A 57,671-nucleotide genomic window follows, 5' to 3' on the forward strand; every position below is an offset into this window, starting at 1 on the left:
AGCTCGGGACCGGCAATGGTCGCGGAACTCTCCCGATCCATCAACTCACACAAACCTGTCGTCGTGACGGGATGGATACCGCATTGGATGTTCGCGAAATGGAAGCTGAAGTTCCTCCAGGATCCGAAGAGTGCTTTCGGCGACGGAGATCATTATGATAGCGTAGTTAATCCGAGCCTCGACTCGAAAGCGCCTTCGGTGGTTGCATTCCTGAAGAAGTTCCAGTGGAAGCCCGGCGAACTCGACAGCATTATGCTCGCCACGGAGAACGGCGCTAAGCCCGAGGATGCCGCTGCTTCGTGGATCGCCGCGCACGGAGAGCGCGTGAACACGTGGGTCGGCGCGAGTCAGTAATTCTGGCACTTGCCGAACGAGGTAAGCAACGACGTGCCTGCGCGTATGCCCGAACACCTGAAAATTCCGGTCAAGGGCTTCCTTCGGTACGCCGGGCCGAAATAATCAGCTGCGTTTGCAGAAAGGCCGCAATCGCCTCCATTCCCGGCTTTCCTCCGCTAGAGACTGCGAGGCGGATCCGGAGGCGATCGTTGACCGGCGTGATCTTAAGTCTGTTCGCCACGTTGGTTGTCAGGCTCAGCGAGCTCTGGGGGATGAGGGACGCGCAAAATCCGTTCTCAACGGCCGAGACAATGCTTGCCAGATTTCCTGAACGGAAGGCGATTCTGTGTAATGGAGCGTGCTGAGCTGCGAGACGTAGGGTCATGTCTCGCAGCACACAATCGACGTCCAGTAGTCCGATCGGCGTATAGCCGCCGGTAATAGGCTCGACCGGCAAGGGCTCGGCCCAGACGAGGCGCTCCTCCCAAAGGGGCAAGCCGGAGTCGATGTCTACATCCTGGGTCAGAATGGCGAGGTCAAGCTCATCATTCTCGATCTTTCGGCGCAGCTTCCGGCTCAGGTCACATTCAACTGAAGGCACTACCGCTGGGAAATTGCCGTGCAGGTACGGCAACGCCGCAGACAGGAGCGCAGGTGCATAGTCCGCCGGTGCGCCTATTCTCACCTCACCAGCAATAGGATCGCTCGCGAACGCATTGACCAACGTGTTCTCAAGCCGGAGTAGGGCACGCGCGTGAATCAACATTCGCTCGCCAGCCGGCGTGACGCGGAGGCTCTGATTGTTCCGCTCCAGCAACCGCTGCTGGACAGCGTCTTCGAGCCGCTTGATCTGCATGCTGACTGCCGACTGCGTCAGATGAAGGTGTTCCGCCGCGCCTTTGAGGCTGCCGGAAAGGCAGACCGTCGCGTACGTCTCCAGAACATTCAAGTCGAGTTTTCCTCTGCGCATGGTTCGATCCACGTAGACGACAGCGTATTTTGAACGAGAAGTGGCGGCGAGGCTACGGCGATGCGGGTGCGCTGCACCCGCTCCGTGTATTGATGGACGAACGGTACGGAGGAAAGCACACACGTCATTCTACATACACAACTGAAACTCCAATTCTGTTATGAGTCGCGTGCCGACTCCGACTCCGACCGCGTCCGCGCAGACGCGGATCGCCCCGTCTCTATCGAAGCAAATGATGAAGTCGATGTTGAAGGGTTCTCTATAACTCCCTGTCTGGAGAAAATACCGCGGCTAATGAGGCAGTCAGCGCGCCTGCCGCTGCGATGCACCGCCAATCGATCAGCAGCAGGGGGGAGACCAGAGCAGAGCCCAATGCGCCGCCAAGAAAGAAGATGGCAATGTAAAGACTGTTCAGGCGACTGCTGGCTGATTGATCCAGCTCTAGTATGGTTCGCTGTGAAATGACGTGCGATACCTGCACACCTGCGTCGATCATCAGTGCTCCTACGACCCATCCTGTCACCGAATCCAGTGACCCTACCATTGCGAACCCGCAGACGACAAACGAAATCCCAGCGATGCGACCAATCCGCCCGAACCCATGGTCGGCTGCGTAGCCAGCGAAAGGTGCCGACAGTGCGCCGGCTGCCCCGACGAGCGCGAACAATGCCACAGCCATCGAATTGAACCCGAATCGGTGCATGAGGATGATCGGCGCAGTACCCCAGAAGAGGCTAAATGACGCGAATAGGCATGCCTGGGCTGTTGAAAGTTGCCGCAGGGATCGGTGCGCCCGCGCTAGCGAAAGTAAAGATCCGATCAACGCCTTGTAGCTGTGCCTTGCTTCCGGTTGCCTAACCGGAAGCTGGCGACTGAGAAGAAGCGTGAGCGCGACGAGAATGACGGCGTCGAGAATATATAGACCGCGCCACCCCAAGACGTTTTCAGCGATGCTCGCAATAGGTCGCGCAAGCATGATGCCCGCGAGTAGTCCGCCAGTGATCTTGCCAACTACTCGACCTCGGGACGCATCGTCAGTCATGTGCGCCGCCAAAGGGATAAGCATCTGTACGGCGGTGGTTCCGACACCAAGAGAAAACGCGGCGACCAGGAGCAGAACAGCATTGGTTGCGCCTGCCATCGCAGTCAACGCGACGCAGAGTCCGGTGAGTGTCAGCAAAACGAGTCGTCGATTCTCCACGAGATCCCCGAGGGGGGCGAGAATGACTAGTCCGACGCAGTAGCCCGCCTGGCTGAGTGTGATGACCAGACTCGCGCCCCAAAGCGGCAGTCCGACCTTGGGCGCGATGAAGACGATAAGCGGTTGTGCGAGGTAACTGCTGGCTGCGATAAGTCCGCATGCGAGCGCCATAAGCGCAGTCATCGCAAAGCCGATGTGGTGAGTCGAAGAAACAGGCGATTCCTCAATTGATAGATCTGCTGCCACTGTACCCCCCTGATTTGGGGCTGGACGTTGATTACGTTTTGCTCAACGCCCAGCCGCCCGATTAACTAATCAACGGGTCGATTTTCCGAGGACTCCTCCGAGCCATCAATATCGCGACTCTCATCTCATCAATGCCGTTTTGTCATTTGTTCGGGCAGGTATGTAGCTGGAAACAGAAACCGATTTTCGGTCGGCGTATCTTTGCCCAGTTACGCAACCAGCGTCTTCAGAACATCGTCGAGCGGAATTTGGGCTTTACGGTGCTCAATGCCAATACCGCCCTGGAAGTCAATCCAACCCTCGTTGAAGCCATCGATCATGCGGATACGGGGCATTGGATACTGCATGCCTTGTGACCGAAACAGTGTTTCCCATGTATCGCGCGGCACCGGAACCATGCGCACAGGATGGCCCAGGGCGGCGCTGAATCCGGACGCGATGTCGTTTGCGCTATAGCGTGCAGGCCCCTCCAGTTCGACAATTCGCACGCCGGTCCATGCGTCACGAAGGATTTCTGCTGCGTTGCGTCCGATGTCATCAGCGGCCACCATCGGGATGGGATGGTCTAGCGGTTGCAGGAAGCAATGAATTGCCCCTGTGCGCGCGGCATCTACATCCCACGCTGCGTTTTCCATGAACCAGGCCGCACGAAGCATGCACACTGGGAGGTCCAGCGTGCGAAGCATCTCCTCGGTCATCCTGGAGTTATTGAGCAGGTTGGGCTCCGCGACATGCGCACCAACTGTCGAAAGGAACACTACCTGTTTTGGCTGCGCAGCCAGCAGCGCTTTCTTGACTGCAACAGCGTTAGCCTGCGTTTGCGGGAAGCCTGGTTGGGGATCGTAATTCGGAGGTGTCATCAGGAACACGCCGTCTGTGCCCTCGAAAGCCTTCGTAAGCGCTTCGGCGTCGCCGATTTCCGCAAGAGCGATCTCGCAACCGAGCTCTGCCCATGATTGACCCTTCGCGACGTCGCGGACAACGGCACGAACAGGTAGTCCTGCCTTCAAAAGCGATTGAGCGACGACACCGCCGACTTTTCCTGTAATTCCTGTAATTGCGTACATTTGATTTAGTCCTTTAAACGATATTGAAACTGTCGGGGCGGCGGACATAGCCTGCCTTCGGAGATCAGCGGCGAAGGAAGGGGACCTCGCCGAACTTCAGGAAACGACGAAAACCGCTCGAATACCGTTCAATCTGGCATCCAGACAATTGGTTGACGGCGAGTAACCCGGCAGAGCGCTGATTCAATGCATCGCTGCCTTCTGATGAAGCGTCTTGGAGCTTAAGTTGAACGACCTGGTAAATGAATATCCGCCACGTCAGAAGTCATATGACAAAATGTCATTAAAAATAACGATTTGATTCAATAGACTTGAGAGTGTGTGACAGTGGCGAGGCTACGCATGCTGGCATTGGGTCCGTAGTAAAGCGCGCGGGCGATTGGCTACAGGTAATTCGGGCGAGTGAAAGTCCAGCCTGAAGGCGACCGTCCGGCGAGGCAGAGTGCAGATTTGCGGGCCGGACGGCATGTCGTTCAGTGATGCGCAAAGAGAGAACTGAGCCCTTTAGCGACAGTGCGGCTGCCCGATGCCACGGAGCCGTCCTGTACGCCACCGAAACTGCTTTCGACGTTGGCATCGGTGTCGCGCTGTGCGCTGATCTTGGCCTCGGCAGCCTGAATGTCGTCCGGGTAGTGGGGATCGTTCCTACCCGGGAGGTAGCCGGCGTTTTCGATCTGCACGAGTTCGGCGCGCACCTGGGCACGGGTTACGGGGGAAGCGGTTTCCTGGGCATGGCTCGCGATTGGAAAGGCAAGGGCAGTTGCGACGGCCAGGGTGAGTTGACGGAAGTTCATGGCAAATCTCCTTCGGTTTGGGTTAAGAGAAGAACGTATGGTTCGGAATGGATTCTGGACAAAAGGAGATGAAACTGAAATAGCATCGCGGTCATCGCATTGATGCCGGATTGTCATGAAATGAATCGCCGGGAAGCTGACAGGAAGAAATGAATCGAGCAACCGAAACGCGTCGCAGCTAAATTCTGCGGCCAGCGCTGCTGGCAAAATGTTCGGCAGGTATCCGCGTCGTTGGGAGGCGGGCTGTGGGGTATGACGTCCCCGATATGTCTTGAGGTCGCGGCGGACGACGGTTCAGGTGAGAGCCGGAAGCGGCTGTCTACCGCGATAGGGGACTGGCCTGGTGAAAGCCACGGAAATGCGCCGGTTTTCAACGGCAGGGAGATGCGAAATCGTCAGCGCGGTGTCACGGCCGGACGGGTGAACCGCTCATCCACGCGGGACAAGCTTTCGAGCTCAAAGATGGTGAACGATCTTGTCGTTAGGGACGACTAGCCTTGGGTCGCCTATCAAGCGTTTTTTCTGGCGCTGCGCTGAGCGACACAATGAAATCGAGAAACATGCGCACCTTTGCCGGAACATGGTGGCGGGAAGGATAGAGTGCGTAGAGAGGGAATCGATCGTCAGGCCAGTCGGGGAACAGCTCCACGAGCCGGCCATCCGCGAGTAGTTGTTCTACACCGAGCTCCATCACCTGAGCAATGGCGTGCCCGGCCACGCAGACGCTATGCATGGTGCCGACATCGTTGACCGTGAGTCGCCCAGCCACCTCAACGGAAATTTTTTTGCGTCCGCGGTGAAATTCCCAGTCGAAGGGCCGCCCTGTTTCGGGATCCCGAAACCTTATGCATTGGTGAGTATCATTTTCGAGCTCGGAGGGTTGCTCGGGGCGGCCCTTGCGCTTGAGATAAGCGGGCGCTGCAACCGTCAGGATGCGCGTATCGAGGAGCTTTCGTGCCACAAGACTGGAAGGTCGAGGTTCACCAAATCGGACCGCGAGGTCAAAGCCGTCGGCGATCATATCGCCGAGCTGATCTCTTGTGACCAATTCCAGTCGGAGCTCCGGATACTGATCGATAAATGACCCTAGCTTCGGAGCAAGGAGCAGGCGGGAAAAAAATGGATCGACATTGACCCTCAGGCGACCGCGTACGGCGGTCGCTCCTTCGGTAGCGGACGTCGCGGCCTCTTCAAGCGCCGCAAGCAGTGGTATCACTTGTTCGCAGAGGCGACGGCCCTCATCCGTCAGCGTAACAGAGCGCGTCGTGCGATCCAGGAGACGGACCCCGAGGCGCGCTTCAAGCCGTGCTATGCAGCGGCTGACACCGGACTGAGACATGTCGAGCATGTCACCCGCACCAGCGAAACTACCGGTGTCGACTATCGCGGACAGAACACTCATCCCGTTCAGAATTCGTTCGTCGAAGCCGGCCATCAATGCCTCCGCAGCATTTATCAAATGACACTGATGTTATCGCGAAAGGACGTGTCGACGCACAAAATTGCCGCATTGAATGATGCGAATCAGGAGGGGCCAATGTTTGCGGTTACCGGAATTACCGGGCAAGTAGGAGGGGTCGTTGCACGTGTTCTGCTTGCGGCAGGACTGGACGTGCGTGGAGTCGTTCGGGATCCTGTCAAAGGAGAGGGCTGGGCAAACCAGGGATGTGAGGTGGCAATAGCCGAAATGAACGACGCAGTCGCCTTGGCACGTGCTTTTGACGGAGCCGACGCGGTCTTCATTTCGCTCCCCCCGAATTTTGATCCCGCGCCCGGGTTTCCTGAGTCTAAGGCCGCAATCGCCGCGTTGAGTGACGCCCTGACCGCGTCAATGCCCAAGCGTGTAGTTTGTCTGTCCACGATCGGTGCCCAGGCAACGCAGCCCAACCTGCTGCAGCAATCAGGAATGATGGAGCGAGCATTCGGCTTGCTGCCTATGCCAGTCGCGTGCCTCCGCGCGGGATGGTTCATGGAAAACACGGCATTCGACCTGGAGCCGGCGCTCGCGTCCGGTGTAATTCCCAGTTTCCTTTATCCGTTGGACAGGCCTGTTCCTATGGTAGCAACCGCCGATGTAGGCCGGATGGCGGCGAACCTGCTCCGCCAAAATTGGACTGAGCACCGGATCATAGAACTCGAGGGACCGCGTCGGACGACGCCCAACGAAGTCGCTGAAGTGTTCTCCCGATTACTAGGTAGGAATGTTCGGATGGAGCCTGTGGCTCGGGACACGTGGGAGCGTCTGTTCGCGTCCCAAGGAATGAAAAATTCATTGCCGCGTATCCAGATGCTGGATGGTTTCAACGAAGGGTGGATCGAATTCGAACGCCCGGCGAGTACAGTCAAAGGCAGCGTTCCGCTGGAAACAGTCGTGCGCGGGGTGATCCAACGTATGTCTGAAACCGTCTGACTGTACCGCTGTTTCGACCTTGGTAAAGGTGTCAGTCGTTGCTTGCATTTCTTGTAATTATCGTTTAATAATTAAATGATGACTCGATGGAGCAAACGGATCGCTCTGGTCGTGCGTGGAGTTGGGGTTGTACGAGGCACTTAGACGGGGAGCAAGCAACTCGCAGTCGATATTGATGACAAATCGTCATTTAAAAAATGACATAAACGCTATCGAGCCTTCGGTGTCGTGCGCGCACAATAAACCAGATCCTCGGTTCGAAAGCGTCTCGACGGGTTCTTGAGTGGTTGTCTTCCATGAAATCGAAGCACGCTTTGTGTTCGTGATGTTATGCAGATATTGAGGAATACACATGAAAGACGATCAGGAAGCAAAATCAGATCTGGCCGACGGCGATGCACACCAAGGAGGGGGCGGCGTGGCGATGACTCGCCGCGGTCTATTCCGGTCAACTCTCGCCGCCGCGACGTCAGTGGCGCTGAATGGCGTCCAGGCTGCACCCGTCCCTACGTCGACGCAGGGCAGGTCTCACGCTCCGCGTGCGAACAATCTTGTTCGCATATCGGTCACGATCAATGGCGTTGCGCATCGTGTAGAGGTGCGCTCCGACGTGACGTTGCTCGATCTGCTGCGGGAGCAGTTGCACCTCACCGGTGCCAAGAAAGGTTGCAACCGCGGGGAGTGCGGCGCCTGTACGGTTATGCTGGACGGAAGACGAGTCAACTCCTGTTTCGTTCTCGCGGCCACCCTGGAGAGCCGGCACGTGACGACGGTCGAGGGACTCGCGGCTGGCGATTCGTTGCATCCGGTGCAGCGTGCTTTCATAAAATGCGATGCTTTCCAGTGCGGGTTCTGCACGTCGGGGCAGATCATGTCTGCGGTCGGCTGCATTGAAGAGGGGCACACCAAGTCCAATGCGGAAATTCGGGAATGGATGAGCGGAAACATCTGTCGATGTTCGGCCTACCCTCAAATCGCCGAGGCAGTCCAGACGGCTTCGGTCGAAATGCACGGAGGCGTCCATGGAACCGTTTGAATACGAGCGGGTGTCATCGACAGGTGAAGCACTCGCACTTGCCCATTCCAGCGGGTCAGCGTTCCTTGCAGGTGGCACCGAGCTGTTGAACTGGATGCGCATTGGGATCGAGCGGCCAACGAAGATCATTGATATCGGTCGAATTGAGGGCTTGTCGGAGATCCGTCAGACATCGTCCGGCGGGCTGACTATCGGTGCGTTGAGCAAGCTGAACGATATCGCCCAGCATCCGCAGGTCATGCGTGACTATCCTGTCCTCTCGCAGTCGATATTGAAGGCTGCATCGGCGCAAATCCGGAATCTGGCGACGATAGGTGGAAATCCGCTGCAACGTGTGCGATGCCCATATTTCCGCGCGGACGAGCCGACACCCTGTAATAAACGCGTTGCGGGTTCGGGCTGTGCTGCGCTGCACGGTTTCAACGAGAAGCACGCCATTTTCGGCTGGACCGAGGACTGTGTGGCCGTACAACCATCCGACCCAGCGGTCTCGCTTGCGGCCCTCGACGCGGTATTCATAACCGACCGTCCCGGGGGAGGCCGGCGAATTCCAGCCCGCGACTTCCACGTGCTGCCGGGCGAGAGCCCGGCGGCGCATCACCGACTCGCGGGCGGGGAGTTGATTACGGCGGTTGAATTGCCGAGAGCCTGGCCAAAGTCCGCCTATCTGAAGATTCGCGAGCGCGAAAGCTACGAGTACGCGACTGTGTCGGCAGCCGTGGCGCTCGAACTTGACGGTGACGTCATCACGAATGCGCGGATCGCGCTGGGTTCGGTGGCGATGCGGCCATGGAGGTTGGACGAAACTGAGCGCAGGCTGGTTGGTCAGCGTCTGGGCTCCGCAGGCATAAATGCGGCCGTCGACGCAGGTCTTGTCGATGCGCGCCCACTCTCGCGCAACGGCTATAAGGTTGTTATCGCACGCAACGCAGTATTGCGCACCATCGATACGGCAGCGAGGACATGATGAGCAATCTGGGTCAATCCATCCCCCGGCATGACGGCCCCATCAAGGTCACAGGTTCCGCGCTCTATGCGGGCGACCGGAACCTCCCGTCCCAACTCTATGCGGTGTTCGTCAATGCGACGATTCCAGCAGGACGTGTCGTCTCGATCGAGACGACGGCCGCTCTGGCACGAGTCGGCGTGGTCAGAGTGTTGAAGGCGTCCGACATGCCGCGCGTGCATCGGAAGCTGGACGAAATCAGCGTGCCGCCGCTTGCGACGCGATTCATGCCCATGCAATCGGATGACATCGTTTACGAGGGACAGCCGGTTGCCATGGTGTTGGCTGAGAGTTTGCAGGCAGCCGAAGCGGGCGCTGCTGTCGTCCGCGTGTGCTATGAAAGGCGGCCGTTTGTCGTACCTGACACCGCGCCTGCCGCAGACGTTGCTCCAGATAAGGGTAATTATTCGAAAGCGAATGCACTCGAATTCCACAAGGGCGATGCCGCTGGGGCGATTGCGGGTGCTGCATTCCGCGCAGGCGGCGAATATACGCAACCCTCTCGTCATGGCAATCCGATGGAGCCGTGCGCCATTCTCGCGGTTTGGGAGGGCGGGAGGCTGACTGTGTACGATGCGGTGCAGCATCTTCCAGCAGTGCAGAACACACTGGCGGCGGCATTCGGAATCGATCATTCTAAAGTTCGCGTTGTCGCCCCGCACACGGGCGGAGGCTTTGGCACCAAAGCCTTTGTATGGCCTCATGAAATCCTGGTCAGCATGGCTGCCCGCGTCGCGGGTCGGCCGGTCAAGATGGTGCTGACCCGCCAGCAGCAGTACGGCATGGTCGGCTATCAACCCCAGATGACCCATGAAGTACGTCTTGGTTCGGATTCGCAGGGTAGGCTTCTCGGTGTTAGCCATGAGGCCGTAAATGTCACAGGTGTGACCGACGACTATGTGGAATTTGGTGCGGTACCCGCGAAGTCCTTCTACGCCTGCGAGAACATTTCTGCTACCCACCGAATCCGCCGTGGTCACGTTGTATTGCCGACCTTCATGCGTTCACCCTGGGATGGTCCGGGGTCCTGGGCACTGGGCTCGGCCATGGATGAACTGGCGAGATCTTTAAACGTCGATCCTCTCGATCTGCGCCTGGCTAACTACACGGAGCTGGACCCCGAGAGCGGAAAGCCGTGGTCGTCGAAAAAGCTGCGGGAGGCCTACGACGAAGGCGCAAGACGCTTCGGGTGGCGCGAACGTCCGAAAGGCGGAACGCTTGACGGTCACTGGCGGATCGGATGCGGAATGGCGGACTGCAGCCAGGGGCAGGCACGGTTTCACTCGACCGCGAAGGTGAGGCTACGCGCGGACGGGACGGCTCAACTTGAATCAAGCTTCTGCGACATTGGCACGGGGCCTGCCACGGTGTTTCCTCAGATCGTTGCCGATGTGCTCGGGCTGGACCCGGCGCAGGTGACGGCGCTATCGGGCGACACGAACCTGCCGTATGCCGGGCCCACCTACGGATCGAGCACCACAATAAGCACGGGTGCCGCAGTACAAAAGGCCGCACAGGATGTTCGGTCCAAACTGGCGAGGCTCGCCGGTTGGCCCGCGGACCAGGTTTCGCTGGAGGGCGGACATATCGCTTACGGCAGTACGTCGCGCACTATCCGGGACATTCTGGGCGAAGCGGGTGTGGCCGAACTCGCATCGGAGGGCGCATTTGATTTGCCTGGCAACGCGCCGGTCGATATGGGTTCTCCGGGATTCCCAACGCGATCTTTCGGGGTTGTCTTTGTGGAAGTCGCTGTTGATCCCGAGCTGGGACTGCTGCGACTTCGCCGGGCAACAGGAGTCTATAGCGCGGGCCGAATCATCAACTCCATGACGTCCCGATCACAAATGATCGGCGGCATTGTCTGGGGCTGGGGTATGGCCGCCATGGAGGCCAGCCACTACGAGCCGACACTCGGGCGCTGGCTTGCAAAAGATCTTGCGGGCGTTCCCATCCCGGTGAACGCGGACATCCCACCTGATATAGACGTGGCGTTTATCGACGAATTCGACGCGAACTCCGGTCCGCTTGGTGCCAAGGGGATCGGTGAACTCGGCGCGACAGGCGTCGCAGCGGCCGTAGCGAATGCTGTATTCGACGCAATCGGCGTACGTGTACGCGATCTGCCAATCACACCTGACAAGCTCATCCAAACGTAAAGCGGTGTGACGAGGCGTCTGACCGGTTGAGTGTGCCGTGTGCCGCTATCGCTCGGTCGGCCCGGCGGCCCCATGATGCGGCCGCAGCGACGCCAGGGGATGCTGTATTCATCGCTGTACGGTAGATCAGGAAGTACCCCAGGTTCTGCAAAAAAATTGGCTGACGACAGATGAGTCTCTTGACATTTGCCTTGGCGACTTATAATTTATCAAATAATAAACAAGGAGACGGAAATGGTACATCGTTACGACGCAAACAAATTCACGCTGGACCACGTGCGTAGCACCGCCGAGCGGTGCAAGAACTGGGGTAAGTGGGGCCCCGACGACGAAATCGGAACCCTCAACTACGTCGCGGAAGAGGATATCCAGGCCGCAGCGAAGCTTGTCCGCAAAGGCAAGGTGTTCTCCCTCGGTTTGAACTTCGATCGCGACGGTCCGCAGAAAGGGCACTGGGGAAATCGCTTTAACCCGATCCACACGATGCTCGCCACCGGGACCGACGCGGTTGCCGGAAACCAGGACGCGGGCGGTCTTAGATATGCGGATGACGCCGTTTCGCTGCCACTGCAGTGCGGCACACAGTGGGACGCCCTTAGTCATATCTTCTTCGACGACAAGATGTGGAACGGCTACGACGCAAGACTTGTGGATAGCGATGGCGCGCAGAAGAACGGCATTGAGAAGACGAAGGCGAAGATGGTAGGCCGCGGTGTGTTGCTCGACGTTGCGCGCTATCTGGGTGTCCATTCGCTGCGGGACGGCGATGCAATCTCGATCGAGGATCTCGAGGCGACACAGCGAGCTCAGGGTGTGACCGTGCGTCGAGGCGACTTTGTGATCGTGCGGACGGGTCATATGGAGCGTTGTCTTCACGAGGGGGACTGGGGCGGATACGCAGGTGGTTCGGCTCCAGGTCTCGCCTTTGAGACGGCGAACTGGGTGCATGACAAACAGATCGCGGCAATTTGCACTGACACATGGGGATGTGAAGTGCGCCCGAATGAAACCGACGACTGCACGCAGCCGTGGCATTGGGTCGTGATCCCGATGATTGGGATCAGCATGGGGGAGATTTTCTACGTGAAGGAACTCGCGGAGGACTGTGCGAAAGATGGCGTGTACGAGTTCATGTTCACCGCGCCGCCATTGCCGATTACGAAAGCAGTTGGCTCGCCTCTCAATCCGCTCGCCATCAAGTAGTTCCTTGAACGGTACATCGGAAGAGCGGGATGCCGAAGATAACTCCACGGGAACAATGATGCGGTCGCAGAAATCGTCTTCAGACCTTGACGGTCTGGTGGCTCTCGTGACGGGAGCCGGGAGAGGGCTCGGTGCAGAAATCGCAGGCGCGCTCGCACAACGTGGCGCCAAAGTCTACGCACTAAGTCGCAGTGCGAGCGAACTTGACGAGGTGGTCACGAAAATCCACGACGCCGGCGGTCAGGCGTCTGCACTCGTATGCGATGTCACAGATGTCGACGCGTTTTCTGCGATGGTCGACCGCATGGATCGGCTGGATGTCCTCGTGAACAACGCGGGAACGAATTTCCCGACCGAATTCGTTGACGTTACTTTGGAGCAGCTCGACATCATGCTGACGCTCAACGTGCGATCAATGTTTACGGTAGCGCAGTCGTGTGCTCGCAAGATGATTGCGAGCAGTACGGGCAGAGGCTCGATTATCAACATGTCGTCGCAGATGGGGCATGTGGGTGCCATCCGTCGGTCGGTGTACTGCATGACAAAGCATGCGATCGAGGGGCTTACCAAGGCGATGGCGCTGGAGCTCGCCGCATACCGCATCTGCGTGAATACGGTAGCTCCAACATTCGTCGAGACTCCGATGACGAAATCCTTCTTCGAGGACGCCAGGTTTCATAGCTGGGTCATGGAGCGATTGCCAATGGGGCGGCTGTTACCGGCGGAGGATGTCGCGGCGGCCGTTTGTTACCTGGCGTCACCCGCAGCTGCGATGGTGACAGGAACAAGTCTGAGGATAGACGGAGGCTGGACTGCGCAGTGATGGAAGCAGCAGATGGCGCGCTGCATGCCGTAACCGCTAGCAGCGACGATATCGCTACACAGACTAAATTACAGATGGAGACAGCTCATGCAACCCTTCACGCAGCGGCAGGACTTGCTGAATCTATACGCGAGTTCGCGACCCACAAAGCGCTACTTCGGCGCATTCTCCGTGTTTTGCCTCGGCTTTACACTCGACTTCTTTGACTTTTACCTCGTCGGCTTCCTGCTCGCTGTTCTCGGTCCAGGATGGCACCTGACGTATGGAGAATCGTCGCTGATTCTCCTTAGCGCTGGGGCCGGTGCGATCGTGGGTTCGCTATTCAGTGGCTCTCTGGCGGATGCGTTTGGCCGAAAGCGCGTGTTGTTGATCAGTACAACGATCTGCGGATTCGGTGCAGGCGCGGTTGCATTCCTACCGGAAGGGGCGTGGTTGGGGTTCGCCGCGTTGCGCTTTCTCGTCGGCTGCGGGCTTGCAGGCGCAGCGACGACACAGACAGTTCTTCTCGTCGAGCACACACCTGCGAGCTATCGCACGCGGTTGACAGGTTTTCCGTTCATCGCCGCTTCTGTCGGATCGCTGATTGCGTCGATTTCCGCCGCGACCCTTCTGCACGCATTCGGTTGGCGAGGCGTCGCAGCCCTGGGTTTTGCACCGCTGCTCGTGACGTTGTTCGCTACGCTGTTCGTCCCCGAATCAGGACAGTGGCTGATCAGCAAAGGGCGGTTTAGCGAGGCACGCAACGTATTCGCGCTTCTGCTCGGCGTGGATGCTGATGACCTACCCACGATGACTACAGCGACGAGCGTTACAAATGCGCCTGCGCCCAATGGGCGGATCAGCGAGCTACTGTTGTTTCCCGGTCGCACACTACTGGTGATCGTGACATGGGCCGCACTGAGTACGGCTGGCTACGGAGTCTATCTCTGGGGGCCAACGATCGTCGCGTTGCTGCTAAAGATATCGCCTGCAGAAGCCGCCAGATACTTCATCTTCGTAGCGCTCGCGGGAATTGCTGGCCGGCTGCTTCTTTCCTTGCTACCCAGGTGGATGACGCGTAGGAGGGTTTGCGCTCTTTTCGGCTTTGGCATCGCGCTCTCGCTTGGTGTCGCCGGGCTGGGCGCCCAGCATACCGTCGCGGGATTTCCGTTCTTTGTGGCCATGGTTGCGGTTGGTGCTCTATTTTTCGACGGTGGCTGGTGCGTGATCGGCCCTTATTCGGCGGAAATATTCCCCACACGGCTTGCAGCTCGCGCCATCGGCGTAGGCCAGGCCGCCAACGGTATTGGCAAGATTCTCGGCCCGTTGTGCCTCGCCGTTATTGCGGGAACGGGCAACGTCATCACACCGCGCGCAACAACAGATGCGGTTCTTCCCGCGTTTCTGTTTCTCGCCGGTTGTGGTCTTCTGATCGGCATTCTGTTTGCCGTGCTGGCTCCCGCTGACGCCTCTGAACGAGGCGAAACCGGCATTGAAACGCTATCAGATACACCGGGACAAGCGGTCAACGGTATCGCCCATTGAACGCGGTCGAGATAGAGGGGCTGTCGCGCCCTGGACCCCAGGATTCACCTGAAAGAGGAAGAAACGAAATGACTTCAACGAGACTTGAGCCCGATCATGCGCCGGCTGGCGAATCACGGGCGCTGAGGACCGAGACCCGGCTGGGTATGATTATCGAATGGGATGTGCCGATCAGAATGAACGATGGCACTGTCCTGAGGGCGGACATATTCCGGCCGGCCAAAGAGGGCCGTTTTCCGGTCCTGATGTCGCATGGACCCTATGGAAAGCTGTTGCATTTCGAAGACGGCTACAAGACGGCGTGGGATCGGATGGTGGACGAACATCCCGACGTGGCAGCTGGCTCCTCCAACGCGTATCAGAGCTGGGAGGTGGCGGACCCGGAGAAATGGGTGCCGCACGATTACATCTGCGTCCGCGTCGACAGCCGCGGTGCGGGTCGCTCGCCGGGCTACCTTGAGACATGGTCGGCTCAGGAGATCAAGGACTTCGCGCGTTGCATTGACTGGGCGGGTGTCCAACCCTGGTGTAATGGAAAGGTCGGATTAAGCGGTATCTCGTACTATGCAAACAATCAGTGGCAGGTTGCTGCGGAAAAGCCGAAGCACCTCGCTGCGATCTGTGTTTGGGAAGGCTTCCAGGATTACTACCGGGAGATGTTTTTCCACGGTGGGATCTACTGCACGTTCGCTCAGAACTGGTACGACATGCAGGTGAAGACCGTGCAACACGGTCTCGGCAAGCGCGGGCATCGTAGCCGCTTGAATGGCGAATGGGTGTCGGGCCCCGCGACGCTGACCGAGGAAGAACTCGGTAGCAACAGGATCGACATGTGGGACGAGATTATCAAGCATCCATTGATCGACGAATTTCACACGTGCCGCACGCCCGACTGGAACGATATCGAAGTGCCCGTGCTGTCGGCTGCTAACTGGGGCGGGCAGGGACTCCATCCACGCGGCAATTTCGAGGGTTACATGCTCGCGGCCTCGAAGCAGAAGTGGCTCGAGGTTCACGGTATCGAGCACTGGACGCACTACTACACCGACTACGGCATCGCCATCCAGAAGCGGTTTTTCGATTACTTCCTGAAGGGCGAGAGCAACGGCTGGGATCAGGAACCGAAGGTACGCTTACAGGTTCGCCATCCGGGGGAGACATTCGTCGAGCGCTTTGAGGAGAACTGGCCGATCCCGCACACGCAGTGGACTCGTTACCACCTTCACGCTGAGGGTCACGTGCTGGATACCTTGCAGCAGCAACAGGTTGCGAGACTGCCATTCGACGCGCTGGGTGACGGCCTCACATTTGTTACGCCACCGGTTGAGGAGGAGGTGGAGGTGACCGGGCCTATCGCAGCGCGACTTCATGTGTCGTCTACGACAAAGGACGCGGATCTGTTTCTGGTCTTGCGTGTATTTTCTGCCGACTTCAATGAGGTGGTATTCGTCGGGGCCTTGGACCCTCATACGCCGATCGCACAGGGGTGGCTGCGCGCGTCCCACCGGAAGCTCGACCCGGATAAATCGCTGCCTTTCCGGCCGTATCACACTCACGATGAGATTCAACCACTCACGCCTGGCCAGATCTACGAACTCGATATTGAGCTGTGGCCGACGTCAATCGTTGTGCCGCCGGGAGCGCGTATCGCCCTGAGCGTGCGCGGCAAGGATTACGTCTACCCAGGCGGGAGCGGTGGCAAGTTGTCGAACATGAAGAATGAGTTTACCGGTTGTGGCCCGTTTCTCCACGATGATCCTCGTGACCGGCCTGCCGACGTGTTCGGTGGCACAACGACACTGCACCTGGGTGGTGGACGTGAGAACTACGTGCTCTTGCCGATAGTGCCAAAGGTGAAATAGTCGCTCTGGCTTGTTCGGTACGCGATGTAAGGAGCCACCTGCGAGTGGCTCCTTACGCGTAGCACAACCAGGCGGTCTGAAAGTTTTTCAGACCGCGGCTCCGCCGTACGGCACCTCCTTGTGTCCGTAACGGCGCACCCGCAGATTAGCCTGTTCGCCATGACCGGCGAACCCTTCTAGCGCGCACAGGCGGGAACAGTATTCACCGATCAACGCAGACGCTTCGTCGGTGATTACCTTCTGATACGTGCAGGTCTTCAGGAATTTGCCCACCCAAAGCCCACCGGTATAGCGCGCCGCCTTCTTCGTGGGTAGCGTATGGTTCGTGCCGATGGCCTTGTCGCCGAACGCAACGTTCGTGCGCGGGCCGAGAAAGAGCGCACCGTAGTTGGTCATATTTTTCAGGAAATAGTCAACGTCGCGGGTCAGCACCTGAACATGTTCGGAGGCGATGTCGTTGGCGATCTTGACCATCTCCTCGTCGCTGTCCGCAACAATGACTTCGCCGTATTTATCCCACGATTTGCGGGCAATGTCGGCGGTCGGGAGGATTTTAAGCAGCCGCTCGATTTCCGTCAGCGTCTCACGCGCGAGCTTTTCGGAGGTTGTCAGTAATACGGCGGGTGAGTCCGGACCGTGTTCTGCCTGTCCGAGCAGATCGGTCGCGCACATCTCAGCGTCGACCGATTCGTCCGCGATCACGAGTGTCTCTGTCGGACCTGCGAAGAGGTCGATGCCAACGCGACCGAAAAGCTGCCGCTTGGCTTCTGCGACGAAGGCGTTACCCGGGCCGACCAGAATGTCTACCGGTGCAATCTTCTCTGTGCCGATTGCCATGGCGCCGATCGCCTGGATGCCCCCGAGGCAATAGATCTCGTTCGCACCGGCCATATGCTGTGCAGCGACGATGGCGGGGGCTGGCTTGCCGTGGAAGGGCGGTGCGCAGGTAATGATGCGTGGCACACCGGCGACACGAGCGGTGATGACCGACATGTGCGCGGAAGCCAGTAGCGGGTATTTACCGCCCGGCACATAACATCCTGCGGCGTTGATTGGAATGTTCTTGTGCCCGAGGATTACGCCGGGAAGCGTTTCTACTTCGATGTCGAGGATTGATTCCCGTTGGTGTCGTGCGAAATTTTCCACCTGCCTCTGCGCGAATTCGATGTCCGCGATGTCGCGGTTGGTCAACTGGGAAAGGCAATCGTCGATTTCACGCTGCGACAGCCGGTAGTCCTCGCGATCCAGCTTGTCGAACCGGATCGACAGTTCGCGCACCGCCTCATCCCCACGCGTCTCGATGTCCGCGAGTGTTGCTTCCACGGTATCGCGCACTTCTTTCGCCGCGGACTTGATCACTTCGGCTTCTGCGCCGCGCTTGAGCCATTGGGCCATTTGGAGCTCTCCTTCATGTTTAGGTCAGAAATTTGCATTCGAATGCAATAGCGTTTGCATGCGAATGCAAACGCACTCCAAGAATAGCGCTCTCTTAGTGGAAGTTCAAGTTATCGATCGATAATTTGTGATTTGATGCGAGCCTGGATGGCGCTCACCGTGATGCATCGGAGCGCTTCCGCGAGCGCCAGATCCAATGGTCTGCGGACCGCACGACGCCGGTCTGTGGTATGCGCGCGGATCCACGCACGATCAATTCTCCGTCGACGATGTGCTGCACGGCGGGCGCCGCCGCGGTGGAAAGCTGACGCTCCACAACCTGGATGACTCGCCGGACCATTAGCTCGACGGGTTGCGAGTAGGTGGTCAGCCCGAAGATGGGCCATCGCGCCATCTCAATGTCGTCAAACCCGACGATGGAGAGGTCGGTACCGACCTGGAGTCCGAATTCCGCCCGGGCAAGATTGATAGCCACAAGTGCCATGTAATCGTTCGCGCAGAAAATGGCGTCTGGAGGTGTCGCGGACGACAGTAGCGTGCGTACGGCCGACTCTGTGTCAGCAGTGGAATAGTTTCCGACCACGCGTTCAACATGGCGGACCTTGCGTTCGGCGAGACCTTCCAGGAATCCCGCCTCCCGGTCCCGGCTGGTTGATGAATGTTCAAGTCCGGCGACGTACGCGAAACGCCGATGTTTGCCGGCGAGCAGGAAGGCGGCAAGCTCCTTTGCTCCTCGCCGGTTATCGCCAGTAACACTGGAAACAGAATCGCTGTCGGTCTTGCGGTTTAGCATGACCACCGGAAGACCCAGTTGCAGGCACTCGTCCGCGAAATGGGATGAAAGGCTTGTCGATATGAGAACGAGCGCATCTACCCGGTAGCGCAGCACCTCGTCAAGGATCGGGTCGGAGCCGGCCATTGGATCGGAGGTGAATAGCAATACCCGGTAGCCGATTCTGGCAAAAGAGGTGGAAAGCGCGTCAAGGGCTGCCTGGTAGAAAGGGTTGGCGGTACCAGGTACCGCGACGCCAATGAGACTCGAGCGTCTGGTAATTAGCGAGCGGGCAACCAGGTTGGGGCGATAGCCAAGTTGCTGTGCCGCATCCAGGACTTTCGCGCGCATGGTCGCCGACACGCTGGCACCAGGAGTAAAGACACGAGATACCGCGGACTGGGATACGCCCGCGAGTTCAGCGACCTCATAGGCAGTAGCTGGGCGCCGTTCGGACTCCACTTCCATATTGACCGGATCGGACTTCATCTGTGCTTTCCGTTGAATCGTTGCTGTGTATCGCCGGCATGCCGTGGCTCGGGATGCAGTAAACCCAGATCATATCCTGATGGGGAAACCCCTAAGCGGGGAGTCTTGACTTCATGCATCCATGACGTATAAATTATCAATCAATAATTATCATAGAAAATGAAACGTGATGATTCTCCAGAGCATCGCGTATGTCAGGAAAAGTCACCCTCCGAGGAGCAAACAGGGCGGGAGGCGGAGATGATCTTTAACTGGGTCGCAATGTGTGGCGCGTGGCGAAGGATTTCTGCAGGATCGCGTCGCTGGCTTGATGAGGCGATCCGGCTGCGCGGCCAGGCGGAGGCAGTCTATTTTTTCGACGACGGAGATTGGAAACGGTCATCGGCGAGTGACGACGGGTTCATCGCGGATACTGCGTAGTGGATGGAAAGCCGGATTGGTCGTCTGGCTGAGCCGCGTCGACTGCCTGGTACAACAGGGGATCGCCCAATACCGGTCCTACTGTACGCATTGTCGATATAATACTTTCCGACGCGGCGTCGACGCTCCACCACATGGGAGCTACTTGGGTTTCAGTGCAGTGGCTTGTTCGCCATGAACTGGCAGCACAATCCGGGCTACGGCCAGTGGCTTTGAAAAACGCATCCGGGCCTATCGCAGCGCGTCGGCAGCCAGTTACTTTGTTGACAACGTAGCAGATGGCCATCGCCGAAGATTCAGGTCACGAGACAGCCCAAAACATGGCAACCGACTTTCGAGAGGACGCAAAGTAACGTGAACGGCAGAGCGAAATCGACTCGCACCAGCGCTGTTGCCGCTGCGGTGCCAGAAAAGCGGCGCCGGCAATCGCCCGACGAGAGGAGGGCGCAGATAATCCGGGAGAGCATCAATTTCTTTTCCGAGCATGGCTTTGCTGGTTCGACCCATGACCTGGCGAAACAGATTGGAGTCACGCAGCCGCTCATGTTTCGTTACTTCGAATCGAAAGACGATCTGATTGACGCCGTGTTCAACGCCGTGTTCACCCAACGCTGGGACAGCCAATGGCCCAAGTTGATCCGTGACCGGTCACTTCCGCTTCGGGAACGGCTTGTCCGATTTTATAACTCGTACCTGAAGGTGGTCTTCAATCGAGATTGGATGAGACTTTATGTCTTCGCTGGTCTTTCGGGTGTGGAAATCAATCGCAGGTACTTTCGTATCCTTGAGCAGCGCATTCTGATGCCGCTGTGCGAGGAATTACGCGCCGAGTACAGGATGGCGTCTGCGGTCGACATTCCCATTACAGAAGACGAACTTGACTATGTATGGTCCTTTCACGGTGGGATTTTCTATCATGGAATTCGGCGTTGTGCCTTTGGCACGTCAACGGACCACGAGCTAAGCCAAACGGTTCTCGATGTAACAATTGACGCCTTCATCAACGCGGCTCCGCATGCGATCGGTCGGTTCACGGCCAAGACTCACCGCTCCTGATATTTTTCCCGCTTCGAGATAGTTGCTACACCGTAGCGTCCTTGCGCATCCCACGTTGTGTAACAAGGACAGTTCCATTTCTTGATGCCAGCGATGTCTGCTATTCGCACGACAACTCTCCTTGTCGTCCAGAACACGCAAATGGCGGTTTTGTCGCAGACGCTGTCCGCCAGTCGGCGCATGCGCGCAGCGCCCCGTCACCTGGCCTTGTCGTGTTCGGCCAGGCCGACGGCCTTGTAGTCGTAGGTGGGATAGAAATCGGTGTGATATACGCCCCAGGCGCTATCTTCAAGGACGCGATTGACCTCGCGGATCCGAGAGGCCGGCAGACGAAGCGTGACGATCTGTCCGATTCCCATTACGACGGTCCAACTGACCACCTCGACGCCAGGCGGGGGGAATGCCTTGTAGAAACCCTGTTTCGCGAGCTGTGCATTCAGCTCACTCAGTGGACGGGATTGGTCATGTCGCAAGAAGACCGTGAGCAGCACCGCGTTATCGGGTGTCGCCGTGGCTGAGCCGACTTGTGGTGCGGCAACCGTCTGGGCGGTCGAAACATCGCTCCAGCACAAAGGACTGGCTAGCGCGGCGAGCATGCCGAGCAGCCGCGCTGAGCAGCGCAACTTGTTTGTCATCTGCATGAGATTCTCCTCGAGCGTGACCGGGCGCAGATCCCGGTCACGAATCCGGCTTCCCGTGGGATCAGATACGGTCCTTGTCATGAAAGCGCTGCATCCAGTGCGGATACGGTACGTCCGGTTGGGAGACGTGATCGAGCCGGTCACGGTACTCTGGCGGGAGCACGAGTTCTGCTGCTTGCAGATTGGCGCCAAGCTGCTCTTCGGAACTCGCCCCGATCATCACGGTTGCCACTTCGTCGCGCCCGAGTAACCACGCGAGCGCGACCTGTGCTGGCGTGGTGTTCAATGCATTTGCGACGGCGCGTAGTTCTTCAACGATGGGATCAACCTTTTTCGGGTCGATTGGTGGAAAGTTGAGATTGGTGCGTCGCCCCTTTTCAGATTGGCCGTTCTGAGCGGTGTATTTGCCGCTCAGATAACCGCCTGAAAGTGGACTCCAAACCATCAATGCCGCATCGTGCCGCCGTGCGACGGGCGCAATTTCGTGCTCGATGTCGCGTGCGGCCAGCGAGTAGTGCACCTGGTTACTGGTTATCTGCGCCCAATGCGCCTGCGACGTGATTGAGTGCGCCTGTTCGAGTTCAGAAGCGCTGAAGTTGCATACGCCGATGTGCCGGACCTTGCCCTGTGCAACCAGATCGTCGAGCGCACGCAATGTTTCATCGAGCGGTGTGAGTGCATCACGATCGTGCAGTTGCAACAGATCGATGTGGTCGCGGCCGATGCGCTTCAGGCTCGTTTCGACGGTGCGGATGATATGTGAGCGGCCAAGGCCCACCTGATTGGGGCCGGGGCCTGTGCGCAGACGCACCTTGGTCGCGATGAGCATGCGCGTTTCGTCGAGGCCAAGATCGGCCAGTACCTGGCCGACCACTACCTCGGACTGACCCTGCGAATAGGCATCGGCAGTATCAATCAGATTCACCCCCTGATCCACGGCAAGACCCACAAGACGTGCTGCCTGCTCACGATTCAAGCCGGCAATCGATGCCCAGATACCGTCACCTGCGCCGAACGTCATGGCACCAAGTGTGAGACGGGAAATACGCAGCCCGGAGCGGCCGAATGTGCAGTAGTTCATGACAGCAAATTCCGTTTATGTTGAGAACAGGTCACACAATACGGATTCAACGGTAAGTCGCCCAGAGCGTAAGATACGAAGACTCTTTTCGGTCTGAGCGAGTAATGCGATGCGTGTTGATCAGTTGGCGGCCATGCGCCTTTTTGTTCGCATTGTGGAAACGGGCTCTTTCGGTAAGGCAGCCCGATCAATGGACATGTCGTCTTCGAATGCAACGGAACGGATGGCTCGCCTTGAGGAAATCCTTGGCTTGCGACTATTGGCCCGCACGACGCGTGCAGTTGCCCCTACCGAGGCCGGTACGCGCTATTACGAGGTCTGTCGCCGGGTGCTCGGCGAACTGGACGAAGTCGAGGCTTCACTGACTTGCTCTCAAGAAGCGCTTGCGGGGCGGGTCCGGGTCAGCGCGAACATCTCGATTGCCCGGTCGATTCTCATACCACGCCTTCCTCAGTGGTTTGAACAGCATCCGCAGATCCACATCGAACTGGTGATGAATGACCGGCGCAGCGATTTTGTACGCGACGGGATCGATTTCGCGGTACGCATTGGCGGACTTGAGGATCAGGATCTGGTGCTGCGGCCATTGGGGCGTCCACGACGCGTCACGGTCGCGTCTCCCGAGTATCTGCGGAAAATGGGAAGGCCGAAGTGTCCGGAAGACCTCGCGGAACACCATCTGATCGACTTCCTGTTACCGCAACCAGGCGCACGGCTCGAGTGGGAGTTCGACAGGAAAGGGAAACGGGAGGAGCTATTTCCTCGCAGTATCGCGTCGATTGGGGATTCCGATGCCCGGCTGCAACTGGCGATCGCCGGCATGGGTATCGTGCAGAGCCTCTCCTTCATTGCGGCACCCGCACTACGCGAAGGCAAGCTGGAGCGGCTCCTGACGTCGTGGGAGACGCCAGCGCCCGAAGTGTCGATTCTTTATCCGAGAGACCGCCATCTGCCGACACGGACCCAGGTCACGATGGATGCTTTCACAACCTGGATAAGGGAGGGCATTCGTGACGCGGTTTGAGCGGCAGCGCTCGGAGCGTAGCGCATGTTCCGGCTGAGATAGTCAGCAGTTTCAAACATTCGGTTCCCGCGGGAATCGTCCATGGCAGGCTGCGCCAAAGTTGGGAACTCCACGCTCAAGCTGCCGCTCGCCTGATGGGACTATCAGCACGAAGGCGCCCCGAATCCTTTTGTTGCGTCCTGTGCGCACCAGTCAAAACTCATACGAGTCGACGACCACTCAGTGCATCGGTGTCCCGCACACAGTGAAAACCCCATCTGTCATTGCCTTGACACTCGGATTTCGTGCACTTATTCTGAATTCAGAATCTTGAATTTAGTTTTTTACCCAATTCCGCAAGCATTCTTGCCCGAGGGTTTAACCGTGCATCCATCCGCCGCGCAACTCGCGAGACCCGTTATCGGGGAGATCGAGGATTCGCCGATCGTCGATATCTGGCGGCTCGGTGTCGATCGTCCTGATGTAATCGGACTGTGGGCGGGGGAGAGCGATCTGCCGACGCCGACCTTCATTTGTGACGCCGCGAGCCGCGCGCTGGCCCAAGGGAAGACGTTTTACGGACCGAACCGCGGTATCCCACCGCTGCGGCACGCGATTCGCGACTACTACCTGCGGTTGTGCGGTCTGGAAATCGACGACTCCCGGATCGCCGTGACCTCATCCGGCATGAACGGCGTGATGCTTGTCGTACAGGCGCTCGTCGGCGCGGGCGACAACGTCGTCTGCATCACGCCTTCGTGGCCCAACATACTGCGTGCAGTGTCGATCGCAGGCGGCGAGGTACGCGAAGTCCAGCTGGATCGGGGCAGGGAAGGCTGGTCGCTCAACCCTGAGCGACTGATTACTGCCTGTGACAGCCGCACGCGTGCGATCTATCTCGCATCGCCGGGCAATCCGACGGGGTGGGTCATCGGGGTCGAGGAGCAGCGATGGCTTGTCAACTTCGCGCGGCGGTGCGGCATAGCAGTCATCGCGGATGAGGTGTACCAGCGAATCACGTACGACTGTGACTACGCACCATCGTTTGTCGAAGTTGCTGAACCCGACGATCCGGTGTTCCTGATCAACAGCTTTTCGAAGGCTTGGGCGATGACCGGCTGGCGCATGGGCTGGATGATCTTTCCGCGGCGCTTCACTGACGTTTTTGAGAAGTTGATTCAGTTCAGTACGAGCGGTGGGCAGGCGTTCCTCCAGGAAGCCGCAACAGTCGCACTGTCGGACGGCGAGCCATTCGTGCGTGGGTTTGTCGAGCGTTGCCGCAATGGACGCGCACTCGTACTTGATCGCCTTGCTCGCATCCCTGGCGTACACGTGGTGCCAAACACCGCATCGTTCTATTCGCTGTTTGAGATCGATGGCGTGACGGACACACTTGAATTCTGCAAGCGTGCTGTTTTCGAAGCCGGCGTGGGTCTGGCGCCGGGTATCGCATTCGGCTCAGCGACAGCGCAGCAGATCCGGCTTTGTTATGCACGCAGCGAGGTACGACTCAGTGAGGCAATGGATCGGCTCGAGCGGCTGATCGCGGGCATCGACCGTCCAATGAAAAGCGGCTAAAGAGCGCATTCTTGTTCGAATGCTTCGCGTCCTGCGGACCCGCGTGAGCCGGACCCGACTCAGACGGCACACCTATGCCGAAACCCGATTATCAGGAAAATTTCAGATGTCACGCTCAACGCCGGCCTCGCCGGGCTCGCTTGCGTCGAAGGCGACGCTTGATTGTCTCTCGAAGCTGATTTCGTTCGATACCACGAGCTGCAATTCGAATCTCGCGTTGATCGAGTGGGCCGCCCAGGAACTCGAAACCGCCGGTGCACGGTTGCACTACACCTACAACAGCGACCGCACGAAGGCGAATCTGTTTGCCACCTTCGGTGCAGGTGACGGTGGAATCGTACTCTCCGGTCATTCCGATGTAGTGCCTGTCGACGGCCAGGATTGGCGCAGCGATCCGTTCGTCGCGCAGATACGTGATGGCCGCGTCTATGGTCGTGGTGCTTGTGACATGAAAGGTTTCATTGCGGTGGTATTGAGTCAGGCTGAAGCATTCGGCCGCGCCGATCTGCGCGAACCATTGCATGTGGCGCTGTCGTACGACGAAGAGGTCGGCTGTCTCGGCGTGCCGGCGTTGCTCGCAGACATCGCGCAAGCAGGCTTTCGACCATCGGGTTGCATCGTTGGTGAACCTACAGGCATGAGGCTGATAGGTGCACATAAAGGAGGGCGCATCTATCGCTGCCATGTTCGCGGCTGTGCGGCGCATTCTTCGCTGACTCCACGAGGCGTCAACGCGATCGAGTACGCGTCCCGGCTCATCGCACACATTCAGGATCTCGCTGAGCGCGAGGAGATCCGTGGCTGCCACGACGACGGCTTCGACGTTCCATTTTCGACGATCTCGACCAATACGATTGTCGGCGGCACGGCTCGCAACATCATTCCGGCCGACTGCGAATTCGATTTTGACTATCGGTTCCTGCCTGGTACTTCGCCGGATCTCTTCATCGCCTCGCTCGAGGAATATGCGCGCGAAGTCGTATTGCCGAAAATGCGCCGAAAGAATTCGCAGGCGTCAATCGAGTTCGAGTGCCTCGGCGCGATACCCGCACTCGACGCGCAGGAGCGGGACGCGATCTTTCGCCTTGCGGCCGCGCTGCTCGGTCATACGCGCGCTGAAAAAGTCGCCTACGGAACCGAAGCTTCGTTCTTTCAGGCAGCGGGCGTGCCAAGCGTGGTGTGCGGCCCCGGATCTATTGAACAGGCGCACAAGCCGGATGAATACGTGACGCTAGAGCAGTTGGCAGCCTGTGAACGCTTCGTGGCGCGCCTCGTCGAGCGCCTGTCCAGATAATCGTCTACTTGATTGCCCCAGTTCATGAAGAGGAGTTTTGCTATGAAGACGGTTAGTCTCAGTCATTCACCACCACTGGCGTCGGCACAGGAAGATCGCCTGTTTCGTAAGGTCACATGGCGCCTGATGCCGTTGCTGTTTATCAGCTACGTCATAGCCTATATCGATCGCGTCAACATCGGGTTCGCGAAGCTGCAGATGCTCGACGATTTGCACTTCAGCGCGGCAGTCTACGGGCTGGGTTCGGGAATTTTCTTCATCGGCTTCGTCCTGTTCGAAGTTCCTAGCAATCTGATTCTCTATCGCGTCGGCGCGCGACTATGGATCGCCCGGATCATGGTGACCTGGGGTCTGATTTCAATAGCAATGCTATTCATCAAGACGCCGATGATGTTTTATGTGATGCGCTTTCTGCTAGGCGCGGCCGAGGCAGGATTTCTGCCCGGCGTCGTCTATTACCTGACCCAATGGTATCCGCAGCGGCGCCAGGGACGCATCATCTCGTTGTTGGTCACGGCGGCCGCGGTAGGGGGAATCGTGGTCGGTCCGCTGTCCGGCTGGATGATGGGAGTCTTCGACAAAGTGGGCTCACTGCACAACTGGCAGTGGCTGTTTCTGTTGCAAGGCGTGCCGGCGGTGCTAATCGGCACTATGGTGTGGCGCCTGCTGGACAACGCGCCACGCGATGCCAAATGGCTCGATCAGGCCGGGCGCGAGCAACTGCAGCTTCTTGTGGACGCTGACCGCTCTCCGAAGCATCAGCGCGCGCGTATCGCCGACGCACTGCGCGAAAGGGAGGTCTGGTTGATGGGGTTCGTGCTGGTTGCATTGAACCTTGGCATATACGCGGTGGTGTTCTGGACGCCGACCATCATCAAGGCCGCCGGGTTTCATCAGTACGGCACGATCGGCTTGATCTCCGCGATTCCATACCTGACTGCGGCCGTTACGACGCTGGCGCTTGGCCGCAGTTCTGATTTCTTTGACGACCGGCGCTGGCACATTGCCGGCGCATGCGTCGTAGGTGCGGCCGGGCTACTGACGAGTGTTGTGTTTGCCTCGACGCCCGGACTCGCCATTGCAGGCGTCGCTATCTCGACGGGCGCCTTCATAGGCGCCACGCCGCTGGTGTGGGCGCTGGCGTCGAACTTTATAACGGGACGCGCAGCAGCGGCTGGTCTTGCACTGATGAACGCGCTCGCCGCATTGGGTGGATTTTTCGGCCCGTATCTCATGGGGCTCGCGCAGGATCTCACTGGCAATACCGCGACTTCAATGCTTGCCATTGCGGCCTGTGCGGTCGTCGGGAGTCTGCTGGTCCTCGTACTGCCATCGTGGCGTCAGTTGCAGAAGAAGTCGTAAACGAAGGCATTATCCAGCCGCTTGGCGGGCACGGTGAGCGGGAACTTGCGCAACAACTCCACGATACGCGTTGGAAACATTAAAGGGGAAGACCATGACACATACAGGAAGCAGCGAGACGAAATACAATCGGCTCGCGTCGCGGATGGCGATCGGCCTGTCCGCGCTTGCGGGACTGTCTACCGCAGCCTACGGACAAAGCAGCGTCACGCTATATGGCATCGTCGATGCTGGCGTGACATGGAACAGCAATGCCGGTGGTAAGACTGCCACTCTGCTTGACACGGGTGTGATGCAGGGCAACCGGTTAGGCTTTCGGGGATCAGAAGATCTTGGCGGCGGAACGAAAGCGATTTTCGCGATCGAGAGTGGTTTTAATTTGGGCACCGGTGCACTCGGGCAGGGCGGATTAGGCTTCGGCCGCATGACCTGGGTCGGGCTTTCCGATACGCGGTTGGGCACGGTAAAGCTTGGCCGTCAGTACGACTTCATGTACGACTCACTCGGTAGCTACAACACGCCGACCTGGTCAGCTGGCGGGTACAGTAATAACCCGCTCGATAACGATCGCCTGAGCGGCCAGCGCGTAAATAACGCAGTGAAGTATCTGACACCTAGCTACGGCGGCTTCACTATGGGTGCAATGATCGGATTTTCCAACCTTGCTGGCCAGTTCAACGGCACCGGGCGAACTTACAGCTTCAGTGCGAACTATGTCAACGGACCGTTGAATGTCGGTGCGGCTTACACGGACATCAGTGGCCAGACTCTCGATATTTCTCCCCTTGTTGGCTCGTCGAAGCCCGTGCTGCTGGGCGGCGACTTCGCCCGCACTTTTGGCGTGGGTGGTACATACAAGATTCTGCCAGGCGTGACAACGTACGCGCTTTACACGCAGTCGATTTTCCGTGGGGCCGCCGCGACGGCGAACGGGACGTTCCGTAACTATGAGGGCGGCTTTGCCTGGCTCTACAACGTGGTTTGGAATTTCGGATTCGGCTACACATTGACAACGCTGAACGGCAACAAGTATCACCAGGGGAGCCTCACCGCCGATTATCTTCTGTCAGCACGCACAGACGTATACGTGGAATCCATTTTTCAGCATGCCGTGGGAGATACGGCGCACGCCGATATCATCAGCATGACTGGTTCATCTGGTCGCAATCAGTTATTGCTTCGGATCGGCATGCGCCATCGTTTTTAAGCGTTTATCTATTAAACTTAGGATTACTTGTCATGCATGACAAAAAAGATTCCAGATACGACGGATGGCTGATGTACCATTCCGTCGGCATGTTTCCAGACCAGCAGAACGCGGTGCGCGCGGCGCTTGATACGTTCGTGTCCCAGTGGTACCGGCCAGACCAGGTCCGATGGGAATACTGTCTCCAGGCGCGGCAACACGTGCTTGATGATTGGGCGATGCTGATTGGCGCGCCTTCTCGCGCAGTGTTCTGTGCGGACAGTGTGACTGAGGCGTTCGGAAAGCTCGTCGGCGCATTGGGCCGCGCACGCCTCGAGGGGAGGCGCGTGCTAATCGCAGCCGACTGCTTCCCTAGCTTGCATTTCTTGCTTACAGGGTTGGCACCCGTGTTCGGATTTACACTCGACACCGTGCCGCTAGCAGACAACGGAACGTATGTCACCGACGATGCGTTCGTCGAGCGCTGGGATGATGGTGTGGCGTTGGCTGTCATTACGTGGGTCACGTCGACGGCGTCGAAACGCGCGAACTTGAAACGCCTCACGGCGCACGGCCGCGCACAAGGTAGCCTGATCGCGGTGGACATCACGCAGGGTGCGGGTCTTCTCGACTTCGACATTGAAGACACACCTGTCGATTTCGTTGCGAGCACGACCCTCAAGTGGCTATGCGGAGCACCAGGCGCCGGACTCGCATTCCTTAATCCCACTCTGCTCGACAACGGTCTCGCGCCCGCCACGCGGGGCTGGTTCAGCCAACCCGATCCGTTCAACTGGGATCTCGATCGATTTTCGTTCGCGCCGGACGCTCGACGCTTCGACACCGGTACACCGTCATTCCTGCCATTTATCGCCTCTGCACCGGGTCTTTCGTGGCGCCTCTCTGACGCCTCGCAGGGTCTGCGCGCATATAACCTGCAACTGTGTCAGGCAATTGCCGACGTGCTTGAGCACAAAGGTTACAGGCTTGCATCGCCACAGAATGCAGAAGAGCGAGGGGGCAGTGTGATGGCGCAATTGCCGCAGCATGTTGACGCGAAAGCGTTGGAATCGCGGCTTTTTGAAGCCAACGTAAGCGTAGATACGCGGGGCCGCGTGATGCGTTTTTCGCCTGGAGACCTGACGCACGCATCGATTGCCGCTCAGCTCGCCGATCTATTGCCCGAATAGCCCCCTCCGCGATTCGCTGGGCAGTGGAATAGGGGGCATCGTCTTGACTAATAGGGAGCAACGCAATATTCTGAATTCAGAATATGCAAACTCCAAGAGGTTGATGTGCCCCAATCCGAACGTAAGGTAGTCAAGCTTCCGCGCCGCACGGCGCTCAAGCACGGCACACTGATGGAATCGGTCTACCAGGAGGTGCTCGGTCGCTTGCAGCGCGGTGAGGTCGGCGCGGACGACCGCCTGCTTGACTACGAGATCGCAGAGGAGTTCGACTGTACTCGGATGCCCGTGCGCCAGGCGCTCCTGCGCCTGGTCAATGAGGGCTATCTGGTCGGCACCACAAGGGGTTTTGTTGTGCCGACCATTACGGAAACCGATATTCACGAAATCTTCGAAGTGCGGCGCTTACTCGATCCGGCAGCAGCTTCTGGGACAGTAGCAACGTTGACGGATGCGCAATTGGCGGCGATGAAGAACTCTTACCAGATGGCCTGCCGCGCATATGAGATGAATGACGTCGAAATGATGCTTGCCGCGAACGCGGCGTTTCGCGATACATGGCTTGCTGCCGTTAAAAACGAGCGTCTCAAATCGACAATCGAGCGTTTTGCTGATCACGTACAGCATGTGCGGCTGAGCACATTGAATAGACCGGCAACGCAGAAAATTGTCGTCGAAGGTATTGGCCATCTGCTCGAGGCCTTCAGTGCGCGCGATTCAAGGCGTGTCAAAAGTTTGATGATCGATTTCATGAAGGTCGCGGAGCAGGAGTACTTCGCGATGCTTCACAGCGAAAAATAGGCGGTCGCGCTAGAAGAGGACATTACTAAAAAGCTCTGACAACTTATGTCGAGGCCTGTTTCAGATGTCCGGGTTCCGGCCAAGTTCAGATGTCCGCTTCTGAGTGGTTAAATATCTCTATCTGGAAGGGGTTTTAAGCACCGAGCCTGCCCGTTCGCCGGCGGTTCCCAGCACGATCTCGTTCAGGTCGCCCACGGTAAGTTCGCGTTGCTTGCGCGTCCCGGTGGGACGGACCCTGGGGCGAACTTCGTCACCCCGATTGGTGCGCGATGGCGAGCCTGCTGCGCGCCGGTTATCGCGCTCGGCCTGCACCTGCTGGGCAACCCTGAGCGCGTGCCCCAGACGCTTGTTCTCGATGACCGCCCCCTGATCAATCTCCGAGAGCCGGTCATAGCGGGAGCAGGGCAGAGCGCTGCCGTCCGCACGGATCTCGATGCGCCCGTCCGGATATTCATAGACGTCGATGTAGCGATGGATCCGGCCACGGTTCGCGGCCGTGTCTTCGAGCAGATAGATCACCCGGTCATACTGGACGGTCAGCGTGTTCGACACGCAGCGTGTTGCCCGGTGCGTCAGGATCAGGTCGAGATCCTCGTCGTCGCGCAGTGACCGGTGTGCATTAAAAGCGCTCTTCGGTGGCTTGCCAAAGCGCGTGTTGTAGTCGGCCACGAAGTGGGGCGCATAGTCGTTCGCGGCTTCATGTGTATCGATCCCACGCAGCCGCAGTTCCTTCACGAGCCGGTCCTGCAAGGTCAGATTCGCCCGTTCAACCCGCCCCTTGGCCTGGTTGCTGTTCGCACACCATGACTCGATATTGAGCTCGTACAGGGCCCGCCCAAACTGCGTAAATCCCTTGCCAGCCGTCGTTGACGTCTGCGCCGAGCGGAACACGGTGGCCTTGTCGCTGTAGAACGCCACCGGTTTGCCATGCTGCCTGAGATACCCGCGTGTCGCCTCGAAGTAACTGAAGGTCGACTCGGTGGCCGTGAAGTGCAGCGCCATCAGCCGGCTGGTCGCGTCGTCGACGTACACCAGCAGCGTGCACGCCGGCGCCCGTTCCTCGAACCACCGGTGATCGCTGCCGTCGATCTGCACCAGCTCGCCCACGCAGGCCCGACGACTGCGCAACTGATGGATCTTCGGCGGCCGCTGACGCCTCGGAATCCACAGGCCGGCATCGGTCATGAGTCGCCTGACGGTTTCCTTGGCCAGCCGCAGCCCATGGCATACACGCAGCTTCTCGCACGCCAGCGTCGGGCCAAAATCGGCATAGCGCTCGCGAATGATCGCCAGCACGCGAGCCGCGGTGCCGGCATCGAGCCGGTTGTTGCTCGGCTTCGCGCATCGGCCGGACACCAGACCCGCCGGGCCATCTTCACGCAGGCGCGCGACCAGCCGTCGTATCTGTCGCGTCGTCAGGCCGAGCCGCTGTGCAGCGCGCCACGGTTTGAGCAGATCGTCCGCCACGGCCTGAATGACCTTGAACCTGTCCAGCTCACACATCGTCATGGCGATCCTGTCCGTCGCAGCCATCGCAGCCTCCGGCGCCGGAGGATCGACGCCGGGTAAGCTTATGCCGCCTCGAAGCGGACATTTGAACTTGGCTAAAAGCGGACATTACAACTTAGCCTCTACAGCTTAATTGTTGATAATTTATATTATGTAAAATTATCAACGACTGAGAACACTCTCGTCCACGCCTTTCCGTTTGCTCATCACCGATCACCAGATTGTTCGGTCGAACACTGCACCTGATTCGCTGAGCCTATTTGGATCAGAACCAATTAAACCACTTGGGGTCGACGTCACGCTCGTTCATCCACGTTGATCGTCTCGATGCGTCGCTTGTCATTAATGCGTTGGCCGCGCGACGTTTTGCTAGTCGCACCGACGAAGCTGGTCGCGCCGACTAGAACACGCCTCTGCGCGCGTCGCCACCCATGCGGTAGTTCCTGTTACTTTGATCCGGATTTCGATTCACCAGAGGGCGCGCATAGAGCGGATGACGCAGACTACGTACCTCATGCTCGAGCTTGAAGCAATGCGCGCCGCTCACGGGATCGATGACGTCGGCGAAGCGATATTGATGAGGCTCCTCGTCATAAACCAGCCCGCGCGCAGCGAGTCGTGCGTAGGGCTCGGAGAAGTTTGCGACATAGATCTGGATATGATGTCCATCGTATTCCAGGTTGGCAGCGGGCGTTTCTGAATAGATAAGCTGCTGATGCGTCCCGACCGCAATTGCCGTCTGCTGCGAACCGTTGTGGTCGCGGACCTCGACGGACGCATTGAATACCTCGCGGTAAAAAGCGGCAATCGACCCGGCGCAACCGAGCGGCACATCAAGTTGCACATAAGCAATGCCGAGATCGATGCGCGACCACGGAGCGTTCGACTGATCCGGATTCGGATCAAGGCAGTCGTACCGGTTTCCCCACGGACAGGTGATCTCTACGCGGTCGGCCCGCTCGGTCCATCCGAACGCGGTTCGATCGAGTACGGGCCGAACTGCGCGCAGCCGTGCGACCAGCGATTCGCGCTTGCCCACGATCAGTGCCACGTGTCCGCGCAGTCGCTGCGCGTCGCCGTGCGGCAAGTGAATCTGTGAACGACCGATGTTGATCCACATATTGTTCAGGCCGGTCATCAGATAAGGATCTCGCGTGAGTCCAAGTCCGCTGACATAGAACGCAGTCGCGAGACTCTGGTCCGGTATCGTGAGGTTGATATGCTCGAGCAGCACCAGATTGCCTATGTCTTCATGTGCGTAGTCGGAAGGTTGCATCTGATCGCCTTCGAAGGTTTTTACAAGTGAAGCGACGCAAGGATTGGGAAAGCATCTGGATGGCCTGCGCGACCCATTGCTAAGTTTGGCGTTACTCAGTACGAAAATGTAAGACTCCGCACTGAGCAACGCAACCGCACCGATAAACACGAATCCACTGACAAACGAGTCAGATGGATATCTTGAAGCAAAATTCGGGTGGAGAAGCCATGACACGTGTGTGCATAGCATTAATCTTTCCCAGCCGCCGCCCACCCCCTCTGCATCGCCCCCACCAACTGCTTCCACAAAAACTCCGCCGCCGGCGACAAACGCCGGCCAACCCGGCGTATCACCTGGCTGCTGAAGTCGCGTGCAATCGGATGATCGATCTCAAGCGCAACAAGCTTGCCAGCGTCGAGATATTGCCGCGCGGCATCAGTCGACATGAACGCGACGCCAAGACCCGCTGCCGCAATCGCCTGCGCCGCGGCGAACATATCGCACCGGTAAGCCGGCGTGAGGCTGAGCCGCTCCGCGCGAATGATCGAGTCGACATACTGTTGAACGCCGAAACGCGGCGGCATGAAAATCAGGCGGGCATCGGCAAGCTGCTCGAAGCGGATACGCTGCAGTCCCGCCAACGGATGCCGCGGGCTCACGAACGCGCAGAACGGCGCGGCGCGAAACGTGCGCGAGCGTATCGCCGGGTCCCTCGCCCCGCCCGCGCATAGGCCAAGATCGACCTCATCGTTGCGAACCATCGCGATGATTTCGGACGTCGCACCCGTATGCAGATCGACGACGATATCCGGAAACTGCGCGCTAAACCGCTCGAGCACGATCGCCATCAGATTGCCGACAAACCCCTCGCCGCACCCGATGCCGATCCGTCCGCGCCGCAGCCCCCGATAATCCTCCAGTTGCACCAGCATCTCCGCGTCGCGGCGCCGGCTTTCACGAAAGTGATCGACGAGACTCAGGCCGATTTCCGTGAGCGTCACGCGCCGGCCCTGCCGCTCGAGCAGCGCCACACCGTGCGCGCGTTCCAACTGCGTCACCTGCCGGCTGATCACCGACGCATTGATGCCGAGCGCGTCCGCTGCCGCCCGCACGCCACCATGCACGGCGATTTCATGCAGATAGCGCAGGCTGCGCGGATTGAGGGCGCCTGTCTGAGGGATATCGGTGTCGGTTGACATGCTTTCCGGACTGTTGACATTCAAGTCAACATTATCGACCGAAAGACGTCATTGATCGCACGTTTTTGCAGCGAAATACTGACGCTTCGCTTTCTATATGCACGTCAATCCAAATGCCCAATACCCAGCACTTTTGCACGCTCGATGAAACCAGCGATCTGAACGATGAACTGCGCGGCATCCGTCACCGTTTGCACCAGCATCCTGAACTGGCTTACCAGGAGTTCCAGACATCGGATCTTGTTGCCGAAGCGCTCGCAAGTTGGGGTTACGAAGTCGCGCGCGGTCTGGGCGGAACGGGCATGGTCGCATCGCTGAAGTCGGGAACGGGGTCGCGGGCCGTTGCGGTACGCGCCGATATGGACGCCCTGCCCATCACCGAGGCCACGGGCCTACCCTATTCCAGCGTTCACCCGGGCAAGATGCACGCATGCGGTCACGACGGTCACACGACGATGGTTCTTGGTGCAGCGCGGCATCTGGCGCGCACGCGCCGCTTTGACGGAACCGTCCATCTCGTCTTCCAGCCCGCTGAGGAAGTCGGCTCGGATAGCGGCGCACAACGCATGATCGCAGACGGTCTCTTCGAGCGCTTCCCTTGCGAGGCCATCTTCGGCCTGCACAACCATCCCGGCGCGCCGGCGGGCACGTTCATGTTCCGCAGCGGTCCGTTCATGGCTGCATGCGATACCGTCGACATCACGATCCACGGTCGCGGCGGTCACGCTGCCCGCCCCCATCTCGCCACCGATCCGCTCGTAATAGGCGCAGGACTCGTGACGGCGCTGCAAACGGTCGTGTCGCGCAACATCGATCCGATGCAGCCCGCCGTGGTCACGATCGGTGCGTTCAATGCGGGACACGCACCCAATGTGATCCCCGAAACGGCGCGTCTTCAACTGAGCGTGCGCTCGTTCGATCCCGAAGTGCGCACGCTGCTCGAAACACGCATCCGCGCGCTCGCCAATGCGCATGTGCAAGCGCACGGCGCCAGCGTCGAGATCGACTATATGCCGGGCTACCCGGTGCTCGTCAACAGCACGCAGGAGACTGAATTCGCGTTACAGGTCGCACGCGAACTGGTGGGCGACGAACGCGTGGTCGACGGCTTTGGTCCGATCGCGGGCAGCGAGGACTTCGCCTATTACCTGCAAAAGAAGCCGGGCTGCTTCCTGCGCGTGGGCAACGGCAAGGACACGCCCATGCTGCACAACGCGAAGTACGACTTCAACGACGACAACCTGACCGTCGGCGCCGCATTCTGGACGCGGCTGGTCGAGCGGTTTCTTGCGTCGAAAGTCTAAGCGCCCATCAGAAAGCGCAGACGGATCCATCATAAATACACCTACGGTGAGGACCTAAACCATGTCAACCCAGCCTCTTACGTCGTCCGGCACGATTGCGGTTTCGCAGACCCGCATTGTCGTGGCGGCCGTCGTCGGCAATCTGCTCGAGTTCTTCGATTTCACGGTCTACAGCTTTTTCGCGCTGACCATCGCAAAGCTGTTCTTTCCGTCGCAGGATCCCGTCGTGTCGACGTTGCTGGCGTTATCGGCGTTCGCGATCGGCTTCGTGGCGAGGCCCGTCGGCGGCTTCGTGCTCGGCCACTACGCGGACAAGCGCGGGCGCCGGGCCGCGCTCACGCTGACGATCTTCCTGATGGCGGTCGGCTCCGCAGCGATCGGTCTCGCGCCGACCTACGAAACCATCGGCATTGCTGCGCCCGCGTTGATCGTGGTGGCGCGCCTCGTGCAGGGTTTTGCGCAGGGCGGCGAGTTTGGCGCGGCCACCGCGACCCTGCTGGAAACAGGTTCTGCAAAAGGGCGTGGCTTTCGCGCAAGCTGGCAGCTGGCGAGCCAGGGCGCGGCCGCCCTGCTCGGCTCGGGTATGGCTGCGTTGCTCACCTATCATTTAACCGGTCCGCAGCTGCTCGATTGGGGATGGCGCGTTCCGTTTCTGGCCGGCACGCTGATCATGCCCGTGGGCGTGTATCTGCGCCGGCATATCGTGGACGATGAGCCCGTCAAAACGGAGCACTCGCGCTTCGAACCGGCCCTCGTGCGCAAATGGTTTTTGACCGTGTTCGCGATCATGGGCATGACAGTCGCGACCTATGTCCTGATGTACTACATCCCCACCTACTCGATTCAGTATCTGAAGATGCCGCCCAAGCTGTCGATGCTGGTCTCGATCGGCGCCGCCTGCGTTTCGCTGCTCATGTGCCCGATCTGGGGCGCGCTGTCGGACCGCATGGGCCGTAGAAAACCGCTGACCGTGCTGGGCCGCGTGGTGCTGATCGCACTGCTGTATCCCGCGTTCTGGCTGATGAACCAGTTTCCGACGCTGCCGGTCGTCACCGGCCTGATCGTGCTTCTGATGTTCTTCTACACGATGGGATCGGCGCCTGCGTATGCGCTCATGCCGGAGAATTTCCCGAAACATGTGCGCGCAGGCTATCTGGCAAGCGCGTATGCCGTGGCGGTGTCGGTGTTCGGCGGCACGGCGCAGCTCGTCGTCGCGTGGCTTATCAAGGTGACGGGCAATACGATGGCGCCGGCCTGGTACATGATTGCGTGCGTCATCATTTCGCTCTGCGCCGTGACGATGCTCGAAGAAACCGGCGGACGCGATCTGGCCTGATTGTGTCGGGGAGTGCGGGCCTGGAAATCAGGGCCGGCTGGAACAACGAGGGGCGGACCTCCTGCCGCGCAATCAAGGCGTGGCTGCCTTAACCCTTCGCCCATCATCCTGGCCCGGCCCGATCACGAGCCCCGCCTCCGCCAGCAAACGCCGCAGTCCCAGCTTCGGATAATTGCGGTCGACGGCCCGCACATCGGCACGCGTCTCCTCGATGATCCAGTCCCGCACATCCGCTGCAACCGGCCGCAACGGTCGATTCTCCGGCCACACCAGACAGCAGCGCCGGTTCGTTACGATCAATTCCTCCTCGGACGGGAGCAGCGCGCCCTCCAGAAGCCAATGCGACACCACATTGAGCCAGCCAAGCGCGACGCCCTGCCCCAACAGCGCCGCCTGCACGACGATCGCGTAGTCGTTGAAGCTCAGCATGCTCGCTACGTGCCGCCCGTGTGCCGCGAACGTGGCGAAGCGCTCATGCCAGCCGCGCTCGCCGTCGTCCATCACGATTACCGTGTCGCCGTGCTCGCGGCCCGTCTGCGTCGCGGCCGTCTCGTGATAGCGCCGGTTGCACACCGGCAGTAGCGTCTCCGGCATCACCAGCACGCTGTTCTCGCCGATCTCGTCCTCACGCAAAAAACGCATGCCGAGATCGACATCGACGAGCGGCCCACCGATACGCCCCGAGATCAGCTGAAACCGCAAATCGACATTCGGAAACGCCTGGTTCAGCCGGCTCATGCGCGGCATCAGCCAGTGTGTCGTGAACGCGGTGGACACCGACAGCGTGACGGACTCGACGCCAGTCGCCCGCGCCTCGATCTCCCGTATCGCGCCTTCTATGCCATTGAAACCTTCCGAGATCTTCCGGTAGAGGATCTTGCCGTTCTCGGTCAGCTCGATCCCGCCACGCACGCGCTCGAAAAGGCGCACGCCGAGATGGTCTTCCATGCGCGCCAGCATGCGGCTCACCGCAGGCTGACTCACATATAACTCCTGCGCCGCGCGCGTGAAGTTGCCGCAGCGCGCGGCAGCTTCGAACACGAACAGCGCATTGGCGCTCGGCAGTTTTTTGCGAAGATTAGGCATGACCTGATGTTATGCCTTATCCAACAATTTGGGAATTGCCGTCAATAATGACGCGGCCTATATTTTCCCTAACGCAGGCCTCTACAGCGAGACAGGACGCAATGGACGCACGAGCGAAAACAGGTGTTTCGATCCGATCGGCAGCGAAACGTTATGGCCCGGTCGTGGCCCTCGACGACGTGTCGCTCGACATCGCCCCGGGCGAATTCGTCTCGCTGCTCGGTCCTTCGGGGTCAGGCAAGACCACACTGCTCGGCATTCTCGGCGGCTTCGTGCAGCCGAGTTCGGGTGCGGTCTGGGTCGGTGAGCGCGACATTACATTTGCGCCGCCGCATAAACGGGACATCGGCATCGTCTTCCAGAACTACGCGCTCTTTCCGCACATGAGCGTCGGCGAGAACGTCGCGTTTCCGCTGCGCGCGCGCCGTCAGCCCAAAGCAACGTGGGCGAAGAAGGTCGCCGATGCGCTCGCCATGGTCGAACTCTCGGGCTACGAAAACCGCGGTATCGGTCAACTGTCCGGCGGCCAGCGCCAGCGCGTGGCGCTCGCCCGCGCGATGGTCTTCGAGCCCCAACTGATCCTGATGGACGAGCCGCTCTCAGCGCTCGACAAGCAACTGCGCGAAACCATGCAGATCGAGCTGCGGCGGCTGCATCGCAAGCTCGGCGCGACGATCGTTTATGTGACGCACGATCAGCGCGAGGCGCTCACCATGAGCGACCGCGTGGCCGTGCTGAAGAACGGCCGGCTCGTGCAGATCGACACGCCTGAGCGGCTCTACGACCGTCCGTGTGACGCGTTCGTGGCGAGCTTCATCGGTGAGGCGACGTTGCTCGCAGTGACGCGCGCCGGCGACGATGCCGTGCGCCTCGGCGATACGGTTCTGCGCACGGCGCACCCGCTGCCGCGCGGCGACAAGCTGCTGCTCGCGGTGCAAACCGAAAAACTCGTGATCGACGGCGGCGAGCGGCGCGACGGCGTGAATCGTCTGTCGTGCCACGTCACCGAGGTGCTGTACCAGGGCGAAAGCCTGCGCGTGTTCGCCACGCTCGCCGACGGCACTGCCATCAGCCTCAGGCAGCCCGGCGGCTACGACGCGCGCCGGCGCATCCCGGAACCGGGCGCGCCCATGAGCGTCGTTCTCGATCCACAGGACACGATCGTCGTGCCCGCCTGACTCCTCTCATTTTTTATCCGCCCGAGCTTGGGGCACTCCCTCTCCCGTTTTTACAGCAAACTGCAAAAGGATGATTTCATGAAGCTCACCGATTTCAAGGTCCTGACGTTCGACGTCGTCGGCACACTCATCGACTTCGAGCGCGGCGTGCTCGCCTCCGTGCGGCGCCTCGGCGGGCCGGCCGCGAAGGACCTGACCGACGACCAGATCTTCGAGCCGTACATGCGCGGCCGTGCGACCCATCCGGGCCGCTCGAGCCATGAAATGGCCAACGTCTACCTGTCGCTGGCGAAGGAACTCGGTTTGCCCGACGACGCGCAATCGGCCGCCGCGTTCCAGCGCGACGTGCTCGAATGGCCCGCCTTCGCCGATTCGGTCGCCGCGCTCAAGCGTCTGCGCAAACACTTCCGCCTGGTTGCCATGACCAATGCGGACCGCGTCGCACTGTCGGCCTACGCACACACGCTTGGCGACCCGTTCGACGACACGGTCTGCTGTGACGAAACCGGCGTTGCCAAACCTGACCCGCAATTCTTCGCATACAACCGCGGCCGTCAGGCGGCATTCGGCTACAAGTTCGGCGAAATCCTGCACACCGCGCAAAGCCAGTACCACGACATCGGCGTCGCCACGGAACTCGGCTATGCCACTTGCTGGATCGAGCGCCGTCAGGGCAAGAAGGGCTTCGGCGCCACGCCGGTGCCTGAGGCTGTCACGACGCCGACGTTCACGTTCCCGACGCTCGCCGAGCTCGCGGACGCCGTCGAAGCCGAAGCGCGCCTCGCCGCCTGAACCGATGCTCGCGCCGAAGGCACGCCCCTCGCCCCTGCCCGACTCGCTCTGGCAAGCGCTTGCTGCGGCATCGCCCGATGGGGGCGCGGCGGTCAGCACCGGCGCGCCGCTCGCGCGCGATCTCGACGTCGAAGTCGCAGTGATCGGCGCCGGCTACTCGGGCCTCGCCGCAGCCTATGCGCTGCAAAAACGTGGCGTCGGTTGCGCCGTGCTCGACGCGAACGTGGTCGGCTGGGGTGCGAGCGGGCGCAATGGCGGCGTGGTGTCGTCGAAATTCAGGCTGTCGTTTCCCACGATCGACCAGTTGCATGGCCTCGATACCGCGAAGCGTATGCATCGGCTCGCGCATGAAGGCGTGCGGGTGGTCGAATCGCTGGTCGACGAGTTCGGGCTCACGCAGGCCCGCTTCGAGCACACGGGCAGCCTGCGCTGCGCGCACACCGAGCGCGCGCTCGCGGCGATCTGCGCCGAAGCCGACTGGGTACGCGCGACGCTCGGTGATACATCGATGAGCGTGCAATTGCGCGCCGAAGTCGAGCGCGAGACGGGGTCGAAGGGCTTTGTTGGCGGCGTGCTGAGCAAGGACGCCGGCACGATCCTGCCGCTCGAATACTTGCGCGGACTCGCGCGCGGCATGACGCTGCGCGGCGTGCCGATTTACGAATCGACACCGGTATTGCAGATGCATCGCGCGCCCGGCGATACGCACGTGACGTTGCGCACGCCAGGCGGTACGGTGCGTGCGAAGCAGGTGATCGTCGCGACCAATGCCTATTCGGATCTCACGCCGGCCACCGCGCCGTATCAACGCGAACTCGTGCCGTTCCGCAGCGCAATGATCGCCACCGAGCGCCTGCCCGCCGATCTCGACGCGCGCCTGATGGTCGAACGCCGCAGTTACACGGAAACGCGCCGCATGATGAAGTGGTTCCGCAAGGTGGACGGCCGCATGCTGTTCGGCGGCCGCGACGCGTTCGGCAAGGAAGGCCAGACGACCGGCTTCGATGGACTGCAGCGGGCAATGGTCGCGCTCTTTCCCGATCTCGCGGATGTACCTGTGGCGTATCGCTGGTCGGGCTATGTCGGTATGACGTTCAATTCGCTGCCGCATGTCGGGCGCAGCGACGATGCCACGACCTTCTGCCTGGGGTATAACGGAGCAGGCGTCGCAATGGCCAGCCTGCTCGGACAGCATGCCGCCGCGCTCGCCCTCGGCGAGACGCCCGAGCTTTCGTTGCTCGGCGCGCCGGGTCTGCGGCCCGTGCCTTTTCATTCGCTGCGCGCGCCGGGTGTGAGGCTCGTCGCCGCGTGGTATCAGTTTCTCGACGCCGTAGGTGCATGATGACGACCGCCAAACGGATGCTCCAAGGACACTCATTGATGCAGGCCACCGCGTCCGATCCTGCCGTGCGCTACCAGCGGCGCGAAGATCGCACGATGCTTCTTCTGATGGCGCCGGCGCTCCTCGTGATCGTCGTGCTGCTTGTCGTGCCGCTCGCCTGGTTGTCGTGGCAGTCCATCTATCACGACGGCTTCACGCTCGAGAACTATCGGCGCATGTTCTCAGGCGCTTACCTCGAAACCTTCCTGCTTACGTTCAAACTGAGCATCATCGTGACCGTCATCACGCTGGTGCTCGGCTATCCGGTGGCGTACTTCGCGGCCTCGGTGTCGCCGAAGCTGAGTGCGCTTGTGCTCGGCATGGTCATCCTGCCGTTCTGGACGAGCGTGCTCGTGCGCACTTACGCGTGGCTCGTGTTGCTGCAGCGCACGGGCCTCGTCAACAAGGCCTTGATCGCCTCGGGCCTGATCGACCGGCCTGTGCAACTCGCCTACAACCAGTTTGGCACGATCATCGCCATGGTCCATATCCTGCTGCCGTTTATGGTGCTGCCGCTGTATTCGGCCATGCAGAAGATTCCGCCGAATCTCTCGCAAGCGGGCGCGAGTCTCGGCGGCTCGCCGCTGCATGTGTTCATGCGCGTGTTCCTGCCGCTTTCAATGAGCGGTGTGTTCGCCGGCGTCACCCTCGTGTTCGTGCTGTGCCTCGGCTTCTACATCACGCCTGAGTTGATGGGCGGCGGCAAGTCGATCATGGTGTCGATGGTGGTGAGCCGCAACGTCGAGATCTACAACAGCTGGGGCGCGGCGAGCGCGGTGAGCGTCGTGCTGCTGATCTGCGTGTTCGCGATTTTCTACGCCGCGAGCCGTGTGGTGCCACTCGAAAAGACCCTGGGCGCGAAATGACAAAGCTCTCGTTCGGACGGATCGTCCTCGGTGCGGCGGTCGTGCTGATCCTCCTGTTCCTCATGGTGCCGGTGTTGATCGTCGTGCCGCTGTCGTTCTCCGACACGCGCTTCATGACCTTCCCCCCGCCCGCCTATTCGCTGCGCTGGTATCACTCCTTCTTCGACAACCCCGCGTGGATCGACGCCGCGCGCACTACGCTGACCGCCTCGGTCTGCGCCGCACTGCTCGCCACACCACTCGGCGTGTGCGCTGCCTACGCGATCCAGAACGGCACACATTGGATCATGCGCTATCTGCGCACGCTGCTGATGCTGCCGTTGATGGTGCCGATCATCATCGTCGCGGTGGGCGTGTTTTTCGTCTACTCGCAGGCCGGCTACGTGAATACGCTCGGCGGGCTGATTCTCGCGGATACGATGCTCGGGCTGCCGTATGTGCTGATCTCGGTCGGCGCTGACCTTCGCACCTTCGACCGCACCCAGGAAATGGTCGCCCGCAGCCTCGGCATGAATCGCTTTCGCAGCTTCATGGCGGTGACGCTGCCGCAGATCAAGGCAAGCGTTATTTCTGGCGCCGTGTTCGTGTTCATACAGGCCCTCGACGAAACGGTGGTCGCCCTGTTCGTGTCGGGCGGCTCGAACCAGACGCTGACGCGCCGCATGTTCGTCACGCTGCGTGACGAGATCGATCCGACCATTGCCGCGATCAGTACGATGCTCACGGCGCTGACGCTGTGCCTCGTGATGATCGTCGTGGTGAGCCGGCGCTCCGGCGCGGCGCGCGCCTGAACTCCACCTACACACCTATCACATGATCAATGCACTGAAGTTCTATATCGACGGCGCGTGGGTCGAGCCGTCGGGCACGGCACGCCTGCCGGTCATCGATCCCTGCACCGAAGAAGCGTTCGCCGAAGTGGCAATGGGCACACCCGCCGATATCGATCGCGCTGTCGCTGCGGCAAAACGCGCGTTCACGTTGTTCTCGCAGACCACACCCGCCGAGCGCCTCGCGCTGATCCGCCGCATTCTCGAGGTTTTTCTTGAACGTCACGACGAGATGGGCGACACGATCTCGCGCGAACTGGGCGCCCCGCGCGCGATGGCGCATGCATGGCAGGCAGGAATCGGACGGCGGCATCTCGACGAATTGATCCGCACGTGCGAAACGTTCGCGTGGCAGCGCAAAAAAGGCACCACGCTCGTCAATCACGAACCGGTGGGCGTCGTCGCGCTCATCACGCCGTGGAACTGGCCGATCAATCAGATCGTCTGCAAGGCTGCGCCCGCGATTGCGGCCGGCTGCACGATGGTGCTGAAACCCAGTGAAGTGACGCCGCTCAACGCGCTGCTGTTCGCGGAGATACTGGATGCTGCGGGCGTGCCGCCGGGGGTCTTCAATCTCGTGAACGGCGATGGACCGACCGTCGGTGCGGCGCTTGCAGCGCATCCCGATGTCGACATGGTGTCGTTCACCGGCTCGACGCGCGCGGGCATCGAGATCGCGAAGCTCGCGGCGCCGACCGTCAAGCGCGTACATCAGGAGCTGGGTGGCAAGTCGGCCAACATTCTGCTGGACGACGTCGACTTTGAAGCCGCCGTGACGGCGGGCGTCAACTCGTGCTTCAACAACAGCGGCCAGTCGTGCAATGCACCGACGCGCATGCTGGTGCCGGAGGCGCGCCATGACGAGGCGGTGGCGATTGCCCGGCGGGCGGCGGAAGCACATCGCGTCGGCCCCGCAGACCACGAGCGCACGACGATGGGGCCGGTTGTCAGCAGCGTGCAATTTGAGCGCGTGGAACGTTTGATCGCAGCCGGCATCGACGAGGGCGCGCAAGTCGTGGCCGGTGGCCTCGGCCGTCCGCACGGTCTCGAACGCGGCTATTACGTGCAACCGACTGTGTTCGCGAACGTGCGTCCGTCTATGACGATCGCGCGCGAAGAGATCTTCGGGCCCGTACTCGCGATCATGCCGTATCGCGACGAAGATGATGCGATCGCGATTGCGAACGACAGTCCCTTCGGCCTCGCGGCCTATGTGCAATCCGCCGATCACGAGCGTGCGCGGCGCGTAGCGTTCAGGTTGCGGGCGGGCAGCGTGTACCTGAACTACCCGTCGTGGGATGCCGGCTCGCCTTTCGGCGGCTACAAGCAGTCAGGCAATGGGCGCGAATACGCCGAGTGGGGGCTCGAGGCGTTTCTTGAGGTGAAAGGCATCGTGGGGTATGGGGACTGAGGGCAACTGAGCGTCGCGGCGGTCGACGGGCCGCCTTCCCTTTCTCGACCCAGCAAGTCCCTAGACCCGGCCACGCAGCATATCCGCGATGCGCTCCGCGATCATGATGGTCGGGATATTCGTGTTGGCGCACGGTATCGACGGCATCAGCGACGCATCGCACACGTACAGCCCGTTCACGCCATACACGGCGCCACGCGCATCGCAGACAGTGAGCGGATCGTCGGCGGCGCCCATCCGGCAGGTTCCCGACGGATGCCAGGTGCCGCCCACCGAGCGCGTGACGAATTGCGTCAAGGCATGATCGTCGTCGAGCAGGTCGTTCAGCGTCACGCCCTGAGTGATCACGCGTCGCACCAGCCACGCGCGAAACGGACCCGCGATATCCAATAGCGCGCTCAGCGTGCCGCGTTGCAACGCATTCCACGCACCCGGCACGGCCACACTCGCGACACGCGGCGAATAGCTCGAAGGTAGAAGCGTCGAGCGATGCTTCGCCATTAGCGGATCGGCCAGCGTTTCAGCGCCGAAGCGCAGCGCGCCCTTCAGACGTTCGAGATCGCGAGCATCGGACAGCATGTTGAAATCGACTGCGGGCTCGCTATGCGGACTCGCTGAAGTGAGCGTCACCCGGCCGCGCGAGTACGACTTGTTCACCCAGAAGAAGATCGTGCCGAGCCGGTAGCCCACCGAATGCCAGCCCGAACGCGACAGGATCGCACCGTGCATGTCGCTGGGCACGGTGCCGTGCATGCCTGACGAAAAGCGCACGATGGCCTGCTCGTGATGCTCGTCGGGAAACGGCGTGCGGGCCGCCCGCGGCAAAACCGCGGAAACGGCGATCGACGGATGCTCCATCAGATTGCCGCCGACACCGGCCCGGTCCGCGTGCACTTCGATACCGAGCGCGGCGAGTTCAGCGGCCGGTCCGATGCCGCTTCGCATCAGCAGCGCGGGACTGTGGATCGCGCCGGCGCAGACGATTACATGCGCGGCACGCAATTCTTCGCTGGCGCCATCCCTGCCCTCGCCACCCTCGCTCGCGACGATGCGCGCACCGACTGCGCGCGAGCCGTCGAACAGCACGCGCTCGACGAGCATTCCCGTTCGGATTTGGAGGTTCGGACGGGCACGTACGGTATCGTCGAGATAACAGACCGACGTCGGGATCCGCTCGCCGGCCTCGCTCACCGCGATCGATCCGATGAACGTACCATCTTCCCACGCGCCGTTCTGATCGTCGCGCCGCACGTGGCCGCGCGCGTCGAGCGTGCTGAGTACCGCGCGTACGAAGGGCGAGACGCGTGCCCAGTTCGTACGCTGGATGCGGACCGGGCCGCTCTTGCCATGCAGTTCACCGTCGAAGTCGCAATCGGATTCGAGTTTACGGAAGTACGGCAGGCAGGCATTCCAGTTCCAGCCGTGTGCGCCAAGCGCGTGCCATTCGTCGTAATCGGCGGGCGCGCCGCGATTCGCCATCAGCGCATTGATCGCCGAGCCACCGCCAAGCAGACGCGCCTGTTCGTAGCGTCGTGTCGTTGCCGACATGTTCATGCGCGCTTTCAGGCGCTGCCAGATGTTCGCGGTGTCGAGATAGGCGCGGCCAGGGTACCGGCTGCGCACGGCAGCAGGCATGTCCGTCTGGGAGATATTGCGGCCAGCCTCGACGAGGCAGACGGTCTTGCCGGCGTCTTCGGACAGGCGCGCGGCGAGGACGCAGCCCGCCGAACCGCCGCCGAGAATCAGATAGTCGATCACGTTCGATGAATACGCGGGCGTTGAAACCTGAGCAAAACGTGCGCGGGAGCCTGTGAGCCCGCGCGTCGACGTCAGCCCGCGCCTTACTGCATAAACTTGAGCCAACGCGCCTTTGCCTGAATGCCGGCGTCCGAGGCCCACCACTCCTCCGACATAAGCGCCTGCTTCGCCGCGTTGTCCGGCGAGCTCGGCAGCTCGCTCGCGCGTTTCGCGTCGATCTTGCCGGTCTTGAAGGCTGCCGGATTGCCCGGGCCATAGTCGATATACAGCGGCAGATTCGCCTGCAATTCGGGCGAGACAGCGGCGTTGACGAATTTGATCGCGTCGGCCAGGTTCGGCGCGTTCTTCAGCACGCACAACTGGGTGTTCTGCAGAATGCCGTCGTTGAACGTGAAGTCGATATCGGGGTTGTCTTTACGCACGGCGCTTGCGCGGCCGTTCCAGATCATCGTCATGTCGACTTCGCCGTCGTGCAGCAATTGTGCCGACTGCCCGCCCGAGGTCCACCAGACGGTCACGTCCGGCTTGATCTGTTGAAGCTTTTTAAACGCACGATCGACGTCGAGCGGATAAAGCTTGTCGCGCGGCACGCCGTCTGCCAGAAGCGCGGCTTCGAGCACCGTCTGCGGATCGTTGCGCAACGCACGCGTACCGGGGAATCCCTTCACATTCCAGAAATCGGCCCAGCTCTGCGGCACTTTCTTCAACGACTTCTTGTTGTAGCCGATAACTGTCGAATAGAACTCATAGGCGACTGAATAGGGCGTGCGATATTTCTCGGGCATCGCGGCCCCATTCGGGATCTTCGAGAAATCCAGCTTCTCCAGCAGGCCTTCGTGGCCGCCGCGCAGGCAGTTGGACGTCGGCGTATCGACCACGTCCCAGATCGGCTTGCCGGTTGCGGCCTGCGCCTTGATCTGCGGCCACGCGTCCGGGATGCTGTCCTGGTTGACGGTAATGTTCAGCAGTTTCGCCGCAGGATCGAGGATCGCCTTGGTCTGCGCTTCCTGATACGTGCCGCCTTGAGAAACAAAGGTAATCTTCCCCGCAGCAAAAGCAGGCGTGAGACACGCAGGCACCAGACCCGCGACACCAAGAATCAGAACCGCCGCAAGCGGGCGCAACATGGGCTTCTTGATCACGACTTTGTCCTCGAAAGGGTTAAGCGAAAGAGATCGTGGATGTAATGCGCATTGAGCCCAATATAGTGAGTCTATTTAATGGCGACAACGCCGCAATTGTTGTGGTGCCCATGACATCACGTTATGGCAAGCAAGTCGCGCCACGCACAGGCAAGACATGCGGAACACTGTCTTTGATAGAGCATCCCGACTGTCCGCTACCACGGCTTGGACGACTGGGCGTTTGTCAAAAGTAAAAAACTCTCGTGATGCTGACGATCCAAAAGATTTCCTTTTTTTGATGCGGCGGAAGCGCTCTGATAAGAATAAATTCTGCCTCGGGATAACCCTGACACTGAGGGCCTTCTTGCGAGGTCCGACGTGCATCCCTACGAATATCCCTTTCTCTTCGTCGCCAGTCTGTGCGGCGGTGTGATCAACGCGATCGCGGGCGGCGGCAGTTTCATCACGCTGCCGGCACTGCTGTTCTTTAACGTACCGCCGACGGTTGCGAATGCAACCAGCGCCGTTGCCGCGTGGCCCGGCCTGATAACAGCCGCCTATGGTTATCGGCATCGTCTCTCCGGCGACTCCCGCCGGCTACTGCGCTATGCGGCAGCAAGCCTCGCCGGTGGCGTAACGGGCGGCGCACTCCTTCTCATGACACCGGCCGCAACGTTCACGCGTGTCATTCCCCTCCTGATGTTGCTAGCTACGCTGATGTTCCTGCTGGCGCCGCGCGTGGTGGCAGCGGCGCGCCGGTCCACGGATGTGGCGGCGGCCTCTGGCGGGAAAGCCACGCGGCTTCATACGACGATCCAATTCTTCGCGAGCCTGATGGTCGGCTACTTCAATGCAGGCAGCGGGATCATCGTCATGGCAGGCCTGAGCATGTCGGGTATGCGCGAGACGCAACTGCTGAACGGTTTCAAGAACCTGCTCGGCGCGGTGGCGGCGGGTGCGTCGATCGCAGCGCTCGCGGTGGGCGGGCAGGTCGCGTGGGCTTCGGCCGCGCTGATGATGGCCGGTTCGCTGATCGGCGGCCTGTGGGGCGCGCGTGTTGCCCAGCGCATCGACGCAAACCTGCTGCGTGTGTTGATTCTGATCTTCAGCTTTGTGATGACCGGATATTTTTTCTGGAAATTCTGGCTGTGATAATCCTTCTGATCTTTTCAATTGATTCTTGACGGAGTTGGACTATGAAATTCGTTGTCGCGTTGACCTTGCTGCTCGCGCAGTCTTTTGCATTTGCACAGACGCCGCCGTCTACGCTCGCGCGTGTCACGCAGAGCGGCATTCTGCGGGTGTGCACGCCGGGCGATTACAAGCCATTCAGCTTCCAGCGCGCACCGGATGAATTCGAAGGACTTGACGTTGATCTGATGGGATCGCTCGCCACGGCTCTCAACGCGAAACCGCAATTCGTCAAGACCACCTGGGCGAACCTACTGCCGGATTTCGTAGCAGGTAAATGCGACATCGCGGCAGGCGGCATTTCAGTTTCGCTCGAGCGCCAGAAACAGGCGTACTTCAGCACGCCGTATATGGTCAACGGCAAAACGCCGCTTACACGCTGCGAAAACGTCGCCAAATATCAGTCCATCGAAGCGATCGACCAACCGTCCGTCCGCGTGATCGCGAATCCGGGCGGCAGCAACGAAAAGTTCGCCAGGACGAAACTGAGTCACGCCCAATTGACCATGCACTCGGACAACCTCACGATCTTCGATGAGATCATCAAGGGACACGCGGACGTCTTCGTTACCGAAGCTGCGGAGGCAATCGTGCAGAGCAAGGCGCATCCCGAGTTATGTGCCGTCAATCCCGACAAGCCGCTGCAATATGCCGAGATGGGCTACCTGCTGCCGAACGGCGACGACGTGTTCAAACACTTTGTCGACCAGTGGCTGCATCTGAGCCAGGCGAATGGCGAGTATGCGCAAATGAGCGCGAAGTGGCTCGGCAAATAATCGCCACTCTTTGCACGGATAGCTCCGTAGAAAGCGTAGGAAAACCACCTTAGAAGCCCGCGTCGATCACAATCCTGGTTCCGTCGCTGAACCGGTTGAGGCGGAACGCATGCGGGTCGACAAGCGGTGTGTCGTTCGTCACCAGATCCGCCATCAGCTTTCCGGCCGCCGGGCCGATGCCGAATCCATGCCCCGAAAAGCCGGTGCCGATAAAGAGGCCCGGCACCGTATCGACACCGGAGATCACTGGAATCGCGTCCGGCGTCACGTCCATGTAGCCCGCCCAGCGCTGCGCGATTCGCGCGTGCGCCAGATGCGGGAAGACCTTGATGAACTCGCGCAAACCTGCGTCGGTGTAACGGGTGATCGGTTCGGGATCGAGCGTGCGGACCGCTTCGAACGCTGTGGGACGGTCAAGCGCCCAATGACGCGGACGGCGCAATTCATCGAAGAAACGAGCACCGATGCCGATGCGCAAAGCGCCCAGCTGGCTCTTCAACGCTTCGACATATTTGAAGAACAGGCGAAATGAATCGGGCGTGAGATCGCTGTAGGTGCGGAAGCCAAAAGCGACCGTATAGCCGCCGTCGGCGCGCTTGCGAAACGCGAATTTCTTGTTACTCGCGCTACAGGTCGGGCCACCGTCGAGCGGCTCGGTGCGAAGCACGGAGGCTTTTACCAGCAGTTGCGGTACGTCGACATCCAGATTGCCGCAGAACAACCGCGACCACGCGCCACCCGCGACCACGACGCTGTTGCAACGAATCGCGCCGTGCTCGGTGACGACCGCACTGACGCGCCCTGCGCTTGTTTCGATGCCACGGGCGGCGCATGGCGTCAGAATCTTGACGCCGCGTTTGCGCAACGCATTGGCGATTGCCGGTGCCGCCTTTTGCGGTTCGGCGCGACCGTCGCCGGATGTGTAGAGTCCGCCTTTGAACGCTTTCGTCGCGCCGGGCAACAGTTCAGCAACGGCACGCCCGTCCACCACGCGCGTGTCGAATGTATCGCCCGCTACGTGGCGCGCCTTGTCGAGCCATACGTGATGACTGTCCATCACGGCGTCTTCGTCGGTCATGTAGAGGATGCCGCATTGGTTGAAGCCGGTGTCGATGCCGAGCGTCGCATCCATTTTCCGCCACAGCTTCAGGCTTTCGATGCTCAACGTGAACTCACGCATGTCGCGATGCGTGACGCGCACCCACCCCCAGTTGCGACTCGATTGCTCGCCCGCAATATGGCCTTTCTCACATAGCGCGACCTGCAATCCTTTCTCGCTCAGATAAAGGGCCGTGCTCACGCCGATAATGCCGCCGCCGATGACGACGACATCGACTTGCGCGGGCAAGGTGGTGTCGTCAGCGACCGTTTCTACTTTGGGTCCCATTGTGGCTGGTGTCCTGCCTGTGAAGACTAGTTATGTTGATCGGCGATGCCGGCCCTGACCGGCACAGTCGAACTGGCCGAAGCCTGCGCCTTGCGCTGCCGGCGTGACAATCGTGTGCTGGAATTGCCGCGCGCCGGATTCGCATGACGGTTGGTCCAGCGGTCGATGTGATTGATCGCGTGCGTGAGCGGCACGGTCACAAGCAGATACACCGCACCCGCGGCCACCAGCGGCGACAGGTTCGCGGTATTCACCGACGTGTTCTGGCCGATCGTAAACAGATCGCGTTGCGAAGTCAGCAGGCCGAGAAAATAGACCAGACTCGAATCCTTGACGATCGAAATGAACTGGTTCGCAAGCGCCGGCAAGATACGCCGCACGCCTTGCGGCACGATCACGTGGCGCATGCTGCTCCAGTATGTCATGCCGAGCGCCTGACACGCGGACAGTTGTCCGCGTCCCACGCTTTGAATGCCGGAACGAAAAATCTCCGCGATATACGCGGACGAGATCAGCCCAAGTGCCACGATCGCAAGCGGATACGGATTGGGTCCGAAGATCGCGAGCCCCACGGGCGCGAGTCCCTGGCCGACCAGCAGGATCACGAGCGCGGCCGGCAGCCCGCGAAACACGTCGATGAACACCTGTGCGGGCAGCATCAACCAGCGCGTATGCGACACCGTCATCAACGCGAGCATCATGCCCGCGACGATCCCCAACACGGTCGAAAACACCGATAGCACCAGCGTGTTGACGAGGCCCGTGCACAGCAACGACGGTATCGACGAGATCAGCAACGGCCAGTCGAGAAAGTTCTGCAAGAAAGCATTCATGGTGCGCTCCCTGTTGAGCGTCGGCGGCGGGTTCAGCCGCCGGTCCGCAGTCGGCCGAACTCAATCAGTTATCGGTCTTCATCGCGTACGGCGGCAGGCTCGCGGGCTTCGAATAACCCGGGTGGAACTGCAGATACAGCTTCAGCCAGGTTCCGTCCGCGACCAGTTCGCCGATGCACTTGTTCAGCGCCGCCTCGAGCTTGGCGTTGCCCTTGTGCACCGGGAAACCGGCAGGCAGGTTGACGGCGGAGATGTCGAGCTTGTCCGCGATGTTCATTTGCGGATACTTGCCCTGCAAGCCCTCCACGAGCGTTTTATCCACGAAGTAGCCATCGATGTATTTCGAGCGCATCGCGAGGAATCCCGCGTTCAGGTTCGGAAAGCGCACGATCTGCGCACCCGGCAGGTAGCTGTCCGAATACGTGTCCTCAATGGTGCCCTGCACGACGCCGATCCGTTTGCCCTTCACCGATGACGGATCGCTCGTGATCGCGCTGTCGGGCAAGGTTGCTACGCTCAGAAGACCCGTCAGATAGCCCTCGGAGAAATCGACCATCTTCAGGCGTTCTTTCGTGATCGAAATCGACCCGGCGGCCAGATCGATCTGCTGGTTCGCGACGCTCGGCAGCAGTCCGCTGAAATCCTGCGCGCGGAACTCCGCACTCAGGCCGAGCTTCGCCGCGACGGCGCGCAGCAGTTCGACGTCGAAGCCCGTCATCTTGCCGTTGTCGATATACGAATACGGCTTGTTGTTCGCATCCACGCCGGCGACCAGCTTGCCGGGCGTCAACGTGCCGATGTCGTCGGCACGGGCGTTGCCTTGCAACGCGAGCGATAGCGGCACGACAACCGCAAAGAGGCTGAGAAGATGGCGAAAACGCATGATGTTTGCTCCGTCGAAAGGACCTGCGATGGGAAGTCTGTCAAGAAAGCGCGGCGCGCGCGCGGCCGCTCCAGAAATCGTCGAACGCATAGAGCGCCGTGCCGACCGGCACGCTCAGACGGCTCGCCATGCCGGCCGGGCTGACCGGAAACGTGCCCTCACCGAACGCGCCCGCCTGTGCATCGAGTCCGAGCATGGATCTCGCGACTCGCGAGCCCAGATAGCTCATCAGCGCGACACCGTTGCCGTTGCAGCCGAGCGCGTAGTGAATGCCGTCCTGTTCACCGATATGCGCGAGCTTGTCGCCCGTCATCGCGACGTAGCCCTTCCACGCGTGCGTGATGCGCACGTCGCGCAATGCGGGCCACAACTCGATCATCTTCGCGTGCAGCATCCTCGCTGCTTCACGCTCGCTCACCTCGCGGATAGCGGGGCGCGAGCCGAACAGCATTCGCGTGCCGTCGGGCGACGGCCTCGTGTAGAACAGATTGCGTTTCGAATCGCTGATCATGCGCCGCCCCGGATTCAGCACGGCCATCAGTCCGGGCGGCAGCGGCTCCGTGGCGATCTGGTAACTCGCGACCGGCAGCACTCGCCGCGCGAAGAACGGCAACAGCCGTCCGGTGTAGCCGTTGGTCGCGACCAGCACATGCTTCGTGTCGATTCTTCCTCGCGTTGCGTGAACCCGAAAACCCGTGCCAATGCGTTCGATTCGTTCCACACCCGCATGCGAATGCAAAGTCGCGCCGCAACGCCGTGCGAGATCGCGCAGCGCGCGATGATATTTCGCCGTATGCAGACCGCCGTATTCATCGACGAGAATCCCGCCGTAGTAGTAATCGGAGCCGATCACCGTGTGCTGCTCCGCGCGCGGCACGACGTGCACCGTCACGCCGGTCTTCTCGCGCAACAGATCGCCCTGGCGCCGCAAGCGATCGAAGTGGCGCGGCGTGAATGCGCCGAAGAAACGCCCCGTGATCTGCAGATCGGCGTCGAGCGACTCCTCAGCGACAAGGCGCTTCAGGTAATCGAAGCTCGCCATCGACTCGCGCATCAGCCGTCCCAGCCGCTCTGCCGATACGCCACGAATCGCATTGGTCAGCGCGAGTTTCTGTCCGCTCGACACCATGCCGCCGCTGCGCGTGCTGCCGCCCGCCCCGATCTCCGCAGCGTCGAGCACGGCGACGCTGGCGCCGAGGCGCGCCGCTTCCACAGCCGCCGACAAGCCGCAATACCCGCTGCCGACGATCACCACGTCGACGCCGGACGGCAACGCGTCACGGGCCGTCTCGGGCGGCGCGGCGTCCCACCAATATGGGGCCACGCGAAAATCGTCGTGAAGCAGCAGGGCATCGGAGCGCATCGTCTATGGCCGGTAAGAAGATGCAAGCCAGTCTAGGATTTCGTCGACCATCCGGTCAAATACGACCAAAAACGTCCGCCATTCAAATTTGATATGGCAAGCTGGGAGCCGGATTAACGAAGGCAGACGAGGCAAAACGATGAATCAGCGGCAGATCGATGCGTTCAGGCTGGTCATGTTGCGCGGCTCGATGACCGCCGCCGCCGAGGAGCTTGGCACGTCGCAGCCGAGCATCAGCCGGTTGATTGCGGAACTGGAAGCTTCGACGGGATTGGCGCTGTTCACGCGCAACGGCGGACGGATCCAGGCCACGGATGCGGGGAGCGCGTTTTATCGCGAAGTGGACCGGAGTTTTGTGGGTATCGAGAAACTGGCGCATTCCGCACGTGAAATCCGCCAGTTCGGGAGTGGCCGTCTGCGGCTCGTCGCGGCGCCGGTGCTTGCGTTGTCGTTCATCCCGATGGTGATCGAGCGTTTTCTCGCCGTCTATCCACGCATCGCGATATCGCTGGAAATGCGCAGTGAAGGCACGATCCAGCGTTGGGCGTCGTCGGCCTATTGCGATATTGGCTTTGCTACGACTACGCCCGAGGCGTTCGGTGTGACGAGCGCTGAGTTATACCGGCTACCCGGCGTGTGTGCGCTACCGGCCGGGCATCCGCTGACCGCGCGCAAACGTATCCATGCACGCGATCTGCGTAACGAAAGGTTGATTCTGGCTTCGTATGCGGACGACACGCGGTCGGCGCTGGATCGCGTGTTGCGTCAGGCGGAAGTCAATCAGGTGCCGACTATCGAAACGCCATACGGCGCGACGATTTGCGCGATGGTGTCGCGCGGGTTGGGAATCGGCATTGTGAATCCGCTCGCGACTATCGATGCCAATCCCACGAAGATCCAGTTTCGGCCGTTTTCACCGGACGTCATGTTTCGGGGGTTCACCGTATGTCCGCAGCTTCAGTACACAAATCCAATCGTTGATAGTTTTCTTAAGATGGCCGGCGACACGATGATGCTTGAAGCAAAGCACGCCTCCAAGCCCGCACGACATTAGCTCATCCAGTACTTGTCCGGGATCCGGCGATCTTGTTCGGAAAGATACGGATTGTCGAGAACGAAGACCTTGCGGCTCGCGAGGTTGGAACGGAGCAGCCCGTCCTGAATGTAGGGATGCGAGTTGAACAGCCGCATGAACGATCCGTCGAGATAGGCCTTCTCCAGCCCCCTGTTAATGGTCTGGGCGAGGCTTGCGTGCTTCGTGGAGACGTAGAAAATAAAGTCCGACCGGTATTTCAGAAGCAGGCGCTTCTCGACAACCAGATCCCGATCTCTGTGCCGCGGCTCGTCCAGTTCCGCGAAAGCTTCAATGGCGCCGCGCGGAAAATAGTCCAGCCGGCCACCCTGGACCATGTCGAACACCGTCTCATAGGGAACCGTCTCTATGTTCAGACCGGCTGCTCTCATGATCTTTGTATCGATCCAGCCAAGCCCCTGACCGCCCGTCAATGCCTTCAGATCGTCCAGGTTCCTCACCCTGTCGAAATCAGCCTGACGATCCTTTCGTATGACAAAAATCCGGTGGCCGATCAGCCCGCGATTGATAGGAATCCGTACCACGTTCAAGCCGCGTTCCGCCTCGGCGTCCGTACTCGTCCAGAGCAGATTGATGGCGTTGCTCCCGCCCGCCAGTTCTGCCAGCGCACGCCCCCGTTCCATCAGGACGTCAGCCTGCCGCGCCACGTAATCGGCGCCGGCCGCTTTCATTGCGAGGTCGAGCACCGCCAGAGGGAAGACCGCACGTGCCCGATCTTCGGGGCGGTAATGCGGGTATACGATAGCGAATGGGCCTGCGGATGCTGCATGCGCACGGAGCGTCACGCCTGCCGCACTCAGTGCAGCCAATACAAAACGCCTGCGATGCATAGTTATATTCGACACATGTGCGATTCGCCAGTACTGGCGCGGATCGCCCAGAATCACGCCCGGTCAAAAAACCATCGTGCCACGATTCATGTAGGCATACAAACCCATTTCACTCGCAAAGCATTACATGACCAGGTGGTCATGTTCTCAGCGCTGATCGGCACAGGCTCTTCAAGCCGGCAACGTCGCGCGGACCGCCGTCCCGTAACACAGCACCTCCGTAATGCCCCTCGCTATCTCGGTTGCGTCGTACCGCATACCGATGATGCCGTTTGCGCCCAGGTCCGCGGCCTGGGCAATCATGCGCTCGTATGCATCCTGCCGCGCTCGCTCACACAGCGACGTGTAAAGCGTGATGTTGCCTCCGAAAATCGTCTGCAGCGACGCGCCAAGTGCGCCAACGATGGACCGGGACCGAACGATGATCCCACGAGTGACGCCGAATGAACGCTCTATCCTGTGGCCCGGAAGGTCAAACGCTGTCGTCACCATGTGTCGTTCTATCATCGTCTTCTCCGTGCTTAATTGATCGCTTGCAGTTCATCGGGATTGCTTTCAAGGCTCTTCATTGTAGTCAGGCACCTGGCTGACATGCGGGGATCGCTGACTGGATAGATACAGGTAACGCTCCAGTCAGCCGGGCAACGCGGGCATCGCATGAACGCTCCGCCTTGCCCGGCTGCAACCATCATGCAGTAAGTTGCGGCGCAGCAGGGAAATCCACCGGCACATGCGTCGTTGAGTGCAGGTAGTTAGTGACGGTTTTGTCGCCGATCACGACGATCGTGTCGACCAGATTGGCCTTGGTCCAGCCCGCAGCGAAGAACGCATCCACAAGCGCCTGATCGGCGTGTCCGCGGTTGACCGTGATGCTCTTCACCAGGCGCGCGAGCGCGTCGAACTTCGCGTCGAAACTTGCCTTGCCACTGCGGATTTCGAGAATCTGTTCGTCGGTGAAGCCGTTCATCTTGCCGATCATGGTGTGGGCGGCCAGACAGTACTCACAGCCGTTGACCTGGCTCACGACGAGGTTCACGATTTCTCGCGCCTTGCCGGTGATGCTGCTCTTCGCGTTCTGGAACGCGAGGTAGCTGCCGAGCGCATGCTCCGAATGGGCCAGCGTCGCGTACAGGTTAGGCACTGTGCCGAGACTGCTCTTGAGCTTGTCGAAGATAGCCTGGTTAGCCGGGGAAACTTCGTCGCGTGTTGGGACGTTGATGGTGGTCATGGTGATACTCCTGAGTAAAAAAGATGAATGAAGCTGGGTGGAAAAACCTGTGCGTTATTGCGCGGTATAGGCGCCGTCGACTGCAATGTTCTGTCCGGTGAGGTAGCGCGCCTTGTCGCTCGCAAGGAAGACGATGGTCTGGGCGATCTCATC

The 57,671-nt window shown here is 60.1% G+C and carries 51 protein-coding genes (2 of these 51 only partly in view); 28 read left to right on the forward strand and 23 right to left on the reverse strand.

Annotated features, from left to right (window positions below):
* On the forward strand, positions 1–354 hold the 3' portion of the coding sequence (locus M0D66_RS10570) for a glycine betaine ABC transporter substrate-binding protein (RefSeq protein WP_093633678.1). It extends 510 nt beyond the left edge of the window; 354 of the gene's 864 nt are visible here — the last part of the coding sequence; the start codon falls outside the window, past its left edge; it ends in the stop codon at positions 352–354.
* A gap of 70 nt (positions 355–424) precedes the next feature.
* Here the strand turns inward: M0D66_RS10570 and M0D66_RS10575 are convergent, their stop codons facing one another.
* From M0D66_RS10575 to M0D66_RS10595, 5 genes are all read right to left on the reverse strand, one after another.
* On the reverse strand, positions 425–1,306 hold the full coding sequence (locus M0D66_RS10575; RefSeq protein ID WP_266210718.1) for a LysR family transcriptional regulator: 882 nt from the start codon (positions 1,304–1,306) through the stop codon (positions 425–427).
* Positions 1,307–1,565: 259 nt separating this feature from the next.
* Positions 1,566–2,753, reverse strand: a complete 1,188-nt coding sequence (locus M0D66_RS10580; protein ID WP_266210719.1) for an MFS transporter — start codon at positions 2,751–2,753, stop codon at positions 1,566–1,568.
* A 209-nt stretch (positions 2,754–2,962) separates the two neighbouring features.
* Entirely contained in the window at positions 2,963–3,820 is an 858-nt protein-coding gene (locus tag M0D66_RS10585) for an NmrA family NAD(P)-binding protein (protein ID WP_093633675.1), read from the reverse strand.
* Between the two features lie 473 nt (positions 3,821–4,293).
* Complete coding sequence (locus M0D66_RS10590; RefSeq protein ID WP_266210720.1) at positions 4,294–4,614, reverse strand: DUF4148 domain-containing protein; 321 nt, start codon at positions 4,612–4,614, stop codon at positions 4,294–4,296.
* A 481-nt stretch (positions 4,615–5,095) separates the two neighbouring features.
* The gene (locus M0D66_RS10595) at positions 5,096–6,049 is read right to left on the reverse strand and encodes a LysR family transcriptional regulator (protein ID WP_093633673.1); all 954 of its coding nucleotides are present in this window, start codon (positions 6,047–6,049) and stop codon (positions 5,096–5,098) included.
* A 102-nt stretch (positions 6,050–6,151) separates the two neighbouring features.
* On the opposite strand from M0D66_RS10595, the gene M0D66_RS10600 reads away from it, so the two are divergent.
* From M0D66_RS10600 to M0D66_RS10635, 8 genes are all read left to right on the forward strand, one after another.
* A complete protein-coding gene (locus M0D66_RS10600) occupies positions 6,152–7,024 on the forward strand; it encodes an NmrA family NAD(P)-binding protein (protein ID WP_266210771.1) in 873 nt (290 codons plus the stop codon).
* A 352-nt stretch (positions 7,025–7,376) separates the two neighbouring features.
* Entirely contained in the window at positions 7,377–8,060 is a 684-nt protein-coding gene (locus M0D66_RS10605) for a 2Fe-2S iron-sulfur cluster-binding protein (RefSeq protein ID WP_308112680.1), read from the forward strand.
* Entirely contained in the window at positions 8,047–9,027 is a 981-nt protein-coding gene (locus M0D66_RS10610; RefSeq protein WP_200622872.1) for a xanthine dehydrogenase family protein subunit M, read from the forward strand. Before M0D66_RS10605 ends, M0D66_RS10610 begins: the two co-directional genes overlap by 14 nt.
* The gene (locus M0D66_RS10615; protein ID WP_266210721.1) at positions 9,024–11,225 is read left to right on the forward strand and encodes a xanthine dehydrogenase family protein molybdopterin-binding subunit; all 2,202 of its coding nucleotides are present in this window, start codon (positions 9,024–9,026) and stop codon (positions 11,223–11,225) included. Before M0D66_RS10610 ends, M0D66_RS10615 begins: the two co-directional genes overlap by 4 nt.
* A 234-nt stretch (positions 11,226–11,459) precedes the next feature.
* On the forward strand, positions 11,460–12,428 hold the full coding sequence (locus M0D66_RS10620; RefSeq protein WP_200620008.1) for a cyclase family protein: 969 nt from the start codon (positions 11,460–11,462) through the stop codon (positions 12,426–12,428).
* 4 nt (positions 12,429–12,432) lie between these two features.
* Positions 12,433–13,251, forward strand: a complete 819-nt coding sequence (locus M0D66_RS10625) for an SDR family NAD(P)-dependent oxidoreductase (RefSeq protein WP_234486788.1) — start codon at positions 12,433–12,435, stop codon at positions 13,249–13,251.
* Between the two features lie 87 nt (positions 13,252–13,338).
* Positions 13,339–14,775 carry an MFS transporter gene (locus M0D66_RS10630; RefSeq protein ID WP_266210722.1) on the forward strand — a complete coding sequence of 479 codons (1,437 nt, stop codon included), beginning with the start codon at positions 13,339–13,341 and terminating at the stop codon, positions 14,773–14,775.
* A gap of 68 nt (positions 14,776–14,843) precedes the next feature.
* Positions 14,844–16,637: a CocE/NonD family hydrolase gene (locus tag M0D66_RS10635; RefSeq protein WP_244179277.1), complete on the forward strand. Its 1,794-nt coding sequence runs from the start codon at positions 14,844–14,846 to the stop codon at positions 16,635–16,637.
* 87 nt (positions 16,638–16,724) lie between these two features.
* Here the strand turns inward: M0D66_RS10635 and hisD are convergent, their stop codons facing one another.
* Complete coding sequence (gene hisD / locus M0D66_RS10640; protein WP_093633667.1) at positions 16,725–18,032, reverse strand: histidinol dehydrogenase; 1,308 nt, start codon at positions 18,030–18,032, stop codon at positions 16,725–16,727.
* A 154-nt stretch (positions 18,033–18,186) separates the two neighbouring features.
* Positions 18,187–19,293, reverse strand: coding sequence for a LacI family DNA-binding transcriptional regulator (locus M0D66_RS10645; RefSeq protein ID WP_200620006.1), 1,107 nt, complete (start codon positions 19,291–19,293; stop codon positions 18,187–18,189).
* Between the two features lie 774 nt (positions 19,294–20,067).
* On the opposite strand from M0D66_RS10645, the gene M0D66_RS10650 reads away from it, so the two are divergent.
* Positions 20,068–20,769 carry a TetR/AcrR family transcriptional regulator gene (locus M0D66_RS10650; RefSeq protein WP_200620005.1) on the forward strand — a complete coding sequence of 234 codons (702 nt, stop codon included), beginning with the start codon at positions 20,068–20,070 and terminating at the stop codon, positions 20,767–20,769.
* Positions 20,770–20,966: 197 nt separating this feature from the next.
* Here the strand turns inward: M0D66_RS10650 and M0D66_RS10655 are convergent, their stop codons facing one another.
* Positions 20,967–21,410, reverse strand: a complete 444-nt coding sequence (locus tag M0D66_RS10655; protein ID WP_266210723.1) for a hypothetical protein — start codon at positions 21,408–21,410, stop codon at positions 20,967–20,969.
* Between the two features lie 61 nt (positions 21,411–21,471).
* A complete protein-coding gene (locus tag M0D66_RS10660) occupies positions 21,472–22,491 on the reverse strand; it encodes an aldo/keto reductase (protein ID WP_266210724.1) in 1,020 nt (339 codons plus the stop codon).
* A gap of 109 nt (positions 22,492–22,600) precedes the next feature.
* Here M0D66_RS10660 and M0D66_RS10665 point away from each other — a divergent pair, with 109 nt between their 5' ends.
* The 7 genes from M0D66_RS10665 to M0D66_RS10695 all read left to right on the forward strand — a co-directional run bounded on the left by M0D66_RS10665 (position 22,601) and on the right by M0D66_RS10695 (position 30,902).
* Complete coding sequence (locus M0D66_RS10665) at positions 22,601–23,515, forward strand: LysR family transcriptional regulator (RefSeq protein ID WP_256454959.1); 915 nt, start codon at positions 22,601–22,603, stop codon at positions 23,513–23,515.
* Between the two features lie 363 nt (positions 23,516–23,878).
* Positions 23,879–25,072 (forward strand): pyridoxal phosphate-dependent aminotransferase, encoded by a 1,194-nt coding sequence (locus M0D66_RS10670; protein WP_266210725.1) that lies wholly within the window; start codon positions 23,879–23,881, stop codon positions 25,070–25,072.
* 106 nt (positions 25,073–25,178) lie between these two features.
* Positions 25,179–26,366 (forward strand): acetylornithine deacetylase, encoded by a 1,188-nt coding sequence (gene argE / locus M0D66_RS10675; protein WP_266210726.1) that lies wholly within the window; start codon positions 25,179–25,181, stop codon positions 26,364–26,366.
* 42 nt (positions 26,367–26,408) lie between these two features.
* The gene (locus M0D66_RS10680) at positions 26,409–27,728 is read left to right on the forward strand and encodes an MFS transporter (RefSeq protein ID WP_256454962.1); all 1,320 of its coding nucleotides are present in this window, start codon (positions 26,409–26,411) and stop codon (positions 27,726–27,728) included.
* 94 nt (positions 27,729–27,822) lie between these two features.
* Complete coding sequence (locus M0D66_RS10685; RefSeq protein ID WP_256454963.1) at positions 27,823–28,935, forward strand: porin; 1,113 nt, start codon at positions 27,823–27,825, stop codon at positions 28,933–28,935.
* A gap of 32 nt (positions 28,936–28,967) precedes the next feature.
* On the forward strand, positions 28,968–30,104 hold the full coding sequence (locus M0D66_RS10690) for an aminotransferase class V-fold PLP-dependent enzyme (RefSeq protein ID WP_256454964.1): 1,137 nt from the start codon (positions 28,968–28,970) through the stop codon (positions 30,102–30,104).
* Positions 30,105–30,275: 171 nt separating this feature from the next.
* The gene (locus M0D66_RS10695) at positions 30,276–30,902 is read left to right on the forward strand and encodes a GntR family transcriptional regulator (protein WP_301772816.1); all 627 of its coding nucleotides are present in this window, start codon (positions 30,276–30,278) and stop codon (positions 30,900–30,902) included.
* A 117-nt stretch (positions 30,903–31,019) separates the two neighbouring features.
* On the opposite strand, the gene M0D66_RS10700 is transcribed toward M0D66_RS10695, so the two are convergent.
* The 3 genes from M0D66_RS10700 to M0D66_RS10710 form a co-directional block, all read right to left on the reverse strand.
* On the reverse strand, positions 31,020–32,435 hold the full coding sequence (locus M0D66_RS10700; RefSeq protein ID WP_256454966.1) for an ISNCY family transposase: 1,416 nt from the start codon (positions 32,433–32,435) through the stop codon (positions 31,020–31,022).
* A 376-nt stretch (positions 32,436–32,811) separates the two neighbouring features.
* On the reverse strand, positions 32,812–33,687 hold the full coding sequence (locus tag M0D66_RS10705; RefSeq protein WP_200651726.1) for a VOC family protein: 876 nt from the start codon (positions 33,685–33,687) through the stop codon (positions 32,812–32,814).
* Between the two features lie 230 nt (positions 33,688–33,917).
* Positions 33,918–34,868, reverse strand: a complete 951-nt coding sequence (locus M0D66_RS10710; RefSeq protein WP_200620000.1) for a LysR family transcriptional regulator — start codon at positions 34,866–34,868, stop codon at positions 33,918–33,920.
* Between the two features lie 113 nt (positions 34,869–34,981).
* Between M0D66_RS10710 and M0D66_RS10715 the strand changes: the two genes are divergently transcribed.
* Positions 34,982–36,172 (forward strand): M20 aminoacylase family protein, encoded by a 1,191-nt coding sequence (locus M0D66_RS10715; protein WP_266210728.1) that lies wholly within the window; start codon positions 34,982–34,984, stop codon positions 36,170–36,172.
* Positions 36,173–36,233: 61 nt separating this feature from the next.
* Complete coding sequence (locus M0D66_RS10720; RefSeq protein ID WP_093642582.1) at positions 36,234–37,508, forward strand: MFS transporter; 1,275 nt, start codon at positions 36,234–36,236, stop codon at positions 37,506–37,508.
* Between the two features lie 72 nt (positions 37,509–37,580).
* Here M0D66_RS10720 and M0D66_RS10725 read toward each other — a convergent pair whose 3' ends face one another.
* Entirely contained in the window at positions 37,581–38,594 is a 1,014-nt protein-coding gene (locus tag M0D66_RS10725) for a LysR family transcriptional regulator (protein ID WP_200651722.1), read from the reverse strand.
* A gap of 101 nt (positions 38,595–38,695) precedes the next feature.
* Between M0D66_RS10725 and M0D66_RS10730 the strand changes: the two genes are divergently transcribed.
* The 6 genes from M0D66_RS10730 to M0D66_RS10755 all read left to right on the forward strand — a co-directional run bounded on the left by M0D66_RS10730 (position 38,696) and on the right by M0D66_RS10755 (position 45,052).
* Complete coding sequence (locus M0D66_RS10730) at positions 38,696–39,772, forward strand: ABC transporter ATP-binding protein (protein WP_093642590.1); 1,077 nt, start codon at positions 38,696–38,698, stop codon at positions 39,770–39,772.
* Between the two features lie 78 nt (positions 39,773–39,850).
* Positions 39,851–40,564, forward strand: coding sequence for an HAD-IA family hydrolase (locus M0D66_RS10735; RefSeq protein ID WP_054042905.1), 714 nt, complete (start codon positions 39,851–39,853; stop codon positions 40,562–40,564).
* Positions 40,565–40,568: 4 nt separating this feature from the next.
* Positions 40,569–41,906 (forward strand): FAD-binding oxidoreductase, encoded by a 1,338-nt coding sequence (locus M0D66_RS10740; RefSeq protein ID WP_266210729.1) that lies wholly within the window; start codon positions 40,569–40,571, stop codon positions 41,904–41,906.
* Positions 41,907–41,944: 38 nt separating this feature from the next.
* Positions 41,945–42,811, forward strand: coding sequence for an ABC transporter permease (locus M0D66_RS10745; RefSeq protein WP_266210730.1), 867 nt, complete (start codon positions 41,945–41,947; stop codon positions 42,809–42,811).
* A complete protein-coding gene (locus M0D66_RS10750) occupies positions 42,808–43,602 on the forward strand; it encodes an ABC transporter permease (protein ID WP_093642599.1) in 795 nt (264 codons plus the stop codon). Before M0D66_RS10745 ends, M0D66_RS10750 begins: the two co-directional genes overlap by 4 nt.
* Positions 43,603–43,624: 22 nt before the next feature.
* Entirely contained in the window at positions 43,625–45,052 is a 1,428-nt protein-coding gene (locus M0D66_RS10755; protein ID WP_266210731.1) for an aldehyde dehydrogenase family protein, read from the forward strand.
* A 60-nt stretch (positions 45,053–45,112) separates the two neighbouring features.
* Here M0D66_RS10755 and M0D66_RS10760 read toward each other — a convergent pair whose 3' ends face one another.
* Positions 45,113–46,810 carry a GMC family oxidoreductase gene (locus M0D66_RS10760; RefSeq protein WP_266210732.1) on the reverse strand — a complete coding sequence of 566 codons (1,698 nt, stop codon included), beginning with the start codon at positions 46,808–46,810 and terminating at the stop codon, positions 45,113–45,115.
* A gap of 83 nt (positions 46,811–46,893) precedes the next feature.
* Positions 46,894–47,952: an ABC transporter substrate-binding protein gene (locus M0D66_RS10765; protein WP_093642607.1), complete on the reverse strand. Its 1,059-nt coding sequence runs from the start codon at positions 47,950–47,952 to the stop codon at positions 46,894–46,896.
* A 360-nt stretch (positions 47,953–48,312) separates the two neighbouring features.
* Between M0D66_RS10765 and M0D66_RS10770 the strand changes: the two genes are divergently transcribed.
* A complete protein-coding gene (locus M0D66_RS10770) occupies positions 48,313–49,086 on the forward strand; it encodes a sulfite exporter TauE/SafE family protein (RefSeq protein ID WP_211708270.1) in 774 nt (257 codons plus the stop codon).
* Positions 49,087–49,130: 44 nt separating this feature from the next.
* A complete protein-coding gene (locus M0D66_RS10775; RefSeq protein ID WP_266210733.1) occupies positions 49,131–49,901 on the forward strand; it encodes a transporter substrate-binding domain-containing protein in 771 nt (256 codons plus the stop codon).
* 49 nt (positions 49,902–49,950) lie between these two features.
* Here M0D66_RS10775 and M0D66_RS10780 read toward each other — a convergent pair whose 3' ends face one another.
* The 4 genes from M0D66_RS10780 to M0D66_RS10795 all read right to left on the reverse strand — a co-directional run bounded on the left by M0D66_RS10780 (position 49,951) and on the right by M0D66_RS10795 (position 54,367).
* Positions 49,951–51,288 (reverse strand): FAD-binding oxidoreductase, encoded by a 1,338-nt coding sequence (locus M0D66_RS10780; protein ID WP_211708269.1) that lies wholly within the window; start codon positions 51,286–51,288, stop codon positions 49,951–49,953.
* Between the two features lie 26 nt (positions 51,289–51,314).
* On the reverse strand, positions 51,315–52,121 hold the full coding sequence (locus M0D66_RS10785; RefSeq protein WP_200570893.1) for an amino acid ABC transporter permease: 807 nt from the start codon (positions 52,119–52,121) through the stop codon (positions 51,315–51,317).
* A 64-nt stretch (positions 52,122–52,185) separates the two neighbouring features.
* On the reverse strand, positions 52,186–53,004 hold the full coding sequence (locus tag M0D66_RS10790) for a transporter substrate-binding domain-containing protein (protein WP_211708268.1): 819 nt from the start codon (positions 53,002–53,004) through the stop codon (positions 52,186–52,188).
* A 40-nt stretch (positions 53,005–53,044) separates the two neighbouring features.
* Positions 53,045–54,367, reverse strand: coding sequence for an FAD-binding oxidoreductase (locus tag M0D66_RS10795; RefSeq protein WP_266210734.1), 1,323 nt, complete (start codon positions 54,365–54,367; stop codon positions 53,045–53,047).
* 139 nt (positions 54,368–54,506) lie between these two features.
* On the opposite strand from M0D66_RS10795, the gene M0D66_RS10800 reads away from it, so the two are divergent.
* Positions 54,507–55,421: a LysR substrate-binding domain-containing protein gene (locus M0D66_RS10800; protein WP_200651706.1), complete on the forward strand. Its 915-nt coding sequence runs from the start codon at positions 54,507–54,509 to the stop codon at positions 55,419–55,421.
* Here the strand turns inward: M0D66_RS10800 and M0D66_RS10805 are convergent.
* The 4 genes from M0D66_RS10805 to M0D66_RS10820 form a co-directional block, all read right to left on the reverse strand.
* The gene (locus tag M0D66_RS10805) at positions 55,418–56,269 is read right to left on the reverse strand and encodes a hypothetical protein (RefSeq protein WP_308112681.1); all 852 of its coding nucleotides are present in this window, start codon (positions 56,267–56,269) and stop codon (positions 55,418–55,420) included. The genes M0D66_RS10800 and M0D66_RS10805 overlap by 4 nt on opposite strands.
* 192 nt (positions 56,270–56,461) lie before the next feature.
* Entirely contained in the window at positions 56,462–56,797 is a 336-nt protein-coding gene (locus tag M0D66_RS10810; RefSeq protein ID WP_200651705.1) for a YbjQ family protein, read from the reverse strand.
* A 181-nt stretch (positions 56,798–56,978) separates the two neighbouring features.
* A complete protein-coding gene (locus M0D66_RS10815; RefSeq protein WP_200651703.1) occupies positions 56,979–57,518 on the reverse strand; it encodes a carboxymuconolactone decarboxylase family protein in 540 nt (179 codons plus the stop codon).
* Positions 57,519–57,572: 54 nt separating this feature from the next.
* Positions 57,573–57,671: the 3' portion of an SDR family NAD(P)-dependent oxidoreductase gene (locus tag M0D66_RS10820; RefSeq protein ID WP_200651701.1), read on the reverse strand. Its footprint extends 651 nt past the window's final position; the window shows 99 of its 750 coding nt (coding positions 652–750); the start codon falls outside the window, past its right edge — the gene reads right to left on this strand; it ends in the stop codon at positions 57,573–57,575.

The sequence above is a fragment of the Paraburkholderia sp. SECH2 genome (genome assembly GCF_030464795.1).
Classification (GTDB): Bacteria; Pseudomonadota; Gammaproteobacteria; order Burkholderiales; family Burkholderiaceae; genus Paraburkholderia; species Paraburkholderia aspalathi.

What these genes read in the sequence shown, in the direction of transcription:
- M0D66_RS10740 (WP_266210729.1), top strand. Translation starts at nt 40,569, where the DNA reads ATGCTCGCGCCGAAGGCACGCCCCTCGCCCCTGCCCGACTCGCTCTGG.
- M0D66_RS10605 (WP_308112680.1), top strand. Translation starts at nt 7,377, where the DNA reads ATGAAAGACGATCAGGAAGCAAAATCAGATCTGGCCGACGGCGATGCA.
- M0D66_RS10810 (WP_200651705.1), bottom strand. Translation starts at nt 56,797, where the DNA reads ATGATAGAACGACACATGGTGACGACAGCGTTTGACCTTCCGGGCCAC.
- argE (WP_266210726.1), top strand. Translation starts at nt 25,179, where the DNA reads ATGTCACGCTCAACGCCGGCCTCGCCGGGCTCGCTTGCGTCGAAGGCG.
- M0D66_RS10610 (WP_200622872.1), top strand. Translation starts at nt 8,047, where the DNA reads ATGGAACCGTTTGAATACGAGCGGGTGTCATCGACAGGTGAAGCACTC.
- M0D66_RS10595 (WP_093633673.1), bottom strand. Translation starts at nt 6,049, where the DNA reads ATGGCCGGCTTCGACGAACGAATTCTGAACGGGATGAGTGTTCTGTCC.
- M0D66_RS10665 (WP_256454959.1), top strand. Translation starts at nt 22,601, where the DNA reads ATGCGTGTTGATCAGTTGGCGGCCATGCGCCTTTTTGTTCGCATTGTG.
- M0D66_RS10705 (WP_200651726.1), bottom strand. Translation starts at nt 33,687, where the DNA reads ATGCAACCTTCCGACTACGCACATGAAGACATAGGCAATCTGGTGCTG.
- M0D66_RS10785 (WP_200570893.1), bottom strand. Translation starts at nt 52,121, where the DNA reads ATGAATGCTTTCTTGCAGAACTTTCTCGACTGGCCGTTGCTGATCTCG.
- M0D66_RS10815 (WP_200651703.1), bottom strand. Translation starts at nt 57,518, where the DNA reads ATGACCACCATCAACGTCCCAACACGCGACGAAGTTTCCCCGGCTAAC.
- M0D66_RS10790 (WP_211708268.1), bottom strand. Translation starts at nt 53,004, where the DNA reads ATGCGTTTTCGCCATCTTCTCAGCCTCTTTGCGGTTGTCGTGCCGCTA.
- M0D66_RS10695 (WP_301772816.1), top strand. Translation starts at nt 30,276, where the DNA reads ATGGAATCGGTCTACCAGGAGGTGCTCGGTCGCTTGCAGCGCGGTGAG.
- M0D66_RS10725 (WP_200651722.1), bottom strand. Translation starts at nt 38,594, where the DNA reads ATGCCTAATCTTCGCAAAAAACTGCCGAGCGCCAATGCGCTGTTCGTG.
- M0D66_RS10615 (WP_266210721.1), top strand. Translation starts at nt 9,024, where the DNA reads ATGATGAGCAATCTGGGTCAATCCATCCCCCGGCATGACGGCCCCATC.
- M0D66_RS10630 (WP_266210722.1), top strand. Translation starts at nt 13,339, where the DNA reads ATGCAACCCTTCACGCAGCGGCAGGACTTGCTGAATCTATACGCGAGT.
- M0D66_RS10600 (WP_266210771.1), top strand. Translation starts at nt 6,152, where the DNA reads ATGTTTGCGGTTACCGGAATTACCGGGCAAGTAGGAGGGGTCGTTGCA.
- M0D66_RS10755 (WP_266210731.1), top strand. Translation starts at nt 43,625, where the DNA reads ATGATCAATGCACTGAAGTTCTATATCGACGGCGCGTGGGTCGAGCCG.
- M0D66_RS10775 (WP_266210733.1), top strand. Translation starts at nt 49,131, where the DNA reads ATGAAATTCGTTGTCGCGTTGACCTTGCTGCTCGCGCAGTCTTTTGCA.
- M0D66_RS10750 (WP_093642599.1), top strand. Translation starts at nt 42,808, where the DNA reads ATGACAAAGCTCTCGTTCGGACGGATCGTCCTCGGTGCGGCGGTCGTG.
- M0D66_RS10645 (WP_200620006.1), bottom strand. Translation starts at nt 19,293, where the DNA reads ATGAAGTCCGATCCGGTCAATATGGAAGTGGAGTCCGAACGGCGCCCA.
- hisD (WP_093633667.1), bottom strand. Translation starts at nt 18,032, where the DNA reads ATGGCCCAATGGCTCAAGCGCGGCGCAGAAGCCGAAGTGATCAAGTCC.
- M0D66_RS10800 (WP_200651706.1), top strand. Translation starts at nt 54,507, where the DNA reads ATGAATCAGCGGCAGATCGATGCGTTCAGGCTGGTCATGTTGCGCGGC.
- M0D66_RS10700 (WP_256454966.1), bottom strand. Translation starts at nt 32,435, where the DNA reads ATGGCTGCGACGGACAGGATCGCCATGACGATGTGTGAGCTGGACAGG.
- M0D66_RS10710 (WP_200620000.1), bottom strand. Translation starts at nt 34,868, where the DNA reads ATGTCAACCGACACCGATATCCCTCAGACAGGCGCCCTCAATCCGCGC.
- M0D66_RS10680 (WP_256454962.1), top strand. Translation starts at nt 26,409, where the DNA reads ATGAAGACGGTTAGTCTCAGTCATTCACCACCACTGGCGTCGGCACAG.
- M0D66_RS10745 (WP_266210730.1), top strand. Translation starts at nt 41,945, where the DNA reads ATGCAGGCCACCGCGTCCGATCCTGCCGTGCGCTACCAGCGGCGCGAA.
- M0D66_RS10620 (WP_200620008.1), top strand. Translation starts at nt 11,460, where the DNA reads ATGGTACATCGTTACGACGCAAACAAATTCACGCTGGACCACGTGCGT.
- M0D66_RS10585 (WP_093633675.1), bottom strand. Translation starts at nt 3,820, where the DNA reads ATGTACGCAATTACAGGAATTACAGGAAAAGTCGGCGGTGTCGTCGCT.
- M0D66_RS10715 (WP_266210728.1), top strand. Translation starts at nt 34,982, where the DNA reads ATGCCCAATACCCAGCACTTTTGCACGCTCGATGAAACCAGCGATCTG.
- M0D66_RS10685 (WP_256454963.1), top strand. Translation starts at nt 27,823, where the DNA reads ATGACACATACAGGAAGCAGCGAGACGAAATACAATCGGCTCGCGTCG.
- M0D66_RS10575 (WP_266210718.1), bottom strand. Translation starts at nt 1,306, where the DNA reads ATGCGCAGAGGAAAACTCGACTTGAATGTTCTGGAGACGTACGCGACG.
- M0D66_RS10720 (WP_093642582.1), top strand. Translation starts at nt 36,234, where the DNA reads ATGTCAACCCAGCCTCTTACGTCGTCCGGCACGATTGCGGTTTCGCAG.
- M0D66_RS10660 (WP_266210724.1), bottom strand. Translation starts at nt 22,491, where the DNA reads ATGAACTACTGCACATTCGGCCGCTCCGGGCTGCGTATTTCCCGTCTC.
- M0D66_RS10635 (WP_244179277.1), top strand. Translation starts at nt 14,844, where the DNA reads ATGACTTCAACGAGACTTGAGCCCGATCATGCGCCGGCTGGCGAATCA.
- M0D66_RS10655 (WP_266210723.1), bottom strand. Translation starts at nt 21,410, where the DNA reads ATGCAGATGACAAACAAGTTGCGCTGCTCAGCGCGGCTGCTCGGCATG.
- M0D66_RS10795 (WP_266210734.1), bottom strand. Translation starts at nt 54,367, where the DNA reads ATGCGCTCCGATGCCCTGCTGCTTCACGACGATTTTCGCGTGGCCCCA.
- M0D66_RS10780 (WP_211708269.1), bottom strand. Translation starts at nt 51,288, where the DNA reads ATGGGACCCAAAGTAGAAACGGTCGCTGACGACACCACCTTGCCCGCG.
- M0D66_RS10730 (WP_093642590.1), top strand. Translation starts at nt 38,696, where the DNA reads ATGGACGCACGAGCGAAAACAGGTGTTTCGATCCGATCGGCAGCGAAA.
- M0D66_RS10735 (WP_054042905.1), top strand. Translation starts at nt 39,851, where the DNA reads ATGAAGCTCACCGATTTCAAGGTCCTGACGTTCGACGTCGTCGGCACA.
- M0D66_RS10690 (WP_256454964.1), top strand. Translation starts at nt 28,968, where the DNA reads ATGCATGACAAAAAAGATTCCAGATACGACGGATGGCTGATGTACCAT.
- M0D66_RS10590 (WP_266210720.1), bottom strand. Translation starts at nt 4,614, where the DNA reads ATGAACTTCCGTCAACTCACCCTGGCCGTCGCAACTGCCCTTGCCTTT.